At 54.1% G+C, this 56579-nt stretch carries 60 protein-coding genes (1 of these 60 running past the window's edge); 26 read left to right on the top strand and 34 right to left on the bottom strand.

Annotated elements, in window-relative coordinates; genetic code table 11:
* Positions 1 to 1116: the 5' portion of a D-amino acid dehydrogenase gene (locus WG929_RS17440; RefSeq protein ID WP_369855674.1), read on the bottom strand. 141 nt of this gene lie to the left of the window's left edge; the window shows 1116 of its 1257 coding nt (coding positions 1–1116); the start codon lies at positions 1114 to 1116; its stop codon lies off the left edge, out of view.
* 234 nt (positions 1117 to 1350) lie between these two features.
* Here WG929_RS17440 and WG929_RS17435 point away from each other — a divergent pair, with 234 nt between their 5' ends.
* The 5 genes from WG929_RS17435 to WG929_RS17415 all read left to right on the top strand — a co-directional run bounded on the left by WG929_RS17435 (position 1351) and on the right by WG929_RS17415 (position 5602).
* Complete coding sequence (locus WG929_RS17435; protein WP_369855675.1) at positions 1351 to 1845, top strand: Lrp/AsnC ligand binding domain-containing protein; 495 nt, start codon at positions 1351 to 1353, stop codon at positions 1843 to 1845.
* Between the two features lie 45 nt (positions 1846 to 1890).
* Positions 1891 to 2466, top strand: coding sequence for a TetR/AcrR family transcriptional regulator (locus WG929_RS17430; protein WP_416207120.1), 576 nt, complete (start codon positions 1891 to 1893; stop codon positions 2464 to 2466).
* 146 nt (positions 2467 to 2612) lie between these two features.
* Positions 2613 to 2903 (top strand): hypothetical protein, encoded by a 291-nt coding sequence (locus WG929_RS17425; protein WP_416207119.1) that lies wholly within the window; start codon positions 2613 to 2615, stop codon positions 2901 to 2903.
* A gap of 61 nt (positions 2904 to 2964) precedes the next feature.
* Positions 2965 to 3906: a LysR family transcriptional regulator gene (locus WG929_RS17420; protein WP_416207118.1), complete on the top strand. Its 942-nt coding sequence runs from the start codon at positions 2965 to 2967 to the stop codon at positions 3904 to 3906.
* A gap of 187 nt (positions 3907 to 4093) precedes the next feature.
* A complete protein-coding gene (locus WG929_RS17415; protein WP_416207117.1) occupies positions 4094 to 5602 on the top strand; it encodes an aldehyde dehydrogenase in 1509 nt (502 codons plus the stop codon).
* A gap of 88 nt (positions 5603 to 5690) precedes the next feature.
* Here the strand turns inward: WG929_RS17415 and WG929_RS17410 are convergent, their stop codons facing one another.
* Positions 5691 to 6572, bottom strand: a complete 882-nt coding sequence (locus WG929_RS17410; protein WP_416207116.1) for an amidohydrolase family protein — start codon at positions 6570 to 6572, stop codon at positions 5691 to 5693.
* A gap of 308 nt (positions 6573 to 6880) precedes the next feature.
* The gene (locus WG929_RS17405; protein WP_416207115.1) at positions 6881 to 8140 is read right to left on the bottom strand and encodes an aminotransferase class V-fold PLP-dependent enzyme; all 1260 of its coding nucleotides are present in this window, start codon (positions 8138 to 8140) and stop codon (positions 6881 to 6883) included.
* 132 nt (positions 8141 to 8272) lie between these two features.
* On the opposite strand from WG929_RS17405, the gene WG929_RS17400 reads away from it, so the two are divergent.
* Entirely contained in the window at positions 8273 to 8746 is a 474-nt protein-coding gene (locus WG929_RS17400) for an Lrp/AsnC family transcriptional regulator (protein ID WP_416207114.1), read from the top strand.
* Between the two features lie 86 nt (positions 8747 to 8832).
* Here the strand turns inward: WG929_RS17400 and WG929_RS17395 are convergent, their stop codons facing one another.
* Complete coding sequence (locus WG929_RS17395; RefSeq protein ID WP_416207113.1) at positions 8833 to 9633, bottom strand: siderophore-interacting protein; 801 nt, start codon at positions 9631 to 9633, stop codon at positions 8833 to 8835.
* 72 nt (positions 9634 to 9705) lie between these two features.
* On the opposite strand from WG929_RS17395, the gene WG929_RS17390 reads away from it, so the two are divergent.
* Complete coding sequence (locus tag WG929_RS17390) at positions 9706 to 10164, top strand: MarR family winged helix-turn-helix transcriptional regulator (protein WP_416207112.1); 459 nt, start codon at positions 9706 to 9708, stop codon at positions 10162 to 10164.
* 9 nt (positions 10165 to 10173) lie between these two features.
* Here the strand turns inward: WG929_RS17390 and WG929_RS17385 are convergent, their stop codons facing one another.
* A complete protein-coding gene (locus WG929_RS17385) occupies positions 10174 to 10653 on the bottom strand; it encodes a hypothetical protein (RefSeq protein WP_416207111.1) in 480 nt (159 codons plus the stop codon).
* Between the two features lie 10 nt (positions 10654 to 10663).
* Complete coding sequence (locus tag WG929_RS17380; protein ID WP_416207110.1) at positions 10664 to 11077, bottom strand: cytochrome c; 414 nt, start codon at positions 11075 to 11077, stop codon at positions 10664 to 10666.
* Between the two features lie 125 nt (positions 11078 to 11202).
* On the opposite strand from WG929_RS17380, the gene WG929_RS17375 reads away from it, so the two are divergent.
* Positions 11203 to 11487, top strand: a complete 285-nt coding sequence (locus WG929_RS17375) for a hypothetical protein (protein WP_416207109.1) — start codon at positions 11203 to 11205, stop codon at positions 11485 to 11487.
* Positions 11484 to 11930: a MarR family winged helix-turn-helix transcriptional regulator gene (locus WG929_RS17370; protein WP_416207108.1), complete on the top strand. Its 447-nt coding sequence runs from the start codon at positions 11484 to 11486 to the stop codon at positions 11928 to 11930. The genes WG929_RS17375 and WG929_RS17370 overlap by 4 nt, the downstream gene beginning before the upstream one ends.
* Before the next feature lie 303 nt (positions 11931 to 12233).
* Here the strand turns inward: WG929_RS17370 and WG929_RS17365 are convergent, their stop codons facing one another.
* The 6 genes from WG929_RS17365 to WG929_RS17340 form a co-directional block, all read right to left on the bottom strand.
* Positions 12234 to 14408, bottom strand: a complete 2175-nt coding sequence (locus tag WG929_RS17365; protein ID WP_416207107.1) for a glutamine synthetase III family protein — start codon at positions 14406 to 14408, stop codon at positions 12234 to 12236.
* Positions 14409 to 14831: 423 nt separating this feature from the next.
* Positions 14832 to 16079, bottom strand: a complete 1248-nt coding sequence (locus tag WG929_RS17360) for a DUF3047 domain-containing protein (protein WP_416207106.1) — start codon at positions 16077 to 16079, stop codon at positions 14832 to 14834.
* Positions 16080 to 16185: 106 nt separating this feature from the next.
* Entirely contained in the window at positions 16186 to 16920 is a 735-nt protein-coding gene (locus WG929_RS17355) for a response regulator transcription factor (protein ID WP_416207105.1), read from the bottom strand.
* Positions 16913 to 18388: a sensor histidine kinase gene (locus tag WG929_RS17350; protein ID WP_416207104.1), complete on the bottom strand. Its 1476-nt coding sequence runs from the start codon at positions 18386 to 18388 to the stop codon at positions 16913 to 16915. Before WG929_RS17350 ends, WG929_RS17355 begins: the two co-directional genes overlap by 8 nt.
* 143 nt (positions 18389 to 18531) lie before the next feature.
* Positions 18532 to 19080, bottom strand: coding sequence for a glutathione peroxidase (locus WG929_RS17345; protein WP_416207103.1), 549 nt, complete (start codon positions 19078 to 19080; stop codon positions 18532 to 18534).
* Positions 19081 to 19126: 46 nt separating this feature from the next.
* Positions 19127 to 19612, bottom strand: a complete 486-nt coding sequence (locus WG929_RS17340) for a MarR family winged helix-turn-helix transcriptional regulator (RefSeq protein WP_416207102.1) — start codon at positions 19610 to 19612, stop codon at positions 19127 to 19129.
* A gap of 76 nt (positions 19613 to 19688) precedes the next feature.
* Here WG929_RS17340 and WG929_RS17335 point away from each other — a divergent pair, with 76 nt between their 5' ends.
* Complete coding sequence (locus tag WG929_RS17335) at positions 19689 to 19844, top strand: hypothetical protein (RefSeq protein ID WP_369855694.1); 156 nt, start codon at positions 19689 to 19691, stop codon at positions 19842 to 19844.
* Positions 19845 to 19999: 155 nt separating this feature from the next.
* Here WG929_RS17335 and WG929_RS17330 read toward each other — a convergent pair whose 3' ends face one another.
* The 6 genes from WG929_RS17330 to WG929_RS17305 form a co-directional block, all read right to left on the bottom strand.
* On the bottom strand, positions 20000 to 20737 hold the full coding sequence (locus WG929_RS17330; RefSeq protein ID WP_416207101.1) for a type 1 glutamine amidotransferase: 738 nt from the start codon (positions 20735 to 20737) through the stop codon (positions 20000 to 20002).
* Between the two features lie 81 nt (positions 20738 to 20818).
* Positions 20819 to 21625 (bottom strand): ABC transporter permease subunit, encoded by an 807-nt coding sequence (locus tag WG929_RS17325; RefSeq protein WP_416207100.1) that lies wholly within the window; start codon positions 21623 to 21625, stop codon positions 20819 to 20821.
* Positions 21625 to 22566: an ABC transporter permease subunit gene (locus WG929_RS17320; protein WP_369855697.1), complete on the bottom strand. Its 942-nt coding sequence runs from the start codon at positions 22564 to 22566 to the stop codon at positions 21625 to 21627. The genes WG929_RS17325 and WG929_RS17320 overlap by 1 nt, the downstream gene beginning before the upstream one ends.
* 10 nt (positions 22567 to 22576) lie before the next feature.
* Positions 22577 to 23743: an ABC transporter ATP-binding protein gene (locus tag WG929_RS17315; RefSeq protein ID WP_416207099.1), complete on the bottom strand. Its 1167-nt coding sequence runs from the start codon at positions 23741 to 23743 to the stop codon at positions 22577 to 22579.
* An 86-nt stretch (positions 23744 to 23829) separates the two neighbouring features.
* On the bottom strand, positions 23830 to 24921 hold the full coding sequence (locus tag WG929_RS17310; protein ID WP_416207098.1) for a polyamine ABC transporter substrate-binding protein: 1092 nt from the start codon (positions 24919 to 24921) through the stop codon (positions 23830 to 23832).
* 418 nt (positions 24922 to 25339) lie between these two features.
* Positions 25340 to 26665 carry a glutamine synthetase family protein gene (locus tag WG929_RS17305; RefSeq protein ID WP_369855700.1) on the bottom strand — a complete coding sequence of 442 codons (1326 nt, stop codon included), beginning with the start codon at positions 26663 to 26665 and terminating at the stop codon, positions 25340 to 25342.
* Positions 26666 to 26824: 159 nt separating this feature from the next.
* On the opposite strand from WG929_RS17305, the gene WG929_RS17300 reads away from it, so the two are divergent.
* The 3 genes from WG929_RS17300 (at position 26825) to WG929_RS17290 (ending at position 29995) form a co-directional block, all read left to right on the top strand.
* Positions 26825 to 27520 carry a GntR family transcriptional regulator gene (locus tag WG929_RS17300; protein WP_369855701.1) on the top strand — a complete coding sequence of 232 codons (696 nt, stop codon included), beginning with the start codon at positions 26825 to 26827 and terminating at the stop codon, positions 27518 to 27520.
* A gap of 274 nt (positions 27521 to 27794) precedes the next feature.
* Positions 27795 to 29195: an aspartate aminotransferase family protein gene (locus WG929_RS17295; protein ID WP_416207097.1), complete on the top strand. Its 1401-nt coding sequence runs from the start codon at positions 27795 to 27797 to the stop codon at positions 29193 to 29195.
* Entirely contained in the window at positions 29195 to 29995 is an 801-nt protein-coding gene (locus WG929_RS17290; RefSeq protein WP_416207096.1) for a helix-turn-helix transcriptional regulator, read from the top strand. The genes WG929_RS17295 and WG929_RS17290 overlap by 1 nt, the downstream gene beginning before the upstream one ends.
* 352 nt (positions 29996 to 30347) lie before the next feature.
* Here the strand turns inward: WG929_RS17290 and WG929_RS17285 are convergent, their stop codons facing one another.
* Positions 30348 to 30881, bottom strand: a complete 534-nt coding sequence (locus tag WG929_RS17285; protein ID WP_416207095.1) for an NADPH-dependent FMN reductase — start codon at positions 30879 to 30881, stop codon at positions 30348 to 30350.
* Positions 30882 to 31048: 167 nt separating this feature from the next.
* Between WG929_RS17285 and WG929_RS17280 the strand changes: the two genes are divergently transcribed.
* From WG929_RS17280 to WG929_RS17225, 12 genes are all read left to right on the top strand, one after another.
* Positions 31049 to 31963 (top strand): LysR family transcriptional regulator, encoded by a 915-nt coding sequence (locus WG929_RS17280; RefSeq protein ID WP_416207094.1) that lies wholly within the window; start codon positions 31049 to 31051, stop codon positions 31961 to 31963.
* Positions 31964 to 32867: 904 nt separating this feature from the next.
* The gene (locus WG929_RS17275) at positions 32868 to 34052 is read left to right on the top strand and encodes an AAA family ATPase (protein WP_416207093.1); all 1185 of its coding nucleotides are present in this window, start codon (positions 32868 to 32870) and stop codon (positions 34050 to 34052) included.
* Position 34053: 1 nt separating this feature from the next.
* On the top strand, positions 34054 to 34647 hold the full coding sequence (locus WG929_RS17270) for a DUF4276 family protein (RefSeq protein WP_416207092.1): 594 nt from the start codon (positions 34054 to 34056) through the stop codon (positions 34645 to 34647).
* A complete protein-coding gene (gene mntA, locus WG929_RS17265) occupies positions 34644 to 35057 on the top strand; it encodes a type VII toxin-antitoxin system MntA family adenylyltransferase antitoxin (RefSeq protein WP_416207091.1) in 414 nt (137 codons plus the stop codon). Before WG929_RS17270 ends, mntA begins: the two co-directional genes overlap by 4 nt.
* The gene (gene hepT, locus WG929_RS17260; RefSeq protein ID WP_416207090.1) at positions 35047 to 35469 is read left to right on the top strand and encodes a type VII toxin-antitoxin system HepT family RNase toxin; all 423 of its coding nucleotides are present in this window, start codon (positions 35047 to 35049) and stop codon (positions 35467 to 35469) included. Before mntA ends, hepT begins: the two co-directional genes overlap by 11 nt.
* Positions 35451 to 35798, top strand: a complete 348-nt coding sequence (locus WG929_RS17255; protein ID WP_416207089.1) for a hypothetical protein — start codon at positions 35451 to 35453, stop codon at positions 35796 to 35798. The genes hepT and WG929_RS17255 overlap by 19 nt, the downstream gene beginning before the upstream one ends.
* Positions 35795 to 37012, top strand: coding sequence for a tyrosine-protein kinase family protein (locus WG929_RS17250; protein ID WP_416207088.1), 1218 nt, complete (start codon positions 35795 to 35797; stop codon positions 37010 to 37012). The genes WG929_RS17255 and WG929_RS17250 overlap by 4 nt, the downstream gene beginning before the upstream one ends.
* Before the next feature lie 1145 nt (positions 37013 to 38157).
* The gene (locus WG929_RS17245; protein WP_416207087.1) at positions 38158 to 38421 is read left to right on the top strand and encodes a hypothetical protein; all 264 of its coding nucleotides are present in this window, start codon (positions 38158 to 38160) and stop codon (positions 38419 to 38421) included.
* A gap of 114 nt (positions 38422 to 38535) precedes the next feature.
* Positions 38536 to 38826, top strand: a complete 291-nt coding sequence (locus WG929_RS17240) for a nucleotidyltransferase family protein (RefSeq protein WP_416207086.1) — start codon at positions 38536 to 38538, stop codon at positions 38824 to 38826.
* A 50-nt stretch (positions 38827 to 38876) separates the two neighbouring features.
* Positions 38877 to 39839, top strand: a complete 963-nt coding sequence (locus tag WG929_RS17235) for a DUF5655 domain-containing protein (protein ID WP_416207085.1) — start codon at positions 38877 to 38879, stop codon at positions 39837 to 39839.
* A gap of 197 nt (positions 39840 to 40036) precedes the next feature.
* Positions 40037 to 41431, top strand: a complete 1395-nt coding sequence (locus WG929_RS17230) for an AAA family ATPase (protein ID WP_416207084.1) — start codon at positions 40037 to 40039, stop codon at positions 41429 to 41431.
* 35 nt (positions 41432 to 41466) lie between these two features.
* Complete coding sequence (locus WG929_RS17225) at positions 41467 to 42159, top strand: retron system putative HNH endonuclease (RefSeq protein ID WP_416207083.1); 693 nt, start codon at positions 41467 to 41469, stop codon at positions 42157 to 42159.
* Between the two features lie 115 nt (positions 42160 to 42274).
* Here the strand turns inward: WG929_RS17225 and dmpG are convergent, their stop codons facing one another.
* Genes dmpG through WG929_RS17195 form a run of 6 tightly spaced genes read right to left on the bottom strand, consistent with a single transcriptional unit; the run spans position 42275 to position 47620 of the window.
* Complete coding sequence (gene dmpG, locus WG929_RS17220) at positions 42275 to 43333, bottom strand: 4-hydroxy-2-oxovalerate aldolase (protein WP_416207082.1); 1059 nt, start codon at positions 43331 to 43333, stop codon at positions 42275 to 42277.
* Positions 43330 to 44259: an acetaldehyde dehydrogenase (acetylating) gene (locus WG929_RS17215; protein WP_369855724.1), complete on the bottom strand. Its 930-nt coding sequence runs from the start codon at positions 44257 to 44259 to the stop codon at positions 43330 to 43332. The genes dmpG and WG929_RS17215 overlap by 4 nt, the downstream gene beginning before the upstream one ends.
* Positions 44256 to 44489 (bottom strand): tautomerase family protein, encoded by a 234-nt coding sequence (locus WG929_RS17210; protein ID WP_369855725.1) that lies wholly within the window; start codon positions 44487 to 44489, stop codon positions 44256 to 44258. The genes WG929_RS17215 and WG929_RS17210 overlap by 4 nt, the downstream gene beginning before the upstream one ends.
* An 18-nt stretch (positions 44490 to 44507) precedes the next feature.
* The gene (gene dmpH / locus WG929_RS17205; protein WP_416207081.1) at positions 44508 to 45308 is read right to left on the bottom strand and encodes a 2-oxo-3-hexenedioate decarboxylase; all 801 of its coding nucleotides are present in this window, start codon (positions 45306 to 45308) and stop codon (positions 44508 to 44510) included.
* Entirely contained in the window at positions 45305 to 46147 is an 843-nt protein-coding gene (dmpE, locus tag WG929_RS17200) for a 2-oxopent-4-enoate hydratase (protein ID WP_369855727.1), read from the bottom strand. Before dmpE ends, dmpH begins: the two co-directional genes overlap by 4 nt.
* A gap of 12 nt (positions 46148 to 46159) precedes the next feature.
* Positions 46160 to 47620, bottom strand: a complete 1461-nt coding sequence (locus WG929_RS17195; RefSeq protein WP_416207080.1) for a 2-hydroxymuconic semialdehyde dehydrogenase — start codon at positions 47618 to 47620, stop codon at positions 46160 to 46162.
* Between the two features lie 370 nt (positions 47621 to 47990).
* Between WG929_RS17195 and WG929_RS17190 the strand changes: the two genes are divergently transcribed.
* Positions 47991 to 48410 (top strand): GlcG/HbpS family heme-binding protein, encoded by a 420-nt coding sequence (locus tag WG929_RS17190; RefSeq protein WP_369855729.1) that lies wholly within the window; start codon positions 47991 to 47993, stop codon positions 48408 to 48410.
* A gap of 14 nt (positions 48411 to 48424) precedes the next feature.
* Here WG929_RS17190 and nikR read toward each other — a convergent pair whose 3' ends face one another.
* The 9 genes from nikR to WG929_RS17145 all read right to left on the bottom strand — a co-directional run bounded on the left by nikR (position 48425) and on the right by WG929_RS17145 (position 56155).
* Positions 48425 to 48871 carry a nickel-responsive transcriptional regulator NikR gene (gene nikR, locus WG929_RS17185; RefSeq protein WP_416207079.1) on the bottom strand — a complete coding sequence of 149 codons (447 nt, stop codon included), beginning with the start codon at positions 48869 to 48871 and terminating at the stop codon, positions 48425 to 48427.
* A gap of 60 nt (positions 48872 to 48931) precedes the next feature.
* Complete coding sequence (glnT, locus tag WG929_RS17180) at positions 48932 to 50302, bottom strand: type III glutamate--ammonia ligase (RefSeq protein WP_416207078.1); 1371 nt, start codon at positions 50300 to 50302, stop codon at positions 48932 to 48934.
* Positions 50303 to 50434: 132 nt separating this feature from the next.
* The gene (locus WG929_RS17175) at positions 50435 to 51214 is read right to left on the bottom strand and encodes a creatininase family protein (protein ID WP_369855732.1); all 780 of its coding nucleotides are present in this window, start codon (positions 51212 to 51214) and stop codon (positions 50435 to 50437) included.
* A complete protein-coding gene (locus WG929_RS17170) occupies positions 51214 to 52125 on the bottom strand; it encodes an ABC transporter ATP-binding protein (protein ID WP_416207077.1) in 912 nt (303 codons plus the stop codon). Before WG929_RS17170 ends, WG929_RS17175 begins: the two co-directional genes overlap by 1 nt.
* A gap of 69 nt (positions 52126 to 52194) precedes the next feature.
* The gene (locus WG929_RS17165; protein ID WP_416207076.1) at positions 52195 to 52341 is read right to left on the bottom strand and encodes a hypothetical protein; all 147 of its coding nucleotides are present in this window, start codon (positions 52339 to 52341) and stop codon (positions 52195 to 52197) included.
* 79 nt (positions 52342 to 52420) lie between these two features.
* Positions 52421 to 53371 (bottom strand): ABC transporter permease, encoded by a 951-nt coding sequence (locus WG929_RS17160; RefSeq protein WP_416207075.1) that lies wholly within the window; start codon positions 53369 to 53371, stop codon positions 52421 to 52423.
* 120 nt (positions 53372 to 53491) lie between these two features.
* Positions 53492 to 54463, bottom strand: a complete 972-nt coding sequence (locus WG929_RS17155) for an ABC transporter substrate-binding protein (protein ID WP_416207074.1) — start codon at positions 54461 to 54463, stop codon at positions 53492 to 53494.
* Positions 54464 to 54917: 454 nt separating this feature from the next.
* Positions 54918 to 55109 (bottom strand): 2-hydroxymuconate tautomerase, encoded by a 192-nt coding sequence (gene thmT, locus WG929_RS17150; RefSeq protein ID WP_416207073.1) that lies wholly within the window; start codon positions 55107 to 55109, stop codon positions 54918 to 54920.
* Between the two features lie 119 nt (positions 55110 to 55228).
* Positions 55229 to 56155, bottom strand: a complete 927-nt coding sequence (locus WG929_RS17145; RefSeq protein WP_435873325.1) for a catechol 2,3-dioxygenase — start codon at positions 56153 to 56155, stop codon at positions 55229 to 55231.
* Positions 56156 to 56579 lie beyond the last annotated feature (424 nt).

Here is a 56579-nt window from a genome sequence, read left to right as displayed (position 1 = left end):
GAAGGGTGTTTTGCCAATCACCGGCACGCTGTCTGGTGTCATTGGCCGCAAGCCACACCAGAACTCCGCCTGCTCCAGATCACCGGCACCCGGAAACAAGTCACTGACGACGAAATCCGCAGCCTTGCGACGGCTCTCTTTCAGACTCAGGTCAAACGAGGCAATCTCAGCCGTACCACCAACACGAATGCGTTCATCAAAACGCGTTACCGCCACCTTGAATTCTTCATCCATCACCGTGGACTGCGGTGCCTTGCTTTCATCCAGCAGCGGCAACGTCAGTGAATAACCCTTGATCGGATAGATCGGCAACTTGATGCCCAGCGGATTCACCAGCATCGGTGAGTAACTGCCCATGGCCACCACATACTTGTCAGCCGTCAGACGACCGTTAGAAGTCACCACGCCACGCACTTCACCGCCGGATGCTTCCAGCCCCTTGACCTCGGTGTCCATCATAAAAGTCACCCCCAGCGTACGGCAGGCATCCGCCAGCCCCTGGGTAAACTTGCGGCAATCACCAGTGCCATCGTTGGGGAACATCAAGCCGCCGACAAACTTTTCCGCCACATTTGCCAACGCTGGCTCATGCTGGATACAGGTCGCGTGATCGATCACCCGATGCTCAACACCACACTCACGCAGCGATTCGAGATCCGCCCCGATGGAATCCATTTTTTCCTGATTACGGAACAGCTCAATCGTGCCCTGATGACGCTGATCGTAATGAATCGGGCAATCTTGCTGCAGTTGCTCAAAACAGATACGGCTGTACTCGGAAATCCGCAGCATGCGGTTCTTGTTGAGCCGATAGGCATCCTCGGTACACTGGCCCAGCATTTTCAGCATCCAGGCCGAGGTATTCACATTCAACGCCGACGGACTGACCATAATTGGTGCCAAATCCTGCAGCATCCATTTGATCGCCTTGAACGGAATACCCGGTGCCGCCCACGGATTGGTATAACCGTAAGACAACATGCCAGCATTACCGTAACTGGTTTCATCTGCCACGCCAGCCCGACGCTCAACCACGGTGACGTCATGACCAGACCTGGCCAGATACCAGGCAGACGAGACACCCAACACACCGGCACCCAACACCAGAATTTTCATAACGACCACCCTCACAACGCCACAAAGTCCGACGAGCAGTTCCAGGCTGATATTTCAACCTATTAGCGGAAAACGCTGCCATGTTTAATAGTGAAATTCTAGCCAAAACCCTATAGAAAAAGCCTTTGAAGTTCGCTTAAATACAGAATATTTCACTACACATTAAAGAAATTACAGAAGATACAGCCAAATCAATGCCATTTATGACAGTCCAATTCCAGGGAGATCAACCTCATGGCAACAACCAGCGACAATAAAAGAAGACCACTGGACAGACTCGACCGCCGAATTCTGCAAGAACTGCAACAAGATGGCCGCATCAGCTACGTCGACCTCGCCGAACGAGTTGGCCTCAGCTCCACCCCGTGTATCGAACGGGTCAAACGGCTGGAAAAAGACGGCTATATCGAAGGCTATTACGCCCGGCTGAATCCGGCGTTGCTGGGCTATGGCATGCTGGTCTTTGTCGAAATTTCGTTATCTTACCAATCGCCGGATGCCTTCCAGAAGTTTAATAAGGCCGTCGGCACCCTGCCCTACCTGTTGGAATGCCATCTCGTCTCCGGCGATGCCGACTACCTGATCAAGGCCCGCATCAACGACATGTCGGAATACCGCGCACTGCTTGGCGATATGCTCTTGACCTTGCCAGGAGTGAAAAACTCCAAAAGCTATATCGTCATGGAAGAGGTCAAGGAAACCGCCCAGTTACCAGTGAAGCAAGGATAAGGTACTCTCCGCTATCGCTTTACTCGTTGTTGCAGGAGGGTGCTGATGGATGTTCGCAGAGAAAAAAGTCGTGAAAAGTTGAGGCATGCACTGGCCGAGCTGCTCCGTGATCAGTCGCTGGAACAGATCAGTATTGAACAGATTACGGATAAGGCCGGTGTTACCCGCCCGACCTTTTATTCCAATTATCAAAGCCGCCAGGACATTATTATCGAGCACGTTGAACATTGGCTGGCGCGCCGGGAAACGCTGTTTCAGGCGTTTCTGGAAGATCAGCAAACTCCGGAACCCGATCGGCTGGTCGCCTTTATCGAGCATCTGCTGAACACCCTCAGCCCCGACGATACCTTGCTACAGCTGGCACTTTCCGGTCGCGCCGGAGAGCAGGCCTTACAGCGGGTCACCAATCAAAATACCGACTTCTTTCGCCGCCGGGCCAGTCGCAGCTTTAACGAACCGCCGACAGAAGACGACATCCTGTTGATCTCGACCTTTTACGGCTCCGCCACCATCGGGATTATCTCCGGCGTTATCTCCGGCAAGATCACCCAGCAACCGGCCGACCTTGCACGACAGTTGGCCGCTATGATCTACAACGGCATTGGCCATCGCTTGTATTAAGATGATTCCTCAAACCAACAACATCTTTTAAATCAGCCTGATTGCTGGCAGCAGAATCGTCGGGGGTATTTTCGTGGTGAATCGATGCATACTCGGCTTATACCAACACATCCACCGATCCGCTCCAGCCACCTTGAGAACCCCTTATGCAGCTCGATAAAGCGAAAAAACGCATCGCCAAAAAAGTCAAACGAGGGTTTCAGGGTTATCCACTGATTGCCATAACCTATTTTGGCAGCACCACCGACCAGGCTGACGAAGTGTCGGTCACCTTGACGCTGGAAGAAGGTGCAGACGCACTGGAAGAGCGTTTCAAAAGCACCGATGATGCCCGCGAAAATGCGACCATCCAGTCTGCGCTGGTCAAAATCATCGAACGCACAGACTGCAAGACGCTACAGGAAAACCCTGGCGTGACTCTGGTTCCAGCGCCATGACCTATCTGGCACAGCGTTGTTGAATACGCACGCTATCACGCTATAGAGGTGTTTTAGTACCATGACGATCAAACACTCCCTGGGACAGCTGGGGGATTACGAGATCAAACAACTCAAGGTGTTCAAGGCCGTCACCGAATGTGGTGGCTTCAGTGCCGCCGAGGCGCTGCTGAATATCAGCCGTCCAACCATCAGTATTCATATTGCCAATCTGGAATCGCGGCTGAACCTGACCTTGTGTCGCCGAGGCCGCGGTGGTTTTGCCCTGACCCGTGAAGGGGAAGTCGTCTACCAACAAACCCGGCAGTTGCTCGAAGCGCTGGAAGGGTTCCGTAATACCATCAACAACCTCAGTTCAACGCCATCGGGGAAATTACGGGTCGCCCTCAGCGATTCCTTCGCCAACGACCCGCGCTGCGATTTTGCCACCATTATTAATCACTACGCCCGCCAGGCACCGGATGTGGAAGTCACCGTCGATGTGGCCCATATGGTCGAGATGGAACGCAAGGTACTGAACGACGAACTGGATCTGGCCTTTATCCCGTATCACAGACACTTGGAAGGACTGGACTATATTCATCTGTTCAGCGATCGCTGCTACCTCTATTGCGGTGCCAGCCACCCACTGTTTGCTGAAGAGGACAGCCGCATCAGCGAAGCACAAATCAACGCCATCCCACTGGTACATGCAGGCCTGCAACCTCATGAAGAGGTTTACCAGCAAATATCCGACATGAACCTGGCGGCTATTTCCTATCATTACGAAACCCGGGTAGCGCTGATATTGTCCGGTATTTACGGCTCATTCCTGCCAGAGAACATCGCCCAGCCCTATGCCAAGACAGGCCAGCTACGTGCCCTCTGCCCACAAACCCGGCACTATTCCCTCGGCGTCGCCGTCATCAGCAAACGCAGTACCCAGCCCAACCGCGCCCGCTCGCTTTTTATTCAAACCGTGCGGGCCTTGCATCGCCATGGCAAACCGGATGCTCCCTACTGAAACGCGCCAAGTGCTCTATGGCCGTTTGGATCGACGCAGAACGGCTTGATCCGCCAACGCGGACAAGGGCTTGGTAGTCAGAGGAACGATTTCCCGGAACAGCCCCTAAAACTACCCATCAGGATATATACCGCTGGCGCCATGCGTGGCGCACAATCCCCGTAATAACGATGCCCCGGAGACTTCGATGAGCGAGAATCAGACCAGCCTGAACAGTTGCGCCGCCTGGACCGAAAAAGCCAGCCAAATCACCATTCCTGCTCACTCCTGGGTGAATGGCAAGCCGGTGGCCGCACTCAGTGGTGCAACCCAAACCTGTTTCAACCCGGCAACCGGGGCGGTACTGGCGGAGCTGCCCGACAACGCACCGGAAGATGCCGACGCCGCCGTCCGGGTCGCACGCCATACTTTTAATAGCGGTGTCTGGTCGGCGATGGCCCCCAAGGATCGCAAACGGATTCTGCTGCGTTGGGCCGATTTGATCGAACAGCACCAGCACGAGATCGCCCTGCTGGAAACCCTCGACGTCGGCAAACCCATCAGCGACACCCTGAATATCGACGCCCCCAGCGCAGTGAATACCATCCGCTGGACGGCGGAAGCCATCGACAAGATCTACGGCGAAATCGCGCCGACGGCTGCCGGTACGCTGGCGCTGATCCAGCGCCTGCCGCTGGGGGTCGTGCTGGCGATTGTGCCGTGGAATTTTCCGCTCTCGACCACCGCCTGGAAACTGGCACCGGCATTGGCGGCAGGTAACTCGGTGATCCTCAAACCCGACCCCAAAACCCCGCTGACAGCACTGAAGCTGGCGGCACTGGCCACCGAGGCAGGCTTGCCCGACGGCGTGCTAAACGTACTACCCGGCGATGGTATCAATCTGGGTCAACACCTGTCCCTGCACCCGGATATCGATGGCCAGACCTTTACCGGCAGCACTGCGGTCGGCAAGTTACTGATGCAGTACGCTGGCCAAAGTAACCTCAAACGCACTTTTCTGGAGCTGGGCGGCAAAAGTGCCAATATTGTGTTTGCTGATGCCGATCTCGATAAAGCCGCGTTATGGGCAGCAGTGGCCGGATTCTACAACTGTGGCCAAACCTGTACCGCCGGTACTCGCCTGCTGGTTCAGCAGTCTGTTTACGATGAGGTGATCGAACGGGTGATCGAAAACAGCCAGAGCTGGACACCGGGCAACCCGCTCGACCCGGATACCCGCATGGGAGCCGTGATCGACCAGAACCAGATCAATACCATTCAGAAATACATTCAGATTGGCCAGCAGGAAGGGGCCAGGCTGGTACTGGGTGGCAAGCCAGTGGCAGACTCCGGCGCCAACGGCTGTTTCCATCAGGCCACACTGTTTGCCGATGTTGATAACAACATGACCATCGCGCAGGAAGAAATCTTTGGCCCGGTGGTATCGGCCATTCCTTTCAAGGATGCCGCCGACGCGATCCGCATTGCCAACGACTCCCGTTATGGGCTGGCCGGTGCGGTCTGGAGCCAGAACATCAGCACGGCGCTGAGCGTCGCCAACGGCGTGCGTACTGGCACCATGGGAGTAAACAATTATTTTGGCGGCGATATCACCGTGCCGTTTGGTGGCTTCGGTGAATCCGGTAATGGCCGGGACAAGTCTCTGCATGCGCTGAATGATTACAGCGAGTTAAAAACGACCTGGATTGAGTACTGATCTTTAGGGGCCAATGGCCTATTACGATGACCCCCGGTATTTATCCGGGGGTCATCCATCAATCAACTTAGCTATCCATCAAGCCTGGCTATTTCATATAACCCAGCAGCTTGGCGGCATTTTCTTTCAGAATCAGAGGCCGTACTTCGTCCTTGATCTTGATCTTCTCGAAGTCACTGATCCAGCGATCCGGGGTAATCACCGGCCAGTCTGAGCCAAACAACATTTTGTGCTTCAGAATACTGTTGGCGTACTGGATAAAGATCGGCTGAAAGTACTTCGGCGACCAGCCCGACATGTCGATATACACATTCGGTTTATGGGTCGCGACGGACAGCTGCTCTTCGATCCAGGGGAACGCCGGGTGAGCGGCAACAATCGGCATATCCGGGAAATCGGCCGCCACATCATCCAGATACATGGGGTTGGAATACTTCAAGCGCATGTTCATACCACCATGAGCCCCAGCACCCACGCCGGTCTGGCCGGTGTGGAACAGGGCGATGGCACCTTCTTCGGCAATGGCTTCGTACAACACATAAGCCGAACGATCGTTAGGGTAAAAACCCTGCATCGTTGGATGGAATTTAAAGCCTTTCACCCCAAACTCACGTACCAACCGACGGGCTTCACGGGCACCCATACGGCCCTTGGCCGGATCGATAGAGGCAAACGGAATCAGAATATCGCTGTTTTCAGCACAGATAGCCGCCACTTCCTCGTTTTCATAACGCTTGAAGCCGGTTTCACGTTCCGCATCCACCGGAAAAATCACCGCTGCGATTTTTTTCTCACGGTAGTAGCTGGCGGTGTCCTGAACGGTTGGCATCATATTGTGGCCAGCCGGGTTCTTGAAATACTTGGCGAAGTCTTCCTGAAACTGGTAGTAACCGTCATCCCGGTCACAGGTGCAGGGTTCTTCTGCGTGGGTATGGAAGTCGATGGCAATGATGTCGTCGATGTTAATCATGGTGTATCCCCTGTGATCAAATAGCGGGTGATATTGTTGTTATATATCAGGTTGTTATATATCAGGTTGTTATATATCAGGTTGTTATATATCAGGTTGTTGTGCACCGGGTTATTGTGCACCGGGTTGTTGTGCACCAGTTGCAGGACGGCAAAGACGTGTCTCTGTTCGCCGATAACCTCGGGCAGCGCCCACACCAGATACTCTACACATTCGACAAGCGAAGAACCACAATTGTTTTGCTATACAACAATATTGGTTTTATGCCGCCTGACCACGAGACGGGTAAACAGCACCACCGCCCCTGATCAATCCGATCCAATCAATCCATCCAGAGCTTGCAGCAGCTGTACCACGTCGTTGGCCGAGGTGTAGTGCACCATGGAAAAGCGCAACACGCCAGCTTGAGGATCAATGCCCAACGCCTCCAGCAACCGCCAGGAGTAGAAATGCCCGGCACCGCAAAGAATGCCTTGTTGCCCCAGCTGTTGCGCCAATTCGAGCGGCTGATGTCCGGCGACCTGAATCGACAGGGTCGGCGCGCGATTTTCCAGTCGATCCGGGCCAACCAGGGTAATCGCCGGATGCTGGCGAAAATAGTCGAGTAGAGACTGAATATGCCGCAGTTCACTCTGATGCAGCAGGTGACGCACTGCCTCGGCTTTCTGTCGTGGTGATGGTTGCTGTTGCTGTAATAGCGCGTCAGCAGCGGCAAAATGATGTTGGTACAGGCCCTCAAAATAATCACTGACACCGCTGGCGGCAGCAACCTGAGCATGATCCGGCCCGGCGGGGGTCAGGCGTTTGGCGCGCACCTCGCTGTTAAAAAAATGGCCCTGATTACCCAACAACGCCGCCATCTGCGGTTGTACTACCATGACTCCCTGATGTGGCCCATACACTTTGTAGAGTGAATACAGGTAGATATCACAGCCCAGCGCCTGAATATCCGGCAAGCCGTGCCCGGCAAACGACACGCCATCCACCACCGTACGAACCCCGTATTGGCTTGCCAGCGCACAGATCTCGGCAACCGGATTAATATCCCCGAGAATGTTGGAGCAATGAGGAAACGCCAGCAAGCGGGTGTTATCCCCCAGTAACGCCTGAAGATCGGCCAGCTGCAACACCCCCTGCGCATCCATCCGCCATTCCCTGATCACCAGTCCATACTGTGCCAGCTTGCGCCAGACCCCGGTATTGGCTTCGTGATCCTGATTGGTGACGATGATCTCGTCGCCTGGCCGCAGCCACTCCATTACCGCGTGTGCCAGCACCCAGGTATTCTGAGAGGTCGACGGGCCAAAGTAGACCGTATCACCCGGCGTATTCATCCATTGCCCCAGCGCCTCATAGCTGGCGTCCATCCAGGCCCCGGCTTTGGCCGATACCGGGTTGGGGTAATAGGGTTGAAGCTTGAGCTGATGAACATATTCGTCCAGCCGCTGCAGCACCGGCTGGCACAAGTAAGAGCCACCGGCATTTTCAAAAAATGCCGTACCTTGTAATGAGGGTTCGGCAAAAGCCGGAAATTGCTGGCGCACATAGTCGAGATCGAGGCTGGTCATGGGGTATCCGACAGAGATGGGTAACGGCTTATCCTGTACCAGATAACACGACCGTGTCTTTGCAAGATCCACTTGCAAATAGTCATCAGATGCAATAAATCAGTCATTCGGTAGCTAAAACAGATTCAGATCATGCAGCAGATCACACTGGAACCGCAGGACATTCGCATCCTGACGCTTTTACAGCAAGACAGCCAGATCCCGCGCATGCAACTGGCAGAACAGGTGAACCTGTCGGCGTCGCAATGTTTCCGGCGTATCCGGCGACTGGAAGAGTGCGGCCTGATTCGGCGTTATACCGTCGAGCTGGACAAACAGAAGGCGGGATTTGATGTGCAAGCGATGGTGATGCTGCAATACCGCAAGTCGGAGGCAGATTCCCGCAACAAGGTGCTGACCCTGATCCGGCAAACCGATGTGATTCTGGAATGTTACTCCATCACCGGCGAATACGATTTTCTGCTGCACGTCTGTTGCACCAGCATGGGTATCTTTAACCGACTGATCAACGAGACGTTTCAAGTGAGCTTTATTGCTGGCATACACTCCTACATGCTGCTGGAATGCGTCAAGGCAGAAGCCACCCTGCCGCTTGCCAGGCGCTGAACCGGCCACTATCAGTGGCATGGAGAACGGCGAGCAGTGGCATGGAGAACGGCGAGAGGACGAACGGTTGCGACCGCCTGACAGCCTCAGCCTTTTTCGCTGAAGCCTTGCACACCGGCTTTCCAATACGCCGAGATCCGGGTGCTGTCGGAGGGCTGTTGTTTGTCGTTGACCACCAATGCACGCAGCGCCGCCATCGCCTTGCCTTCCCCTGCGGCCCAGACAAATCCGTCGCCAGCCGGTAACGGTCGTTCAGTCACCGCTTGCAGCAGCTCGTTATAACCCGCCACCCACACCACCTCCAGCTCAGCCGCTGACTCAAAAACGCGTTGATCGTGCACATGCTCGCACTGCACAATCACGGTAGCGTTGGCACCTGCGGGTAACTCTTCTACCCGGCGATGAATGGCGGGTAGCGACGTCGGATCACCCACCAGCCAGTGCCAGTCGTAATCCAGAGGAATCACCATCGAACCCTTGGGGCCACCCAAATGCACGCGCTCACCCACCTTCAAATTGTTCGCCCAGTCGCAGGCAACACCGCCGTCATGCAGAGCAAATTCCAGCACCAATGTGCCGCTGCTGGCATCAAACTGGCGTGGTGTGTAATCACGACGTTCTTCTTGCCCATCGGCACCCGGTATAAAGACCTTGATATGGTCGTCGAACGACAGTGACGGAAAGTCCTTCAAATCGTCACCACGTAACGTGACCGATACAAATCCGGGGGACACCCTGGTCACCGCTTCCACCAGAGGATAACGCTGGCGGATCTCATGCCGTACACGCTGTATCCGACTCTGCCCGGAACGACGTTCAGGCTCGCGGCCAGATAATCGCTCGGCTTTGCTGGCTCTCTGCGCCAAGCGAGATTCAAATCTGTTCATCTTGTGTTCTCCTGTATTAGTTGATAATGTCATCCAAATCATAATCTTCCAATAAGTTGATAAAGTCAACCAATGAACAAACAGATTTCCGATGATATTTTTGAGGCCATTGCTGCACTGAATCACCAGATTCGTGCCCGCCATCACCAGGCCAGTCGCGACCAGGGGGCTGCCATTGCCGGTATGGAATTCAAGGCGCTGCGTTATATCGCCAGCCAGACCAGCCATCAAGGAGCCACCCAGAAAGATCTGGTCGAACGCTCAGGGCGAGACAAGGGCCAAATTGCCCGAGTGATCGGTAATCTGAAAAAACAGGGGCTGGTGCACGCGATTGCAGATGAGCAAGACAAACGCATCTCGCGGCTGATTCTGACAACCGCCGGACAACAGCTGTACGCCAGTTTCAAACAGGTCAATAACGAGGTGGCAGAACAAGCCATCAGCGGGCTGACACTTGCAGAATGCCAAACCCTGCTGGGCCTGTTATCAAAGGTAAACAACAACCTCGCCACATCCAAAAATCAGGACTGACACACGGAGTCAGCCGGGTTGCCCGGTATGCGACGACGTTCCAGCAGCGACCGCCTGTTGACTGGCCGCTGCGATTTTCAATCCATCCCGGATGTTCAACGCCATCAAACTGATATTGACCGCCCCCGCCAACAGCTCCAGCGTCTGGATCAGATAAAAAGCCGTGCCAATATCACCGGCGGCGGCCAGTGAGCGCAGGTAGATCGCTGACGGAATCAGGATCAATAGACCATTGAGCGCCACCAGCGGCATACGTTTTTTCTTGTTACCAATCAGTCCCCCGCGACGTTTACCCGCCATTCTGACCCCCGTTATTCCGGTTGCCGCCATGGCAACCACCAGCAGCCAGATAGCGTAAAAAATAGCGTTTTTAACCTGATAAATCAGACCCGGATCCCCCATCAGCTCGACCACCAGCGTGCTGCAGAAAAAGCCGACGATCAGACTCATCGCCAACAGCGAAAAGAGTTTGTGTGCTCGTTGAATCATGCTATTTGCCTCACCAGAATGAACGATATTTTCGATGACAGGAGCGGCAGGCAGAGGTGGCCCGATCGAGTGCTGCCTCATCCCGCATGGCCCCGACCGCCGCAGCGGCTACGGCGCGATAGTCGGCTTGCCATTGCTCCAGCTGATGCTGGAATTCCTCCCAGTGACGCCACACCCGCTGTCGGCTTCTGCCCTGCCCCGCCGACTCCGGCGGAAACAGCGTCACCAGACGCTGCACCTTCTGCTGCAGTTGCAACGCCGTTGCCTCCGCCTGTTGCCACTCCTTGTCGTCCAGCAAGGTCTCCAGATAATCAGACTGCTCGTCAATCTGCTCGAACAGTTGCTGACGCTGCTCAACCGCCGGGTGCTCGGCATAAGTACCGGCAGATGCAGCCAACAATAATAAGGCGATCCATTTTTTCATGGGTTAATCCTGTGGTTTCCTGATGACAGTCGTTATGCTATTTTGCAAATGCAACTATTGCAATAGCAAGTATTATGAAAAAATAGTCGACACCCTAAAAATCACCCCAATAAAAGCCTGAAACCATGAAAATCCGGGAGTTACCCATTCGCCTCAACTCTGCGCAACAATCGCTCAAACCCGTCATTCCCGCGCAACGAACGCCTAAGTCCGACAGGCTCCTGGCCTGGCTGTTACTGCTGCACGAGTTAAAGAGAGAGCGCCTGATCCGGGCAATGCTCACCGGTATCCAAAACATCGGCGGGCAGTCGCCACATCGGCAAGGTAACCGCCTCGCTGCCGGGTTATTATTGCTCAGTGTTATTGTGTCCGTTGGCTATCTGGCCATTTCGATGAGAGTGTTGGTATGACGAGTTACGCAGAAGAGTTGATCCTGCCCAGACATAACAGCCTGGGCTGGCTGATCGCGGTATCAGGTAAACAACTGGCCGAGGATTTGGATCAGCGACTAAAAAATATCGGGCTGAGCATTGGCGTCTGGCCCACCCTGTATGCGCTGTGGGAACAAGAAGGTCTGACCCAGACGGAATTGGCCGAGCGCTGTATGACCGCCCACTACACCACTACCAGAACACTCGATACATTGGAAAAAATGGGGCTGGTCGAACGTCATCCTCACCCGACCAGCCGTCGGGCCTTACAGATTTATCTCACCGATCAGGGCAAAGACCTCAGACACTCGGCACTGCAACAAGCCATTGCCTGTAACAGCGACTACCTGGCCCGACTGAGTCATGCCGAAGCACGCACGCTGATCCAATTGCTGAATAAAGCCGTGGGCACCGAAATTTAGGAGTCTGTCGGGCTGCTCTACTGTGGAAAAGCTGAATCTGGCTCTTTTTTGAGCAAATTCTGGTTAAATAGAACCACTATTCGCCTCAAATTTGCGCAAAAATCGCTCAAACCCGGCTTTCCCTCGCGGCGAACACCTAAGTCCGACAGGCTCCTAGCCTGGGCAAAACTCACCCCTGCCGTTTTGTCTGGTTGACCTGGTGACACAACTGCGAGCGTGAAAGCGGAAACGCGGAAACAAAAAAAGCCCTCAGTGATTGCTCACTGAGGGCTTTCCGTTCAGCCTTTAACGCACAGGCGGGCGTTAACGCATAAACAACATTTCGCTGTATTTCGGTAATGGCCAAACATCATCAGCCACCAGAGTTTCCAGCGTATCGGCAAAGCCACGGACTTCCAGCATCAAGCCACAGACAGTATCGGCACAAAACTTCATATGCTCTTCGGTTGAAGCAAAGTCATGCGTTGCCATTGCCGTTTCCAGCTTGGCCACAGCTGCCATCATGCCATTGATATTCTCACCGACGGCGGTTGCAACCGAAGAATCCAGCGTAATCGACAGCTCAGCCGCACCACCAATGGCATCGGTCAAGTCTGACAAGTAGCTCACTGCAGCCGGGAAAATCATGGTTTTAGCCATGTTCACCACCAGCTTGGATTCCACTTCAATAGACAGCACATACTGCTCGGCATACACCTCATAGCGGCTTTTCAGCTCTACCGGCGTTAGTACACCGGTAGAATCAAACAGATCAATCACCGTCTGATCCAGAAAGGCTGGCAAGGCATCGGCGGTGGTCGGAATGTTTTTCAGACCGCGTTCTTCAACGGCCATGGTGTGCCACTCACTGGAGTAACCGTCACCACCAAAGATTACATTACTGTGCAGTGCCATCAGTTCTTTCAGCACAATAACCACAGCTTCGGTCTTGTCACTGGTGGTTTCCAGTGCCGCTTCCAGCTTGGTCGCAATCCAGGTCAGAGAATCTGCCAGCATAGTGTTCATCGCCACCAGCGGCCCGGAGACCGACTGCGAAGAACCAACGGCGCGGAATTCAAAACGGTTACCGGTAAACGCAAACGGCGAAGTACGGTTACGGTCGCCCGGATCACGTTCAAACTTGAGAATCTGGTCAAGACCCAGATCCATCAGGCCGCCGTTAACCGTCTCACTGATCGCCCCGTCCTTGATATCCATAAACAGCTTTTCCAGCTGATCACCCAGGTACACAGACAGGATCGCAGGAGGCGCTTCGTTCGCACCCAGACGGTGGTCGTTGGCAGCCGAGGCAATCGCAGCGCGTAACAGTGGCCCATAAACGTGAACACCACGAATCACGGCACCACAAAACAGCAGGAAGTTGAGGTTTTTGTCCGGCGTATCACCCGGATCCAGCAGGTTACCTTGTGTGGCGTTACCGACTGACCAGTTCACGTGCTTGCCGGAACCGTTGACCCCTGCGAATGGCTTTTCATGTAACAGACACATAAAACCATGCTGTCTGGCGGTCAGTTTCATCAGCGTCATCAGCAGCTGCTGGTGATCCGATGCCACGTTGGCGGCTTCAAAGTAAGGGGCAATTTCAAACTGTCCCGGTGCCACTTCATTATGGTGGGTCTTGGCTGGGATACCGAGGCGATACAGCTTGTCCTCGAAATCTTGCATAAATACCTGAACACGCTCAGGAATAGCGCCAAAATAATGGTCGTCGAATTCCTGACCCTTGGCCGACGGCGCACCAAACAGGGTACGACCAGCCAGCATCAAATCCGGGCGGGCAGAGGCCAGAGCTGCATCAACCAGGAAGTATTCCTGCTCAGCGCCGCAGCTGGAGTTCAGAGTGGCGATCTCGGCTTCGCCCATCAATGCCAGAACTTTTTGTCCGGCCTTGTTCATCGCCGCGTTAGAACGCAACAATGGAATTTTCTTGTCCAGTGCTTCACCGGTCCACGACATAAACACACTAGGAATCATCAGCGTCGCGCCGTTATCCGTGTGCATGATGTAGGCCGGGCTGGTTGGATCCCAGGCAGTGTAACCACGGGCCGCGTTGGTCATCCGCAGGCTGCCGTTAGGGAATGAGGAGCCGTCTGGCTCACCCTTGATCAGCAGGCTACCGGTAAACTCGGTAATCGCACCGCCGTCGGAATTGGTAATAATAAAACCATCGTGCTTCTCAGCTGTGGCGTTGGTCATCGGGTAGAAGATATGGGAGAAAAACTTCACCCCTTTACTGAGAGCCCAGTCTTTCATCGCTGCAGCGACCACATCGGCCGTAGCAGGGGCAAGCGCCGCACCGGTTTGTACGGTTTTTTTCATCGCCTTGAAAGCATTTTTGGAAAGCACTTCTTCCATCGTCGCCATATTGAACACATCGGTCGCCCAGATGCGGCTTAACGGCTTGGGCATTTCCACGGACATAGGCTGGCGATTGACAATGTCGCTGATCGCCATCAGGCGCGCCTGGTTTCCACTCATCTTATTCTCCTGGGTTCCATATTATCGTTAGTGCTTCGCTAGCACGTTGACAGTAAAAGAATCACCAGATAGTGGGCTTTTAGCAGGTCAAGGGCGTAACGACTCAGATCTGGCATATTCGAAAGCAAGTTAGCTTGAGCCTCGATGCAATAACTGCTCCAGATCAAAAAAACGCGTCACTGCGATAAAACAAGGCGCTATCTATGCATGGAGCGCCCGTTTATAGGGAGAAATGTGAACCAGAGCCGATAAGATGAGCCGTAATGGTGCAGAGGCTGAACGCTGCGGATGATGTCGTCATTTCGCAGCGTTCGCCGCCTTGCCCCGACATTCAGTAACACTCGCGTACAACGGCATGGATACAGGGGGTAGAGCGAAGCAGGAATCCCGAGCGCTCGCGCTGCAGGATTCAATCGATGACCCCTACAGTATCTGCTGTTGGTAGCCTGGCTGACCGATACGGATTTGCCGATACGCGCAGCGGCCATGGCCACGCATAAACAGGGAATTGGCAATCAGCCAAACCTGTACAACCTTCTTTGCCGGGCCACCAATAATACGCTGATAATCAGCGTGGATGTCGGCACTGTCCATCACCTCTTGCCCCAATTGCGCCACCCCGGAGCGCTGCACGACATGGGTTTCCACACGATCCCAGCCCGGAATCGGACAACGAAAAACCTTGCCCACCGGAAGCTGCGAACTCCACATATAAGTAATGTCCTGGCCGTCATCAAACGCCACAGCAATGGACAGATAATCGTGATTTAGCAGCTGATCTTCCGGCAAGTCGGACGGCAGCTGATCCACCACCCATGACCAATCCAGTGTTAACCCCGCGAGCAGTTTCTGGTGCGCTAACGGGTATTGCAAAATGCCAACGTTTTTATGGGTGTAACAGTCGATATCCCCGGCAGCGGAGTCCTGGTAGATACTGCCATCTCCAAACTGAAAAAAGTTACTCCAGCCCACTGGCATTCGTTCCAGCAGCCGCAAGCGATTCAGCTCCGCCTTGAGAAAACCCTGTACATCCCCAGCCGCAGATAATTTAAGCAAACCAGAGATTGCGGCGTCGTTCCAGACAATGGCAATGCCATCAACCTGCCCCTCACCCGCCAGATAATGCTCCGGAGGAACCCATAAATCCCCCGCAGGCGACGCAAACTCCCCGACTGAACGGGCAATTTCCAGCGTGCCGGACTGAGTGGCCGTCATCGTGCCGGTGTTCTGCATCAGGTTATGAAAAGGCGTGGTGCCATCCACACCCCGCACGCGGGTACAAAACACAAACCCCGGCTCCAGCCACCGCCCGGCATCTTTCGCAAACCACCACCGTCCGCCCAGAAAAAACGATACCTGTTGCCCCTCTTGCAACTGACCAAGCGCGAGCGTCCAGGGCAGGTTATCCGGCCGCAAGGTAAAAGATTCAATACGATCGATAGGCGCGGCACTGAGGCGAGCCAGCGCCCGAAACTGCTCCCGCACGCTCGCCACCTCAAACGTGCGCTCTGGCTGGCCGGAACCCAACGCCATTGCAGCAGCGCATGGCCCCGCCAGTAACGGCGCTGCCACCATGGATGTCATCAAATGACGACGCCCGACATTCACGTCTGAATCCGTCAGCGGCTGACAACCACAGCTGTCCGCCGATGATTGCGGTTGATCTGACATAAAAACCCCCGTTTGCATTTATTGTTATGGTCACAGCGAGCCTAACGGGGAAGGCCAACGCCAATGTCAGATTGCGGTCAGAAATAACCGCTGGAGAACAGAGTAATCAAGGGTCGGCCAAATCGGGCTGATAGCAATAACCGACACCGCGAACCGTCTGGATCAGTTTGCGATGTTTGGCGGTATCCTCCAGCCTGGCACGCAGGCCTACCATGTACTGATCGAGTGCGCGAGAGTTCGGTAAATGCTCTCGTCCCCAGCCACGATCATAGAGTTCATCACGGCTGACGACCTCACCCCGACGCTGATAAAGCAGTTCGAGCAAACGGAATTCCCTCAGGTGCAGCGTCATCTGTCGACCATCGGCAAAGCCGAGACTCAAGGCCTGACAATTGATATAGCGGTCACCGATAAAAAAGCCACTGACTGAGCGCTCTGGCGACCGCATCCATGACAATCGACGCGTCATACCAGCAAGACGGGCAAGCAGCTCATCGATCACAAAGGGTTTGCTGAGATAATCATCTGCACCGGCGCGTAATCCACTCACCCGGTCAGCCACCTGACCCCTGGCCGAAAGCATCAGCACCGGAAGCAGCGGGTGATGTTGGCGTAAGCGGCGGCACAATTCATCGCCGGAGACACCGGGCAAATGACGATCCAGAATACACAAGTCCGGCACCAAGGCGCTGAGATTCCCGGCCACTGCTCCCCTCGCAAGCAGCTGTTCCGCCTCTTCTACCGAAGCACAAGCATGACAGCTATAACCCGCTGCCGTCAGCAACTCGACCAGCCCCAGACGCAGATGCCGATCATCTTCCACCAGTAACAAGCTATACACGCAACACACCCGACTCAAAAACCGGCACCGCGTCAGATAACGGCATCTGTAGCACCGCCCGATAGCCCTCTGCGGTCAATTGGCTCCGCCAGCACCAGCCTTGCTCTCGCACCAGACGGCGGCAAGATCCCAGGCCCGTGCCCGCCCACTCATGCCACCGCCACCAGCCAGAACGTCGCCGAGTGCCCGCCGGATACCTGCAACACAACTCAATCACCAGAGTAGCCGCTGCCGCCCCACTGCCCTCTTCCCTGCAGGCCAGAGTCACCCGGCTACCCGGTGCATGGCGTGCACAGTTATCGAGCAAGTTATGCAGAATACGATTCAATGCTTCAGGGGAATAAGACAACAACGTTGTGCCACCCAGATCGAGCGTCAACTGACACTGTGACTGCTCTAGCCGGGCAGCCGTAGCACGCGCCAGACGGCGAATCTGATCCTGGGGACAATGCGCGAGTCGCGAAACCTGCCTGTTGCTCCACCGCCGGGGTTGCAGCGGAAACAGCAAAGCAGCCAGCTCAGACACCAGCGACTGCAACCGCTGCCCTTCTTCCTCCAACACCGGACAATAACGTCTTGCAGCGTCGGGCTGACGGGACATCAGACCGCTGTACAACAGCACATTTGCCAATGGCAAACGCAGATCATGGATCAACTCCCGCAGTTGCTCGCGGAGCTCGACCGCAAGCACACGGCGTGTCCGGGCTGCCGTTAACCAGCGCCAACCCCACAACACCATGCCCGCAAGTGTACTGATCACCAACCCCAGAAACAGCAGATCGTCTTTACCCCAGAGCAGAGTCCAGGATTGTGATACCTGTTGTCGCCCCAGCCTCTCATCATCTTGGCTACCAGCTATTCCACCGTGCAGCTGACTGGCAAACAGCTGACGATCAGGCATTGCTGCCATAGAAGAAGTAGCAGAAACAACAGCGGAAGAAACAGCAGCAGGAACCGCAGCCGCCACACACAAGGTCTCTGCCAGCGCCGTAACAGGCGGTTGCCAACAATACAGCCTGGCTTGGCCAGTACTGAGATACACAGCTAATGACACCACACCCGTGTCGCCAGACTCCAGGCGACGCCGCAACTCCGTCATGCCGGGCAAAGCTTCCGTCAACAGTGTCGACTCGGGAAACGTCGACATCCCGGAGAGATCCGGATACACCCGATGACCCGCCTGCCACCGCACGACCAACTCAATATCGATGGATTCATACGCCAACGCCCGTAACTTGTAAGCCGCTTCTGTCTCTCCCAAGCCCAGTAGTGGCGAAACCAACGCCTGAATGCGTTGCTGTTGCTCCAGATCAGAACGGGCAACCGTCGGAGACTCCAGCGCCGCCCAACCAATCAGCAGCCACGGCCAGCAACCCAACCATAAACAGAACAACAACCAGCGGCGCCAAGCAAGCATCAGCGCAACATCCGCCATTGACGACGGTAAAAGAAACAGCGGAGCAGACATACGGTCACCAACTCAGAGTATCCATGTCAGATTACTCATCTGCCACATGCATACCATGGTGCCTTCGGGTTGAAAGTACCCGACTCAGGAAGGAGGAATAGCGCTATAACAAAAAAAGCCCGGCGATACCGGGCTCCAGACGATCAGGCTGTCAGTGCGGCGTCGACAGCGGCTTTCAGAATCGGCGAATTCACCGTCATGTCGGGCGCAAAACGACCGATCACTTCACCGTCTTTGCTGATCAGGAATTTTTCAAAATTCCACATCACAGCGGTTTCATCGTCAGACAACAGATTCATACCCGCCAGCTTGTCCTTGAAGCCGCTACCCTCTTCGGTAGTACGCTGTGGCTGAGCGGCAATCAACTGCTGATACAGCGGATGACGACCCTCACCGTTCACCTCAACCTTGCTGAACATCGGGAACGACACACCATACGTCAGCGAACAGAATTCCTTCACCTCCGCTTCCGTACCCGGCTCCTGACCAAGAAACTGATTACATGGAAAACCAAGAATTTCCAGACCGCTGGCCTGCGCTTCCTTGTACAGCGCTTCCAACTGTTCGTACTGTGGCGTCAGACCACACTTGGACGCCACATTCACAACCAGCAAGGCTTTACCGGCGTAGTCGGACAGGGATTTTGCTTCGCCATCAATGGTGTTCACCGTGGTTTCGTAAATCGTACTCATAACATATCTCCAAAGGAGTGCGGGTGGGTGTGCAGCACGTTACGTGCTAATCCATCAGTTCAATCAGTGAATTCAAATCCGCTCGCAGCCGCGCAAGCCACTCGTTATCGGCTGCCAGACGGCATGCCATTGCAGCAGGAATACCAGCAGCGGACGCCTTTAACGCCGCACCGCCACTTGTGACCGATACCAGCACCCGGCGTTCATCCTCCAGACAACGCCGACGGCAAACCAGCCCGGTCTGCTCCATACGCTTCAGCATCGGCGTCAACGTGCCGGAATCCAGGTGCAAACGCTTGCCCAGCGCGCCGACCGTCCATTCCGCTTGCTCCCACAGCAACAACATCACCAGATACTGCGGGTACGTCAGCCCCAACGGCTTCAGCAACGGGCCATAGGCCTTCACAATCAGATTGGATGCAGCATACAGCGGAAAGCACAACTGCTCATCCAGCCGGAGTCCACGGTCATCAACAGTGCTTGCCGCAAGATCAGGCGCAGCGGAAGTATCCAGCGCAGCGGAATCGGTCATACAGAACTCCATTTAATGAAAGGAGTATTGCTAAAAATTAAATTGTGAGCAATATAATTTATTAAACAGGCTCACTTTGCGCTGTCGTAAAGAATCCGATCTGGATTTCGCCAAACAACAATACTGCCCAAAAGTCAGCAAAGAGAGAGGCGGCTACTACACCCATGTTCACGCCGCCTATACCAGTGCCGCACTCGATGCCATAGAACCCATGATGCCGTCGTTAAAGTAAGAAACCAACCCTGAATAAAAAGGGATTAAGACGTTTTGCCGCTTTCCATTTTTCGTAGCGTTTCGGGTAGGGACCGGCTCCGTCCGTGTCCGCCCGGCTCCGTTAAGGACAGCCACGGAGGGCGTCCCTACGTCATCGTCGTTGCGGCCGGTTTATTACTGTTTTTGCTGCAACACGGCCACCAGCCAGCCCGCAATCACCGGGGAGTCCAGGCAGGCACCGGGTTGTCGTACGCTGACTAGTCCTTGCCGGGCGTCTTGCAGCGGGATGCCCTCGCCGCCGCGTTCGTCGAGCAGGGCGTCTTCAAAGCCGAGGGTAAATTCCGGGTGGGGTTGCAGGCTGACAATGCGGTTGTCGCAGTAGCTCAGCGCGGCGTAGCGGCAGAAGTCGGAGTGGGCCAGTACGGTCGCACCTTCTGGCAGTATGCTCACCTGATCCTGATGCACGGCGTTGATGTTGAGTGTTTGCGGCGCTTGTCCGGTGGCTTGTTCGAGCTGTTGGGCAAAGCCGTTGTCGAGCTGGTAGGTGTTGATTCCCAGACCCCAGCCGCCGCTGTATTTTTCGACCTTGCCACCCAGCGCTTCGGCAATCAGTTGGTGGCCAAAGCAGATGCCGACTAACGGTCGTTTCGATGTGGCTATATGGCGCACCAGTTCCTTGAGTTGCGTAATCCAGTCCAGCTGTTCGTAGACGCTGTGTTTCGAGCCGGTGATCACCCAGCCATCGCAGTCGTTGGCGCTGGCGGGGAGTTCGCCAAGGCTGACGTTGTAGATGACGTAGTCGAAGCCGGGGTTGTGGGGTTGGAACAGGCGGATAAACATATCGGCGTAGGAGCCGTATTGGTCGATCAGGGTATCCGGGGTGATCCCGGTGACCAGAATACCGATTTTCATAAAGTGCTCGTTGTTAACGGTCGTAGGGTGCGCATAACACGCCAGTGGTGTGTTATGCGGGCTGCCTGTTACAAGCAGGCGTTACGGCTGAGGCCGTTTTTTCATTTGCATCATCGCCACGACGACACCAATCGCCACGATCAGGATCATCAGCGTTGCCAGGGCGTTGACTTCCGGGGTCACGCCCAGGCGTACCTTGGAGAAGATCACCATGGGCAGGGTGCTGTCGCCTGGCCCGGAGACAAAGCTGGCGATCACCAGGTCGTCGAGCGACAGGGTAAACGACAGCAGCCAGCCCGACAGGATCGCCGGGGCAATCAATGGCAAGGTGACCAGAAAGAATAACGATGAGGGTTTGGCTCCCAGGTCCATCGCTGCTTCTTCGAGGGATTCGTCAAAATCCGCCATCCGTGCCTGCACAATCACGGCCACATAGGCCATACAGAAGGTGGTGTGGGCCAGGATAATGGTCAGGGTGCCACGTCCGGCAGGCCAGCCAAACAGGCCTTCCATGGCCACAAACAGCAGTAACAACGACAGGCCGGTAATGACTTCCGGCATAATCAACGGGGCAGAAATCCAGCCCGAGAGCATCATTTTGCCGCGAAACTTGCCCATTCGACTGAGTGCAAAACCTGCCATGGTGCCAAGTACCACCGCCAGCGAGGCGGAGATAAAGGCAATCTTGATGCTGAGCCAGGCGGCGCTGAGTATCTGTTCGTTCTGGAACAGTTCGCCATACCATTGCAGCGACCAGCCACCCCAAACGGTCACCAGTTTGGACTTGTTAAAACTGTAGATGATCAGTGAAATAATCGGCACGTAGAGAAACAGAAACCCCAGTGCCGAGGCAGAATATAAAAACCAGGAACGACGTTGTGCGGCCATTATTCGGCCTCCTTGCGGTTACGCAGCAGCATGATGGGTAATACCAATACCACCAGCATCACGGTGGCCACTGCCGATGCCATCGGCCAGTCGCGATTGAGCGAGAATTCATCCCACAGTACCCGGCCAATCATCAGGGTATCGGAGCCACCCAGTAACGCCGGTATCACGTATTCCCCCACCGCCGGAATAAACACCAGGGTGCAGCCTGCCAGAATACCGGGCATGGCCAGCGGCACGGTCACCAGGAAGAAACTCTGCATTGGCCGACAGCCCAGGTCTTCTGCGGCTTCCAGTAGCGAGATGTCCATTTTCTCTAACGTGGTGTAGAGCGGCAGAATCATAAACGGCAGGTAGGTGTAGACGATGCCGATATAGACCGCGAAGTCGGTTTGTAACATCTGGATTGGTTCGCTGACGATGCCCAGGTTGATCAGTATATCGTTGACCAGGCCGTTCTTTTTCAGCAGCCCGACCCAGGCGTATACCCGTAACAGGAACGAGGTCCAGAAAGGCAAGACCACCAGCGCCAGCAAGAGGGTGCGGGTACGGGATTCGCTGCGGGCAATCAGGTAGGCCATGGGGAAGCCGATGATCAGTGCCAGCAGAGTCGAGATACCGGCAATCCGGATCGAACTGAGGTAAGCCTCCAGGTAGAAGGAGTCTTCCCACAGAAACAGGTAATTACCGAGATTCAGCTTGATGTTGAAGTAGGCGTCTTCCAGCTCAACCAACGCGGTATAGGGCGGTATGGCGATGGCGGTTTCCGATAGCGAGATCTTGAACACCACCAGAAACGGGATAAAAAAGAACACCGCCAGCCATACAAACGGGGCCGAGATCACCAGTTGGCGACCCCAGTTAATCCGTTTTAATGGCAGTTTGTGAAACGCGCGTTGCAACAGCGCTTGTGCGGCTGTGTAGCCGTTGAATTGACTCATAAGGGTATCCTCAGCTGGTCAGCACGACGGCGCTATCCACATCCCAGTACAGGTGTACCCGTTCATGCCAGGTAAAACGGGCACCGCTGTCGCGGGAGGTATTGGGCTGGGTCACACGGACTTCCTTGCCGCTGTCGAGGCGTACCCGGAAGACCGACAGGCTGCCCATGTAGGCGATGTCTTCGATCACGCCAGAGCAGGTGTTGTCGGTTTGTACCGGTGGCTCGTGGCTGATGAGCATTTTTTCTGGCCGGATGGCCACGCACACTTCCTGATTGGGCGCACAGCTGATGCCATGGTTGAGGTACACGCTTGGCTCAAAGTCGTTGCAGCGAATACGCACGCGATCCGGTTCGTCTTCCGTCACCCGACCATTAAGCAGGTTGACCGAGCCGACAAACCGGGCGACAAACTGGCTGTTGGGGTATTCGTAAATATCGTGGGGCTCACCCACCTGGACAATGTTGCCCTGGTTCATCACGCCGATACGGGTCGCCAGCGTCATGGCTTCTTCCTGGTCGTGGGTGACCACCACAAAGGTCACGCCCAGCTCGTCCTGAATGTTCACCAACTCAAACTGGGTTTCTTCGCGCAGTTTTTTATCCAACGCTCCCAGCGGTTCGTCGAGCAGCAGCAACTTCGGGCGCTTTACCAGCGAGCGCGCCAGGGCTACCCGCTGGCGCTGACCACCGGAAAGCTGGTGTGGTTTGCGTTTGCCGAGATGGCCCAGTTGCACCATGTCGAGCATATCGGCCACGCGACGCTTGATGTCGACGTCGGCCAGCCGCTGGCGCTTGAGGCCAAAGGCAATGTTTTTTTCAACGCTCAGATGCGGGAACAGCGCATAAGACTGAAACATCATGTTCACCGGTCGATTCCACGGCGGAATGCCAGCCATGTCGACATCGTCAATCAGAATACGGCCACTGGTCGGCTGTTCGAACCCGGCCAGCATCCGCAGCAGGGTACTTTTGCCCGAACCGGAGCCGCCCAGCAAACAGAACAGCTCGCGCTTGTAGACTTTCAGGCTGATGTTGTCGACGGCGGTAAAGTCACCAAACTGTTTGGTCACCCCGTCAAAGAAGACAAACGGATGGGCCTTGGGGTCGCGCCACAAGTCTGGCGTGGGCGCCGTCAGCGGGTTGGTTTTCGGGGCGGGTTGTTGTGCTGTTGTCATAACCTGGCTACCAGTTAGACGGGGGCTGCCCCCCTCGGGAATGGTAGCACCGCCCGGATGTTTCTCCGGGTCGGTGCGAATATCAATTAACGGCCGGTTTTGACGTTTGACCAGGCACGGTTGAGCACGCGGTCAAACTTGGCGGTGTGGGCTTGCTGGGTAAACAGCTTGGCTTTCACGGCGGTACTTGGGTAAATGCCCGGGTTGCTGATCACGTCTTCGTTCAGGAATGGCTCGGCAGCGGTGTTCGGTACGGCGTAATAGACGTAGTTGGAGATACCGGCTGCGGTTTTTGGCTCGAGGACAAAGTTGATGAATTGGTAAGCCGCGTCTTTATGGGGGGCATCGGCAGGAATCGCCATCAGGTCAAACCATACCAGCGTGCCTTCTTTCGGAATGACGTACGCCACTTCCACTCCCTGTCCGGCTTCTTCTGCGCGGCTCTGGGATTGCAGAATATCGCCGTTGTAGCCCAGCGCGACACAGATTTCACCGTTGGCCAGATCGGAGATGTACTGGCTGGAATGGAAATAACGGTAGTTGTCACGATTGGCTTTCATCAGGGCTTCAGCCTTGTTCAGGTCGCCCTTGCTTTCTGAGTTGGGATCGAGACCCTGGTAGTTCAGCGCAATCGACATCACTTCTGCCGGAGAATCCAGCAAGCCAATGCCGCAGTCTTTCAGCTTGGCAGATATTTTTGGATCAAAGATCAGGTCGAGGGTATCGACAGGCATCTCACCCAGTCGCGCCTTGATCATTTCCACGTTGTAACCCAGACCAATGGTGCCCCAGGCCCATGGCACACTGTGGGCATTACCGGCATCGTGACGGGCGACTTTTTCCAGCAGGGTCTGGTCGAGGTTGCCGTAGTTGCTCAGCTTGCTGCTGTCGATGGTGGCGTAGATACCGGCCTGAATCTGACGTTCAAGAAAAGCACCGGTCGGTACTACCAGGTCGTAACCGCTGCTGCCCGTCATCAATTTGGCTTCCAGCACTTCGTTGGAATCGTAAACGTCGTAGTTCACCTTGATGCCGGTTTTTTGTTCGAATTCAGCCACCGCTTCCGGGTAGATATAATCCGACCAGTTGTAGATATTCAGTTCCTTATCAGCGGCCAGAGCGCTGGATGCGGCCGTCAGCGCGCATACAGAGGCCATCAGAGCAGACAGTTTGAGCATATGTTTCTCCAGAAATAACACGTTAGTCGAGCAACCTTGATCGTCACGCTACGGATGCCGCCGAGGCATTCCCATACCCCCCAGGGGCTAGATCCCCGGTGGGCTTTATACAGGCCAGTAAAATCAGGCCCTGTAGAGCCAATATTGGCTTATTTCCGCCACAAGCTGGCCGACAATGTTCACATTACCAGCCGCGCCACCCTGCGAATCTGAGCGGCACCGGTCACATCCAAAGCCAGCACAGTACTCCACAACCAAAACAGGCGACCCGATGGGCCGCCCACTGTTGTCACTCAGATTGTGCTGTCTGTGCTGTCATTCAATTTTTGTCGCACCCGCCTTGTCGCTGACGCACATTCGTGTACCAACCATGTGCTGACCATGTGCTGACGCGACCAGTGCCAGGCTTGTGCTGCGGTTACAGCAGGCCGAGGTACGACTCATATTCAATGTCGGAAATACGGCTGTTCAGCTCGGTAATTTCCTGGCGCTTGATCGCACAGAAAACATCCACAAACTCATCGCCCAGGTATTCACGCAGCACTGCACTCTTGTCCAGCGCCTTGATGGCGTCGTCCCAGCGATAAGGCAAACGCGTCGACTCGTGGGAATCGGCGTAGGCATCGCCTTCCATCGGTTCTGGCGGCACGAGTTTGTTATTCAGGCCATACAAAGACCCGGCCAATACGGCCGCCAACACCAGATACGGGTTAGCGTCGGCACCGGACACCCGGTGCTCCAGCCGCCGTGCTTCCGGGTCACCTTCCGGTACCCGTACTGCAGTCGTGCGATTCTCATAACCCCAGCAGGCAAATACCGGCGCATGGGAACCGTCCTGAAAGCGGCGATAGGAATTCAGGTGCGGCGCAAACAGCAGCATCGAGCTAGGCATCAATTCCAGCAAACCGGCAATCGCCTGGGTCAGCATCTCGGTGCCTTCTTCGCCGCCGTTGTCGAACAGATTGTTACCATCCTTGTCGACCAGGCTGAAATGCACGTGAAAGCCGTTACCGGAATGTTCGGCGTAAGGCTTGGCCATAAAAGTGGAAGTGTAACCGTGCTTGCGGGCAATGCCCTTGACCAGCCGCTTGAACCAGATCGACTGGTCACCAGCGTTTAACGGGTCGGAGACGTGCTTGAGGTTGATCTCGAACTGACCCGGCCCCAGCTCGGAAATAATGGTATCGGCCAATACACCCTGTACATCACAGGCGGCACGCACTTCAGCAAAAAACGACTCCAGGCCATCGACGTCTTCAATTGAGTAGGCATCGGTGGTGTTGAGGCGGCGGCCATGACCCCGGTCCAGCACCGGCGGACGCGGACGCTGTACTTCTTCCGAGTCACCATCCATCAGATAGAATTCCAGCTCGGTGGCCATCACCGGATACCAGCCACGCTCATGGAAACGGTCGACGATGTTTTTTAATACCTGGCGCGGATCGACGTTAAAGGGCGAGCCGTCCGGGTTCATCATCATCGCCTGCAACTGATGGCGCTCTTCGCCAGCCCAGGGCACCAGAGTCGGTTTGTCTTGCACGGGTATACAAATACCGTCGTTGTCACCGGTTTCGAACACCAGGCCGTTATCAGGGACATCACCGCCCCAGAAATCGACACCGATAACGGAGCGTGGCAACTTGACGCCCTCTTCATAGACTTTATCCAGCGAGCTGCCTAACAGGCGTTTGCCTCGCAGGTTGCCGTTCAGATCGACGATAAAAAGATCAAAATCATTTTGCATGGAACACCTGGTCATGAAGGAGCACAAGGAAAGAAGGGGCACACAAACGCTCTGGCTGCCCCGCCTGTGTTGTGCTTGAATATCCCGAATTGTGATCACATATTCGATGACAGGCAAGTAGCAAACACGAGCAAAAACCGCAGGCAGAGCGCTATCAGCATGGATAAACACACCCCGATTGATCTCACCCTAACTGAGCGCCACAGCGCTGTAACTATCACCCAGTGGGTATACAGCACACTGCGCCAGGCCGTATTACTGGGGAAAATAGCGCCAGGGCGTGCTCTTACCATACGCGAATTGGCGACATTGCTCGATGTATCCCCCATGCCCATCCGCGAGGCTCTGCGCCAGTTGTCGGCAGAAGGGGCATTGGAAATTCTCGAAAACCGCCGCGTTATGGTGCCGAAAATGACGGCGATGAAATTTGCCGAGCTGGTTGAAGCCCGCATCTGCCTCGAAACCCACAGTGCCGTGCGCGCCATGCCCTACATTGATGAAACCCGGCTGGCCCAGCTGGAAGAACTCGACAGCCGCATTGATATCGCCAGCGAGACCGGCAACAGCCACGATGTAACCCGGTATAATCAGCAATTCCACCGCCTGCTTTACACCGCCAACCCGCATCAGGTTACCCAGTCGTTAATCGAAAGTCTGTGGCTGCAACTGGCGCCGTTTATGCAAGTCGCCAGCGAAAATCTTGATGATTATTACCAGGTCGATCGCCACAAGGAGGCCGTTGCCGCCATTCGTGAGCGCGATTCTCTGGCCTTACAAATGGCCATCAGCGCTGATATTCGCGACGGTTGTGCTTTTGCCTCCTCACCAGAACAGCTGCAACAATTGCTCGGTTAGCAAGACCCGGCTGCCGGGCCGCTGCCATTTGTATTCCGCATCGCCTTAACAACCTCTCTTTGCATGGCATTTCTTTGCATGGCATTTCTTTGCAGAACTTCGCTTCGCACACATTTCTTCGCCGACGCTGCCAGCCAGGCATATTTTGTCGTCGTCCGCTATTGGACAATCTGGACGATTGGTGATTTCAGGCCAGTCCTTTTGTACAGCCATTGACCAATTCATTTTGTGATCACAAAATTGTGATCACATTTAAAGAATTAAGGTACGTGACATGAGCCACGATTCCAACACCACTACTGCAACCAGTCATTCCTCCCTGCAGCAGAGCGACGCCCGTTTCCACCTGCATCCGTTCACCAACACAACGCGCCTGAACAACAAGGGTGCACGGGTGATCACTCACGCCGACGGGGTGTACATCTGGGATGAACAGGGCCACAAGATTCTCGATGGCATGGCAGGCTTGTGGTGCGTCAATCTGGGTTATGGCCGTGAGGAGCTGGCCGAAGCCGCCGATGCCCAAATGCGCACACTGCCTTACTACAACACCTTTTTTCAAACTACCCATGGCCCCGCAGTCGAACTGGCTGAAGCTATCGCCAGTGTGACCCCTGGGGATCTTAACCGGATTTTCTTCGCCAACTCCGGCTCAGAAGCCATTGATACTGTGATGCGTCTGACCCGCCACTACTGGGCGCTCCAGGGCAAGCCATGGCGTAACATTCTGATCAGCCGCGAGAACGCCTACCACGGCAGCACCATTGGTGGCACCAGTCTGGGTGGTATGAGTGGCATGCACAAACAGGGCGGGCCGCTGGTGCCGAATATCGAACGCATCCGGCAGCCTTACTGGTATGGCGAAGGCGGCGATCAAAGCGAAGAAGCATTTGGCCTGTTAGCAGCGCGGGCACTGGAAGAAAAAATTCTCGCGGTTGGGCCAGACAACGTCGCGGCGTTTGTGGCGGAACCGATTCAGGGTGCCGGTGGCGTGATCGTACCGCCCGCCAGTTATTGGCCCGAGATTCAGCGTATTTGCCACAAGTACGACATTCTGTTGGCGGTGGATGAAGTCATCTGCGGTTTTGGCCGCACTGGCAACTGGTTCGGCAGCGATACCTTTAATATCCAGCCCGACATTATGTCGATGGCCAAGGGCTTGTCTTCCGGCTACCTGCCGATTGCAGCGGTTGCGGTTGGTGATCGTATTGCCAACACGTTGATGGCTCAGGATGAAGACTTCAACCATGGCTTCACCTATTCTGGTCACCCGGTCGCCGCAGCGGTGGCATTAAAAACCATCGACATCATGAAAAATGAACATATTGTTGAGCAAGTCCGTGACAACACCGGCCCTTACTTCCAGAAAACCCTGCGTGAAAGCCTGCCTGATCACCCGTTAGTGGGCCATATCGAAGGTACCGGCCTGATCGCCGGTATGGCACTGGTGCAAGACCAGGCCAGCAAAACCCTGTTTCCATCAACGCTGGACATCGGCCTGATCTGCCGTGACCACTGTTTTGATAATGGCCTGATCATGCGTGCGGTCGGCAGCCGCATGGTATTGTCGCCACCCTTGGTGATCAACAAAGCAGAAATCAACGAACTGTGCCAAAAAGTCCGCCTCTGTCTCGACCTGACACTGGCCAGTGCACAACAGGCAGGAGCACTCTGATGTCTGAAATAACCGCAACCAAGGCGTTGGCGAATCTGGTCGATCATATTCGCCTGACCAGTTTTCCAAAGGAGTTGGCCAACTACCTCACCAGCCTGGCGCATTTCGATACCTGCCTGATGTTGGTGTTTGTTCCCGGTGCAAAACCAACGCTGATTTACACAGAGACTGACGCACCCAGCGCAGCATTGGAAACCTACCTGCACCACAGCTATCTGCTCGACCCGCTTTACTGCGCTCTGCAGCAGAGCAGCAGCAACCAGATTACCGGGTTAAGCCGCCTCAGCAACATCGCCCCGGATTCCTTCACCCAGAGCGAATATTTTAATAGCTGCTATCAGGAATTTGACCTCGTTGACGAAATCAACCTGGTCATCGAACTGGCGGAAAACCGCTACTTCACCCTTTCTCTCGGTCGCAAATCCAGCCTTGGCAGCATCACCCGTGCAGAAATGAACCGGCTGCAGGAACACTGCGCCATGGTCAGTGCATTGATTCGCCAATTCTGGCTCTCCAACGCCGATGAATATCTGCCCAACGGCCAAAGCCGCAGCACCCTGACCCAGGCATTACGCACTTTCGGCCAGGGCGTCCTGACCCGTCGCGAGCAGGAAATCACCGCCCTGATTCTGCAAGGCCACAGCTCCCAGTCCATCGCCGAGCTGCTCAACATCTGTGTTGGCACCGTCAAAGTACATCGCAAAAACATCCATGGCCGGTTGAACACCTCGCAACAAAGCGAAATTTTCACCCTGTTCCTCAACCACCTCAGTGAAATGGATATGCGTATCGTCGCCTGAAAGGATCGGCCTTGCCTCCGTCCGTGCCCGCATGTATTCGGACAGCCACGGAGGGCGTCCCTACCATTGACCGCCATTTATACAACGTAGGGACCGGCTCTGTCCGTGTCCGCAAACCGGCTCCGTCCGTGTCCGCATGTATTCGGACAGCCACGGAGGGCGTCCCTACCATTGACCGCCATTTGTACAACGTAGGGACCGGCTCCGTCCGTGTCCGCAAACCGGCTCCGTCCGTGTCCGCAAACCGGTTCACACGTATTCGGACAGCCACGGAGGGCGTCCCTACATTCAGGCACAAAAAAACCGGCAGAGCCGGTTTTTTAAATTTACAGCGATCAGGCCATGCGAGGCATCACGCCAGCGTTGCCAACGCCTCAGTCAGCGCCGCAGTCAATTCCGCATTGCTCAGCTCACCTTTCTCAACATCAAAGTTATCGTAGAACGACGGCACCGACAGTTGAGCTTTCACGTCCATGGCGAAATACGGCGCGGAACCCACAGCAGTCGCTAATACACTCTGCGCACCACCAGGGCCAGGGGAAGCTGCCATTACCACGACCGGCTTGTTCTGATAAACCTTCTGATCGATACGGGAAGCCCAGTCAAACACGTTTTTATACGCCACACTGAATGAACCATTAAACTCACCAAACGAGATCAGCACGGCATCGGCTTCGCCGATTTTCTTGAAAAACGCCTGAGCCGGTTCAGGAATACCGGACTCCTGTTCACGATCAACACTGTAAATCGGCATCTCGAAGTCATTCAGATCGAGGATTTCCAACTCAGCGCCAGTGGTCTGTTGCAGCTGCTTAGCCGCATGAGTGACCAGCTGCTTGTTAATGGACTGACGGCTGTTAGTAGCGGCAAACGCTAATACTTTCATGCGGTGGCTCCTTCAAGATGAAGATTGGTTGATGAGGTGTACCTTACATTAGCCACACAGATTGATTAATAGCATTTTTGTGGAGTTATTGTTTCCACCTGACTATCAATAAGCCATTATTCACGCCGTCAAAAGCCAACACGTCGTGAGCGAGAAAAGGAGACAGCATGACTTACAATGCCCATCTGCTGGACGGCATCATCATCTTTGCCGAAGTGGTCAGTGCTGGCAGCTTCACCCGCGCCGCCGACAACACCGGGCACTCCACCTCCTATGTCAGCAAAGAAATCGCCCGGCTTGAAGAACGCCTCGGCACCCGCCTGCTCAACCGCACCACCCGCTCACTGCATTTGACCGCCGAAGGCCGACTCTACTACCAGCAATGCCAGCAAATCATTGCCGATGTCAGCAATATCCAAAACGCCCTGATGGGCCAGCAACAACAACCTACCGGCACCCTCAAGGTCAGCTGCCCGGTCAGCTTTGGCATGGCCCAGATGCGCGGCATATTCTCCGACTTTCTGCAGCATTACCCACAGGTCGGCCTCGAAATCGACTTCAACAACCTCAAGGTCGACATCGTCGCAGACGGCTTCGACGTTGTGATACGAGCCACCCCGCAACTGGAAGACTCCAGCCTCATCAGCCGTCGCGTTATGCGTTCACGGGCCGTGACACTCGCCGCTCCGTCCTATTTGCAACAATACGGAACCCCGCAACGGCCAGAAGAACTCGCCGAACATCACTGCATCACCTACACCTACCTGAAAACACCCCGTCTCTGGCACTACCGCAACCAATACGGCAAAGACATCCAGGTCGAGGTAAACAGCCGGGTCAGCAGCAACAGCTCAGAAATGGAAATATCCCTCTGCCTCGCCGGACAAGGCATCGCCCGCATGCCCTTATTTTTATTCACCAACGAAATCAGCAGTGGCCGACTCATCGAACTGTTTACCGACTACCAACCGATGGTGATTGATATCTACCTGATCTACCCCAGCCGCAAACACATGTCTGCCAAAGTACGCTGCTTTATCGATTTTGTTGCCGAGCGACTGGCACAACGCAGCGGGATATAAACCTGGCGTTTGCTGTTTCCCTTTGCAAATTTCACACTCCCGATATTCGGTAGCCGTACCAAACCAGCCAATCAGGAGGCAGTCCGCCCAATACCTGCCTCGGATTACTGTGCCATCCGGAATCGACTGATCCATGGCTATTCCGGCATTGTGACGATAAGGTCTGGAGCATTATTCAGAATGAGCTGCCAGAACCGGAACAACGGCTGCAGTGACGGCAGCACAACAACCGGGCACGACACCTCAACGACAAGGAACCCTATGAGCGACATCAAGTTATTCACTCTTGAGCACGGCAAATATTTTCTACGGTTTTCCAATGTACGACGAACAAATGCAGGCTGACATACATACATACATACATACATACAGGGAAGGTGATTATCGGCGGTTGCGAAATGCCGACAATCAATCAAGCCGGAGAATGGGACAGCCCGTACTGGCAATGCAGCCAGTGCGGCTGCGAGATATACAAGCAGGAACATTTGCCACCGTTACCCGACAAGTGACCCGGGCACTTTGACCAAGCATTTTGACCAAGCACCTTGACCAGGCATACCGACATCAAGCATTTCCGGCAGCACCCGATGCACTTCCACTCACCGTCGCCAGGCGCTACGTTGTGATCCGCTTTGTTGACGGGATAAAGTCATGAACCGCGCACACACGAACCGCGCACAAACACTCACCACTTTATGTAGCTGCAAACACGAACTTCAGGATCGCGTTGGGGTACGGGAATTGCCTCGGTTTGGTTCAACCGCTCGCGTCACCAACACCGACAATAGATAATGATACTGCTTGGATTAATTATTCTTGGGGTAATCCTTCGGCAACTCTTCCAAAGAACCCCCCAGTTAAAACTGCTAACGTACGCCATTGAACGCATAACAGGAGTCACAGAGTGAAAATCGAGTCTCTGTCGATCAAAAACTTCCGCGTATTCCAGTCAGTGAAAATCACGAAGATGCCGGGCCTCTGTGTCTTTGTCGGAGCGAACGGCACAGGTAAAAGCACCCTGTTCGATGTATTTGGTTTTCTCAAGGATGCTCTGGCTGGCAACGTCCGTACTGCCTTGCAAAAACGAGGTGGCTTTCATGAAGTGGTTACCCGTGGCCACGCCCATGAAGCCATCGAAATTTCGGTACAATGTCGGTTATTGATCAACGACGTAGAACGTCTGGTGACCTACCGGCTGGAAATTTGTCTCGACAATAATCGCCCTGTCATTACCAGCGAAATACTCAGATACAAACGTGGCAAATATGGCTCTCCCTATCACTTTATCGACTTCCAGAAGGGCAAGGGTTACGCCATTGTTAACGAGGACGATTTTAATAAAGAAGACTCAGAGCTGGAGCGAGAAGAACAAACCCTGGACAGCCCGGATATTCTGGCCATCAAAGGACTGGGCCAATTCCAGCGTTTCAAGGCGGCCAGTGCCTTCCGGCAGCTGATAGAACATTGGCATGTGTCTGACTTTCACATCAGTGAGGCGCGCCCATCGCAGGATGCCGGTTATGCCGAACATCTGTCGGTCAGAGGCGATAACACCGCGCTGGTAGCCCAGTATCTGTACGAACAACACCCGGATATCTTTAGCCAGGTACTGGCAAAGATGAAACAACGGGTTCCTGGTATCAAAGACGTCAAGGCGATCGAAACAGATGATGGCCGTATTCTGCTCAAGTTTCAGGATGACTCATTCAAAGACCCGTTTATTTCTCGTTATGTCTCTGATGGCACTATCAAGATGTTCGCGTACCTTCTGTTGCTTCATGACCCGGCCCCTCATCCACTACTCTGTGTCGAAGAACCCGAGAACCAACTGTATCCCAGCTTGATGCCCGAACTGGCGGAAGAATTCCGTCTTTATGCTGAACGCGGAGGACAGGTTCTAGTGTCCAGCCACTCCCCCGATATGCTCAACAGTATTCAGTTATCAGAAATTTTCTGGCTGAAAAAAGAGCAAGGACTGACGATCATTCAACGCGCCTCTGACAATCCGTTGCTGGTCAGCCTGGCGGCTGCCGGAGACCTGCCCGGTGCACTCTGGAAACAAGGACTGTTTGATGGAGTAGACCCTTGATATGACCATGCTGGCGTTTCTGCTGGAAGAGCCTTCGGCCAAAAAAGTACTTGATGAAATACTGCCCAGGCTCCTTCCCACAGAGGTGACTTTTATCTGTACACCTCATGAAGGGAAGACCGATCTGGAGCGATCCATTCCCAATAAACTACGAGGCTGGAACGTCCCGAATAGCTGGTTCATTGTCGTAAGAGACAAGGATCAAGGGGACTGCATTGCGCTCAAACAACAACTGAAACAACTCTGCACCGACAATGGACGACCTGAAACCCTGGTACGTATCGTGGTTCACGAACTGGAAAGCTGGTTTCTGGGAGACCTTGCAGCAGTCGCCCATGCTTTTAACCAACCGACACTGGCCAAAAAACAAAACAGCAAGAAGTTTCGCAACCCGGATGCTCTTGCAAACGCCCAGCAAGAACTGAAAAAGCTGATCAAGAGTTACCAGAAAAACTCTGGAGCTCGGGCCATCGCTCCCCATTTATCCCTGATCGATAACCAGTCCGAAAGCTATCGGCAATTTCTGAGTGGTGTCACTCGTTTTCTGAATGAATGCCGCGCAGCAGACCACCAAGCGGACAGGAAGAAACCATGAGCTTTCCTGAACAAAAGATCATTGCTCTGGCGCAACAGCACCCCGAAGTACAGGTTGTGTGGCTCTACGGATCACACGCCAAAGGCAATGCAGGCGCATACTCGGACATTGATCTGGCAGTCGCATTCAACCCTGTGCACTTGGCCAACAAGCTGGAAACCCGTTTGCGACCGGAGCTGTTAGCGGACAACTGGCGGCAGCAATTGGGGTTGTCAGACAACGGACTGTCGATATTGGACATTAATCAATCGCCCATTCCGCTTGCCTATTCGGTGATATCTGCGAATCGGGTACTCTGGAGCGCCGATAAAGGGCGGCGATTACAAGAAGAAGCCCGGATCATGTCGATGATGGAGCTGGACTACCAAAGTTTCTCCACGACCCACAACGGAGGCATCCATGACAGATAGCGCTTACCTGTATGCCATGAAACACTCTCTGGCCCGATGCCGGGCTGAACTGGACGAGCTATCCGGTCTGCTGGCCCAGCGTTCACTCTCAAACCTTGAATACCGTGCTGCCGAGCGCATCTTACAAGTCACCATCGAAAGCTGCACTGGCATCGCCAAACACTGGGCCAAAGCCTTGTCTGGCAGCAGTCCTGAAAATGCCGGTATGGCCTTCGAAATACTGGCACAACACCAGCAACTGGAAACCCAGTCACTGGTCGGATGGCGCAAGGTCATTGGTTTGCGCAATGTCCTGGTTCACGATTATCTGAACGTTGACCCGGACATTGTCCGCAGCGTAATTCAGGGTGGCTACACCCGGCAGCTATTTGAGTTTGCCGAACAGGGACGAGAGTGGCTGGCGAAGCATTAACCAGCACTCGATACACTCATAAGAGCTGCACTCTGAAAACCGGTATTAAATGGAACGCTGGCTCTGATCAGCCAGAGAATAAGAATGAAAAACATAGATTTTTCAAGCACATCAACGGACTATGGGCCGAATACAATTCATTTATAGATGGCAAACTGGCAACTCAGTATGTCATTCCGAGCGAGAATCCCTTCTCAAATTGGGATGCCTCGGATCGTTATGCTAACGAAAATGAATTCACTCAGGAACGCGTGCAACAACACAAGAAAGCTGCAAAATCCATCCAAAAACTGGTTAAAGACTACCAACTGAGCCAAGAAAAACCATGATCAACTTTGACCAGATCACCTCGACCCTTCAGGCAATATTTGCCCAACACTTACCGTTACTGACGGAGCTTGGCACCGTGCTGATTAACCGCGACCTGAACAGTCGTGTGCGCCTGATTCTGTCGGAAGCCGTTGAAAATGATGCAGAACTGACTTCGCGACTGCAGCCATTGCTTGAAGCCATAAGTGAACAACTGGCTCCACATGCATGGCCTGCATCACGACTGGTGCTGTTCGAAGATGACCTGGAAGCCATCAAACAGGGTGCTCCGAGTTTCGCGCTTGACGGGTTCGATGACGTATTCGTTGTTGACCGCCTGGCGACGGAAACCGACTGGCAAACCATAACCCAAGCATCTGAATCTGGCCCGGCCCGTGTGGTGTTCTTCTCCATCAAAGGTGGCGTTGGCCGTTCTTCGGCTCTGGCTGCTACGGCTTGGTCTCTGGCGCAGGCTGGTAAAAAGGTTCTGGTGCTCGACCTTGATCTGGAATCCCCCGGTCTCTCGACTGCGATTCTGCCTCTCGAAAAGCAGCCCGCTTACGGTATTACGGATTGGCTGGTCGAGGATCTGGTCGATAACGGCGATAACGTCATGCAACACATGGTCGCCAGCAGTGATTTATCCCATGATGGTGAAATTCTGGTCATACCTGCCCATGGCGCACATCCCGGCGAATATATTTCCAAGCTGGGCCGGGTCTGGATGCCCAAACTGCAGGCCAACGGCAGCCGCGAAAGCTGGTCGCAACGTCTGCAGCGGCTAATCCTACAACTCGAAAACAAGTATCAGCCCGATATTGTGTTGATCGACTCCCGCGCCGGTATCGACGAAGTCGCTTCCAGCTGTATTACCGATCTGGGCGCCAGATTGATCTTGTTGTTTGCGATTGACGGCAGTCAGACCTGGAGCGGTTATAAAATTCTGTTCGAACACTGGCAGCGCTGGAAACCAGTAATCATGGTGAAAAACCGAGCATTGGCACACTGTATATTCCATTGTCTCATCAGAAGGCCTTACGACTGGATACCAGCGTCGTGGTCGGTGGTCGTGGTGTTGGCAAATCCTTCTGGACAGCCGCGCTGCGAGATCCGGAATTACGCGCCACCATTGGGGCTGTATTACCAGAGCTGGATATTGATCTGTTTATTGGTCACTCCGAAAAGCAGGATGACTCCTCCTACCCGACTGAAGATGAATTTGCCCAGCTTCTGAATCTTGGCTATCCGACGCTGGATATCTGGAAAGCGGTTATCTACCGCTGGGTTGCAAGTCAAAACCAGACCCCAATTCCAGATCAAACCTGGCCCGATACGTTGGAATGGCAAAAAAACAGCCCGCACGAATCGGCGGCTTTGATGCGTCAACCACGAGCATGGAAAGGCCTGATTCTGTTTGATGCGCTGGATCGCATCAGCCGCGACTGGCAACAAATGGACGATATAGTCCGCGGGCTGCTGCAAGCCATTCTTTGGCTGAAGTCCTTTAATGGGCTCTATGGCAAGGCCTTTCTGCGCGAAGATCAGGCCGAACGTAACGTATTCGACTTCCCGGATGCATCCAAACTCAAGGCTTCCCGAGCAGATCTGAACTGGGCACGCCATGATGTGCACGGGTTATTATGGCAACGCCTGATTAATGCTCCCAGGGAACATGGCCAGCTATTACGTGAGCAGTTGCCATCATCGCTGTATTCGCAACATAACGGCCTCTATCTGCTAAACGACGGGATGAAACGCGAATCCGAGCAACAGCGTGAGGCTTTTATAAAATTGGCAGGCCCATGGATGGGTAAGGATAAACGGAGGGGCGTGCCTTACACCTGGTCTGTTAGCCATTTGGCGGACGGTCGTGGCCAAGCTTCACCGAGATCATTTTTGGCTGCAATAAAGGAAGCAACAGAGGGAACTCAAGAACGCTATCCTGACCACGAAAATGCGCTGCATTACGAAAGCATCAAGCGGGGTATCCAAAAAGCCTCTGGCATCCGGGTATCCGAACTGGAAGAAGACTACCCATGGATATCCACCGTTATGGCGCCCCTACGAGGCCTTACCCTACCTGGTGAATTCAGCGTTTTTGAACCACGCTGGCAAGACCATTTTCCACAAGGGCCATCGTCAATCCCTTCAGAACGTCTACCTGCGCAACACTCCGAAAAAGGCTGGCAAGGTATCGTCGAAGACCTCAAAAGGCTGGGCGTTATGGAAACCAAAAAAGACGGCCGTATTGATATGCCCGACCTTTACCGGGTTGGTTTTGGCCTTGGGCGTCGTGGCGGGGTCAAACCACAGAATAAATAGTGCTGATCTGCACCTGGAATCACAGCGCCAGGCCCATCGCCAGATCAAGGACCGCTTATGACCAACGAACGTATTGTCCGCTCGCGCAAACCGCGTAAATGCCCGGCCTGTGGCTTTGCGCCGGTTGGCAGCATTCTGTATGGATTCCCGCTCTACAGCGAACAATTACAGGAGGAAATGGATTCCGGCAAAACAATCATCGGCGGCTGCGAAATGCCGGTTATCAACGAAGCCGGTGAATGGGACAGCCCACACTGGCAATGCAGCCGCTGTGGTTGTGAGATCTACAAAAGCCCCCCAGAGAAGATACATGGACAATAATCAATACTCGCACAACGGGCTCACAGCTCAAACACCGGGGTCAACAAAACCCACCTTCCCATAACTCCGGTAAGGCGCTACGCTCAGCCAAAGCCTATTCATTGAAGAATCGCCATGACCCGGGAACAAACACTCAGCGCGTTACGTAACTGCAAGGCTGAACTGCAGTCTCGCTTTGGCATTCAGGAACTGTCTTTGTTTGGCTCAACCGCCCGTGCGACCAATACCAATAGCAGCGATGTCGACATACTCGTCAGCTTTGAAGGCCCTGCTACTTCAAAACGCTACTTCGGTGTGCAGTTCTATCTTGAAGACCTGCTCGGCTGCCCCGTTGATCTGGTCACCGACAAGGCTCTGAGGCCAGAGCTGAAACCCTATGTTGAGAGGGACAGCATTCGTGTCTGATCATAGGGATCGCCGTCAAAAATGACGTTATAGCAACAACAAGGTATCCCATGAGCGACATCAAGCTGTTCACACTCGATCAGGGCAAGGCCACAGAGCTATCAGGCCAGAGCGCCCGCCTCGAAAAACACCTGCAACAGGACGTTGAGCGCAATATGTCAGCTCTGCTCGGGGTGAGCTGTCTGGCCAGTGAATACAGCACCGGCAAAACTCATCGCGGCCGCATCGACTCCCTCGGCATTGATGAAAACAACTGCCCCGTCATCATCGAATACAAACGCCACAGCAATGAAAACGTGATCAACCAGGGGCTGTTTTACCTCGACTGGTTGCTCGACCATCAGGCCGAATTCCGCTGGTTGGTGATGGAAACACTCGACAAAAAGATTGCCGAAGCCATTGAATGGAACGGCACCCGGCTGATTTGCATCGCTGCCGACTTCAACCGCTACGACGAACACGCAGTGCAACAGATCAACCGCAATATCGAGCTGATGCGCTACCGCTACTTCGGCGATAACCTGCTGTTGCTGGAACTGGTTAATGCCCAGACGGCGCAGATCAATCAGGATGCACAGACAAGTAAAACTGATTCCACAGCCAGCCAAATTGACACACCAATAACGGAAAACAAAATCACAACACGAGGTGACAAAAGCCAGCAAGAACGGCTCGCAGAAGCCCCGCCCGAGTTGCTTGAGCTCTACAACAACCTGTGCGACTACATCGAATCCCTCGGCGACGAAGTCCAACGTAAAGAACTGAAACTCTACACCGCCTTCAAACGCATTCGTAACTTTGCCTCCGTGCTGGTACTCAGCGGACGAGACCCGCGTTTACAGCTGTACTTGAAACTGCCCGGTGAAATGGCCGAAGAGAAAGACGACAAATGGATGAGGAATATGAGCAATACCGGCCATTGGGGCACCGGCGATCTGGAAGTCAATGTACGGACGCCGGAAGAACTCGAAGAAGCAAAGCAACTGGTCGCCAAGGCATATGGGGAGAGTTGATTCCCTCCCGTGCCTGCTGACGCAAGTGATCTGCAGTGCCCCGAATGTGACGATATTTTGAGCCTTTTAACCTCGTGATCCGGCTATTCGGCCGGTATGATTAACAACAATCCAGGTTAAATCGGAATAATCTCTTCTGGTTTGACGACACAGCACCCGGCTGGTTGGCCAATAGCCGTTACTGCAGACACAACCCGATGAAACTGAACCGACTGACGCTGAAAAATTTCCGCTGCTTTGAAGAGCTGGAAATCGACTTCCACGACCAGCTGACCGTACTGATTGCCCCCAATGGGGCGGGTAAAACTACGGTATTGGATGCCGCCAGAATTGCATTATCGTCGTTTATCAAAGGTATTGACGTCAGCTCGGCACGTCCACATGTACTGGCCAGCATTACGCCAGATGACGTACGTCTGCAAAAAATGCCATCGGGCAGTATGGAACCTCAAAAGCCGTCCAGAATCACGGCGGATGGTATTTTTTGCACTCATGAGCCGGATATTATTACCTGGTATGCAGAACGAAGATCGGTCGAACCAAAAACTCGTATGTTTCGCGATGATATCTACGACAGCATCACCTCTGTAGCGACAGAGCTGCAGAAGAAAGCCCAGGATGAGCAGACCAGTGACAGCACGGAACTGCCACTGATTCTGTATCAAGGCACCGGACGATTGTGGTACCAAGGGCGCTTTACTGCCACAATCGACGACAAAAAGCTTGAACAACAAATGTATTCCCGCATCTGGGGCTATGAAAACTGTTTAACCGCGACGTCAGGCTACAAACAGTTTGAAGACTGGTACGGCTGGTTATTCAAAAGTTATCGAGAGCTGCAAATCGCCAACCTGGAAAGCCCGAATAACCATAACGGACGTGACCTCGACGTATTCAGGCAATCCGTTGAATCCGTTCAGCAGGCGGTCAACGAGGTAACGGAAGCTGTCACCGGCTGGAAAAATCTGCAATACCGGCAATCCCAGGGCCAAAAGCTGGTAATGGAACACGACAAGCTGGGCTTTATGCCTCTGGATATGCTCAGTGATGGCCTGCGTAATATCGTTATTCTGGTAGCCGATATCGCATTCCGTTGTGTTCGCCTGAATCCGTATCTGGGTAAACATGCAGCCCTCGAAACTACCGGAGTGGTACTGATCGACGAAGTCGATATGTTCCTGCACCCGGAATGGCAGCAACAGGTAATGGGTTCGTTACAACGAGCATTTCCAAAGCTGCAATTCATTGTAACCACCCATAGCCCGCAGGTGCTGACCACTGTACTGCGGGAATCCATTCGCAAGATTGTGATCGCCGACAACGGGCAAGCACGTGCTGAGATGCCCCTGATGAATTCCTACGGCATGGAAAGCCAGAATGCACTGCAAGGTATTATGGAGGTTGACCCTCAACCGCCAGTCGCTGAAAAAGCAGATCTTGATGAACTCACGACCCTGATTGAAAGTGGCCAATACCAGAGACCGAAAGCACAGCAGTTAATGGAAAAACTGATGGCACAACTGGGTCATCAGCATCCACAGATCCTGAGGCTGCAACGGTCGATTCGCCGAATGGAGGCTCTTAAGCGGTGAAGTACATTGCCAAAAGGAAGAGGCATCTCGATTGCTTGTACGACGAGAAGATTAAACCACCAATAGACGCTGAAAGTGCGAGAAATAGATGGCAGCGTTTCAGTAGAAATAATAACTACAATTTATTGGTGGATACTCTACATGAAGAGCAGTACAGATTATGTGCATACACCGAACTACGTTTGGAAGAGCTTGGATTTGGCTTTCATGTCGAACACGTCAAACCCAAGAGCAAATATCCTTTGCAGACATTCGATTACCGCAATTTGGTACTATCCGCGCTGAGCTCAACGGATTTGGAGAATTTAAAAATCCAATATAATTCTGAGCCAATAAGTAGCTTTGGAGGCCACTCCAAACGTAGCCATTTTAATAAGAAACAATTTCTCTCTCCGTTACTAGCAAGAACCAAGCATAACTACTTTCTGTATTTGAACAACGGTAAAATAGTACCAAATCCAATAAAATCACGCCGGTACCAGAAGAAGGCAAAATACACGATTGATTTGCTAAACCTTAACCACTCAATATTGGTCACACGGCGCAAGGAATGGATAGAGGAGTTGGATCAATTAATCGATCAGCACCTTGATGATGATAGGTGCTTGACGTGTCTTGCCGGGATCGATCTCGAACCGACCGATGGCAAGCTCAGCAATTTCTTTACTGCCACCTGCCAACGTTTTGGCCCTGCAATCAGTAATCCGATTACCCGTCGTTATTACTGATCACATTCATTGCTCGTTCCCAGCATTCCTTCATGGGAACGTGATACCTGCCAAAACCAAGGCATACCACGCCGGAGCGTGGGAGCCTGTTGTTCAAAATCACCACCGAGCTGAATTACAGCGCTTCTAACGTTTTCTCTGCCAGCAATCCACGTTCTTTTGCCATGGTCATGGCGGTGTCGATGATCATGTCTTCCTGACCACCAATCATCTTCTTGCGGCCCAGTTCCACCAGCACGTCGCGGGCCGGTACGCCGAAGCGTTCAGCGGCGCGTTTGGCGTGTAACAGGAAGGTGGAGTAGACACCGGCGTAGCCGAGGGTGAGGGAGTCGCGGTCAACACGCACTGGCTGGTCCATCAGCGGCACGATAACGTCTTCGGCCAAGTCCATCAGTTGGAACAGGTCGGTGCCGGTTTTGGCACCCATGCGTTCAACCACGGCGACGAACACTTCCAGCGGGGTGTTGCCTGCGCCTGCGCCCATACCGGCAACGGAGGCGTCAATGCGGGTTGCTCCGGCTTCGACCGCAGCGATGGAGTTGGCAATGCCCATGCCCATGTTGTGGTGGCCATGGAAACCGATTTCGGTACCTGGCTCCAGCGCGTCACGCAGGGCTTCGATTCGTTCGGTCACGTCTTCCGGCAGCATAAAACCGGCGGAGTCGGTGATGTAAACGGTTTGGGCTCCGTAGGATTCCATCAGTTTGGCTTGTTTGACCAGGCCTTTGGCGTTGTTGAGGTGCGCCATCATCAGGAATCCGGTGGTGTCCATGCCCAGTTCACGAGCACAGGCAATGTGCTGTGGTGAGGTGTCGGCTTCAGTGCAGTGGGTGGCCACGTGAACCGAGCGGGCACCTTCTTTGTAGGCACTTTTGAGTTCTTTCATAGTGCCCAGACCAGGCAACAAGAGGACGGAGACTTTGGCGTTGGTCACGGCGTTGGCAACGGCGTTAATGTATTCCTCGTTGGAGGCCATGGCAAAACCGTGCTGCAACGAGTTACCGCCAAGGCCAGCACCGTGGGTACATTGCAGGTACGGAATACCGGCGGCATCGAGGCCTTTGGCGACCTTGACCATTTCGGCCACAGAAATCTGTTCACGTTTGGCGTGCATACCGTCACGCAAACACATGTCGTGCAGGATGATGTTACGACCCTTTAAACGCTTGCTCATTGAGTGGCCTCCATTTCGGACAGGTTGTATTCGCCCGCCAGCATTTTTTCGGCGAACATTTCCGCAGTTCGGGTACCGGCAGCGGTCATGATGTCGAGGTTTCCGGCGTAGGTTGGCAGGTAGTCGCCCAGGCCAGCGACTTCCATAAACACGGCAACACGATGGCCTTGTGGCACTTCGTCGAAGACCGGGCCGTTCACCAGGCGGTAACCCGGCACGTACTTCTGCACTTCTTTGATCATGTTCAGCACCGATTCGGTAATCGCGGCTTCGTTTGGTTTGTCTTCTGTCAGGCAGTAAATGGTGTTGCGCATGATCATCGGCGGCTCAGCCGGGTTGATGATGCACAGCGCCTTGCCTTTTTTGGCACCGCCCACTTTTTCGATGGCGTTGGAGGTGGTGTAGGTAAACTCGTCCAGGTTGGCGCGGGTGCCCGGGCCAACCGATTTGGACGACAGCGAGGCAATGATCTCGGCGTATTCCACATCCTGAATCTGCGACACGGCGTTCACAATCGGAATCGTGGCCTGACCGGCACAGGAGATCATGTTGACGTTCTTTTCGGCGCGCTCGGCGTGTTCTTTCAGGTTCACTGGCGGAACGCACAATGGGCCTATCGCCGCGGGCGTCAGGTCAATCATCAGTACACCCAGCTCGTTCAGCTTGCGCGAGTTTTCTGCATGCACGTAGGCAGAGGTGGCGTCGAAGGCGATCTGGATGTCATCGTCCAGTACGTGGGGCAGCAGGCCGTCAACACCCAGGTGGGTGGTTTTCAGGCCCATGGCGGCGGCACGTTTGAGGCCTTCGGATTCCGGGTCGATGCCCACCATCCAGACCGGTTCCAGTACTTCACTGCGCTGGATTTTATAGATCAGGTCAGTGCCGATGTTGCCCGAGCCGATCAGGGCACATTTGATTTTTTTCATAGTGGTTGCGCTCCTTCTCCGCTGCTCTGTGCCGCAGCCGCCTGATCGGATGCCCGACCGGCTTTACCGGCGACAAAAAATTCACCGTTTTTGTGTTCAGTAATCAGGATGCGTACGGTGCTGGCGTTACAATCCAGCGCCTCACAACAGGCGGAGGTGACCTTTTCAGCCAGGCGGGCCTTGTCTTCGAGAGAGCGGCCTTCCAGCATGTGCATTTCGATAATGGGCATTTGTGTAGTCTCTTGTTGTTATGCAGTGAAGGACACCGATACGGAGCCAAGTTCCTGGAAGCGCGCCGAGATGTAGTCCCCCGGTGCCACCGCGATAGCGGCAGTGATGCCGCCACTCATCACGAAGCTGCCTTTCGGCAGGGTTTCGCCCAGCTGATGGAGGATGTTCACCAGCATGGCGACGGCTTCTGCCGGGTTGTTCATAACGGCTGCACCGGCACCCATTTCGACGATTTCACCGTTTTTTTCCATCACCACACCGAGGGTGCGCAAATCCAAATCAGCCGCATAACGGGGGCGGCCACCACCGACAAAGCGCGCCGAGGAACCGTTGTCGGCAATCACGCTTTGTAGATCGAAGCTGAATTTCTGAAACCGGGAGTCGATGATTTCAATTGCCGGCAGTACGTAGTCGGTGGCGGCTAACACCTGTTCGGCAGTGCAGTTCGGGCCTTCGAGATCCTGCGATGTAACGAAGGCGATTTCACATTCCACCCGAGGGTGAACCAGCTCGGATACCGAGATTGTACTGTTTTCCGGCACCGCCATTTTATCGGTCAGGAAGCCGATGGACGGCACTTCCACACCCATTTGCTTCATCTTGGCCTTGGAGGTCAGACCCGCTTTCCAGCCCACCAGTTTATGGCCCTGGGCGATAAAACGCTGACGCAAGGCGGTTTGCACGGCATAGCCATCGTCCATGGTCATGGCCGGATATTCGTCGGTCAGTTTCGGAATGGCGTAAGCACGGGTTTGAGCACCTTCAATACGCTCGCACAGGCGTACGATGTCTTCACGAGTCAGGGTAATGTCTTTCATGCCTGGTTCTCCTGTGAAGTAGTCTGGGCTTTTCTTTGTACTGCCGTGTGGCCTTGGAACGACACACTGCAGGAACCTAGCCCGCCAACCGTACAGGTCAGCGTGTCGCCATTTTCAATCGGTACCAATTGCGATTGGGAGCCGGACAGAATTACTTCACCGGCCTTGAACGGGATACCCAAGGTGCCCAGAGTATTCGCCAGCCAGGCCACCGCATTCACGGGAGAACCCTGTACCGCAGCACCGGTTGAGGTGGAGAGTAATTCACCGTTTTTTTCCAGCACCATGCCCGCCAGCGTCAGGTCGAGTTTTTTCGGATCACCTCGGGTTTCACCCAGTACGTACACGCCACAAGAGGCGTTGTCGGCGACGGTGTCCTGAATCTTGATTTTCCAGTTGTCGATACGGGAATCGACAATCTCGAAACATGGCACCACATAATCGGTAGCACGGATGACGTCCATAGCGGTGATACCGGGGCCTTGCAGATCTTCTTTCAGGATAAACGCCAGTTCCGCTTCGGCCTTCGGCTGGATCAGTTCATCCAGATTCATGGTGTCGCCTTCGGCGTAAATCATGTTCGAGGTCAGCTGGCCAAAGTCCGGTTGAAACACGCCGAGAAAATCTTGTACTGGCTTGCTGGTGACGCCGATTTTTTTACCGACAACGCTTTCACCCGCATCCAGTCGACACTGAATAAAACGCTGCTGGATGCGATAGGCGTCTTCCAGACTGATGTCTGGAAACTGTTCGGTAAAGGGTACCAGCGTGGTCTGGCTGACGAACGCGTTGTACAGTTCGTCGCCCAGCTGGTTGATCAATTCATTATTCATAGCCATGATCAGCACCCCTTACAGCTTGATGCAGACGTTGCGCAGTTCGGTGTAGAACTCCAGCGAGTGCACCCCACCTTCGCGGCCAATACCGGATTGTTTCGAGCCACCGAAGGCAGTACGCAGGTCACGCAGGAACCAGGAGTTGATCCAGGTGATACCGACATCGATACGACCGGCCATGCGGTGAGCACGGGTCAGGTTGGTGGTCCAGAGGGTGGTAGAGAGGCCGTATTCGTTATCGTTAGCCTTGGCCACTACCTCGTCTTCGCTGTCGAACGGGCTGATATGGCAGCAAGGGCCAAAGATTTCTTCACGTACCACCGAGGCCGTTTCTGGCAGGCCAGTCCAGATGGTCGGCTGCACCCAGTTACCTTCAGCCAGATCGGCTGGCATCTCTGGCACGCCTCCGCCAGTCACCACGGTGGCACCTTCAGCAACGGCTTTTTGGTAATACGACAGCACCTTGTGCTGGTGCTCGCGACTGATCAGCGGGCCGTAGTTATTGCCGTTGATTTCCGGGCGACCAAACTGCACGGCTTCGGCTTTTTCTTTTAATGCAGCGACAAATTGGTCGAAAACAGGACGTTCAACGTACACCCGCTCAGTCCCCAGACACACCTGACCGGTATTCAGGAAAGCTGACCGGAAAATGCCGTTGACGGCGTCGTCAAAATCGGCATCGGCAAACACGATACCGGCGTTTTTGCCGCCCATCTCGAACGACACATCGCGGGTGCCTTCGGCAGCGGCTTTCATAATAGCGGTGCCGGTGCTGGTTTCACCGGTAAAGGTAATGGCGTCAACGCCCTGGTGTTGGGTCACGAATTCACCGGCAGAGGCCGGGCCAAATCCGTTGACGACGTTGTACACGCCTTTGGGGATGCCGACCTTGTTCATCACTTCGCCCAGTAACGCGGCGGTGAACGGGGTTTCTTCCGACGGTTTTAATACCACGGTATTGCCACACGCCAGTGCCGGGCCGACTTTCCAGGTCATCAGCAAGAAGGGCGCATTCCAGGGGGAAATCACACCAATCACGCCTTTAGGCACTCGCAGGGCGTAGTTCAGCGCGCCGCGACCATCCGGGGTATCGAGCATGAAGGATTCGGTCGGCACGTTTTTGATAACGTCGGCAAACACCTTGAAGTTGGCGGCACCACGGGGAATAAATACGTGTTTCATGACGTGTTCGGGCTGGCCGGTGTCTTCCATCTCGGCCGCCACAAAGTCGTCGAAACGGCGAGTTATTTCATCCGCAACACCATACAGCAGCTCAACACGCTGATCCTGGCTCAGCGAACCCCACTCGCCATGCAGCGCAGCACGGGCGGCCTTAACCGCAGCATCCACGTCTGCCCGGGTGGCTTCGGCAATGCTGGCAATGACGCTGTTGTCTACCGGGGAACGCTTGTCGAAGCGGACGCCGGAACTGGCTGGCAGGAAAGACCCGTTAATAAAGTTTTCAATCTGGTGCATAAACCAAACCCTCGATCTTTTTTAATTAGATTTATCCAGCGGAGCACTGGTCGACCGTGAAAGTTGAAGGTTAGTAAATACATTACATACCATCTAATACTATTTTTTAGCCATCCTGATACCTTAGTGGTATCAGAAAACCCAATACCAGCCTGTTAACTGATGATTTATGCTGGCGGTATAAAACGCACAAGCCCCACTTCATCGGGTAACAGAGCAGATAGCAGAGGGACGGCTGTGCGGTGTAACGGTATATCAATATCCCGAATCTGGCCCCAAGGCGGCCTCTGGCCAGTGGTAGCATCATCAGGTCACATTTATAACTGCGCTCGAAATGACAGCGCTCAAATACACAACCAAAGGTCATGTTATGAATCCGATCAACTGCAAACAGGCCCGCGAGATTCTGGATCGCGCGGTCGAAAAAGCCGAAAGTATGGATCTGCGTATCTGTGTCGCTGTTGCCGACAGTGGTGCCAATATCGTTGGTTTCTTGCGTATGGACAGAGCCTTTCTTGGCTCAGCGGATGTCAGTCAGCGTAAAGCCAAAACCGCTGTTTTGTTTCAATGCCCGACCGATGTCTTTGGCACGGTGATCGAGCAGGAAAAGCTGATTGGTATGGATCAGGTCGGCGGCGGTTTGATGGCGTTTGGCGGTGGTCTGCCAATGATGATCAACGGCGAATTGATCGGTGCCGTGGGGGTATCCGGTGCCACGGCCGCACAAGACAAGGAAGTTGCGGCTTACGCCATGGCGGCCGTAATGGAGCTGGCGGACTCGGCCCGATAACATCGTCGGGGCCTTCAGCCTTTTGGCGGCAGAGGATGTATCGGCGGGATAATGTAGGAATTCAACAGTAGCTTGCCGTAGACCACGCCTCTCAAGGTGATCATCTGGTCGGCGATCTGGTTGAGTTTGTCGGCCCGGCCTTGTACCAGAATAATAGACAGGGTGTTGGTGTGGGTCAGGTTGACGTTCAGGTTGCTGATCACTTCGTCAATGTATTGAAACTGCAAGTCGTGCAAACGCTTTTGCAGCCCCGGTATCGCGTGGTTGTAAACCAGATTGACAGTGCCGGTCATGACATCACTACCCTGCTGGGCGCGATGGTCGTTGATTTGATGATTGATCATGTCGCAGATGGCTTGTGAACGGCTTTCAAAGCCCCGTTCGCTCACCATCTGATCCAGGCCGTCGAGCAGGCTCTCGGGCATGGAAATGCTGATTCGGCTGATTTTCTCTTTGCTCATGGTTTGTCCTTGCAAGCAGTATCCGTGATATTGGGGTGGCGTTTGCCACCCCTTTCAGACTCAGAACAAGTGGCTGTAACGTTCGATTTCCCAAGTGCTCACGGCGGTATGGTACTCGTTCCACTCGGCGCGCTTGTAACGAATAAATTCGTTTTTCAAGGCCTTGCCTAACACCTGCTCAACAAACGGGTCGTCTTCAAACGCCTGGATTGCCTCATCCAGGGTACGTGGCAAAAAGCCGATACCCAGTTCTTCACGCTCGGTCTCGGTCAGCTCGTAGAGATTACGTTCTTGTGGCTTGCCGGGATCCAGTGCTTCGCGAATACCTTCCAGCCCGGCTGCCAGCGCCAGTGCCGCCGCCAGGTACGGGTTCACCGCGCCGTCGGCATTGCGGGATTCACAGCGGCCCCCTCCCATTGGCACCCGTACTGAATTGGTGCGGTTGTTGGAACCAAAGGAATTAAATACCGGTGCCCAGGTGAAGTACGGCATATCACCCTGGCGCACCAGGCGCTTGTAGGAATTAACCGTCGGTGCAAAAGCCGCACAGAGCGCCGGGCCGTGTTTGAGAATACCGGCAATAAAGTGGTAACCCAATTGGGTCAGGCCCAGGCCATGGGGGTCTTCTTCCGGGGTGCACTGGAACAGGTTTTCCCCCGTCTCCAGATCGTACAGCGACATATTGAAGTGAGCGCCGGTACCGGTTTTGTTGGAAAACGGCTTGGGCATAAACGTCGCCAGCAGATCTTCCTGTTTGGCGTACTCTTTCGCCATCATTTTGAGGAAGGTAAAGCGGTCGCAACTGGTGACGGCATCGGCATAGTTAAAGTCGAATTCGAACTGGCCGTTGGCGTCTTCATGGTCGAAGGAGTAAAGGCCCCAGCCCAGATCATCAATACTGGTGGCCATTTTATCGAGCCACTTGAAGTTACTGAGAAAAGCACGGGTGTCGTAGCAAGGCTTTTTCAGCTTGTCATCCGGATCCGGGATGACCAGAGTGCCATCGGCATTTTTCTTGAGCAGATACACTTCAGCTTCGATGCCAAGGTTCATGCCGTAACCGAGTTTTTTGGCGTCTTCCAGTACCGACTTCAGCAGCACCCGGGTACTGAGCAGGTAGGGTTCGCCATATAGGGTATTATCGGCAGGCATCCAGGCAATTTCCGGCTGCCAGGGCATCTGGATAATATGATCAAGATCCGGTACCGAGGCGATCTCGTCGTCATTCGGTGCCTGACCCAGTCCATCCAGGGCATAGCCGGTGTAAAGCTCCGAACCATGCGCCATATGCGCCAGATGAGACAGCGGTACCACCTTGCCCTTGGGGATGCCGTGAATATCGACATAGGTACCCATGCAGTACTTCACGCCCTTGCTTTTCAGCTCAGCCTGAATGGTTTTTATCTGCTCATCGGATTTGTATTCAATCATGTTACTAGCCTTCTTAACGGATGATATTAGCCCGGCGGAGCCGTTAGGGCGGCTAGCCTGAATTATCTACCGGGCGTTGGTAACACCGGAGCAAGGTGACGGACGGAACCGTTGCCTGCTTTCCGGTTTTCTTCAGCCAGGGTTACTGGCGAGGATGCTGGTGTGGTAGCTGTAGGCTAGCGGCGCTTGTTCCTGCACCGCGTGCAACAGCAAATCGGTGAGGTCATCACACATCCACTGATACAGTTCTTGGCCCATCTCGACGGTAGCCGCCGACGGTTTGCCGGTGACGCCATTGAGACTGGTGTGGTTAACCGGATGGCTGAAAATACAGCCGTCAGTACGATCCGGGTCATCGGCCTCGGCGAGTTTGTCGGTACGCACGATGTGCGGGTGAATGGCCATCATCAGGGCGGTTTCTGCCGCATTGGCATGCCAGTCTTCGGCATCGTCGAAGTGCGCTTTTTTCACCCGTTCGGACAGCCGGGCTGTATGTATCAGCGCCACCATCAGATCGTCGTAACGGGCACGCAGCATCTCCAGGGCACAACGCAGCGGGGCTTCGTTGGTCACATGGCCGTTCACCAGCAGCAAGCGTTTGATACCAGACGAATACACCCAGTCACCAAGGTCACAGATCACATCAATCAGGGTTTTCGGATTCAGCGCCATGGTGCCGGGCCAGCGCCGCGAATGCCCGATCGAACAACCGTAAGGGAGCGTTGGCAGCAAAATAACCGGTGTATTGGCGGCAACGTCCTTGCACAACGTATGGGCGATGGCGCTGTCCATACCACAGCCCATATGGGGGCCATGCTGTTCGGTTGCACCAATCGGTAGAACGGCGGTTTGTACTCCGTCGCGGACGGCCTGGGCCACTTCTTCCCAGGTCATATTATTAAGTTCGTACATCAGAACACGCTCCCTACGTCGTCACTGACCGGCACCATGCGCACCAGGTTCATATGATCCACATCGTCTTCGTCGTCGGTCGGCGGATGAATCAGGCTTTCGATATGTTGTTTGACGGCGAGAAATTCCGGCGACAAAAACTGCTCCGGGCTGCGTGGCTGTGGCACGGGTACTTCAATCAGCTCCTGCACTTCGCCGGGGTTGGCTTTCAGCACCAGAATCCGGTCCGCCAGATACACTGCCTCGTCGAGATCGTGGGTAATAAAAAACACGGTGATATCAATGTTCTTCCAGATCTCCATCAGGTAGGCCTGCATCTTCGATCGGGTCTGGGCGTCGAGGGCTCCAAAGGGTTCGTCCATCAACAGAATTTTCGGCTGGTTAGCCAACGCACGGGCGATGGCGACGCGCTGCTTCATGCCGCCCGACAACTGGTTGGGGTAACTGTTTTCAAACCGGGCCAGGCCAATCAATTCAATCCACTGACGCGCTTCTGCTTCTGCTGTGCCTTTTTCGTAGCCGGACTCCAGCAAGCCAAACATGATGTTCTGCTTCACCGTCAGCCAGGGAAACAAGGTATAGCCCTGAAACACCATGCCGCGTTCCGGGCCGGGTTTGTCGACCACCTTGCCATCCAGCAGCACCTGCCCAGAGCTGGCCTGTTCCAGACCGGCGAGGATCCGAATCAGCGTCGATTTACCGCAGCCTGAAGGGCCGATCACACAAACAAACTCACGCTTGTGGATGGTCAGGTGAATGTCTTTCAGCGCTGTTACTGTGCCGTTACGAGTTTTGAATTCCTTGGTCAGGCCCTTCACTTCCATCGTCACCGGGCGTTGTTTCAGCCGCTCAAAACGGTCACGTACGGCAGCCGACTGCTGCTGGTAATCCGGTAAATTCAGTTCATTCATATCAACCTCTCCTATAAGGGGACATCTGTTTAATCCGGTGCTCACTCTGGGCTACCGGAGGGTGTCGAATCACGAAGCCGACTTGCAGGCCTGACGGGTCACGTCAAACGTCGGCGACACAGAGTCGAGATCATCCGGCAGCCCCCGCAGGGCACTGGTTGTCGCCGTCCAGTGCGGTATTGACGAATGTGAAAAGGACGCGTCATTTCGCTGCATTCGCCGCCTTGCCCTGAACAACGGCAACACTCGCGCAGAGCCGGGCAGGATTAAATAGATGTTCCCTATAGGGTGCCCGCTACTGATTATGCTTCTGCCACGGGAACAGGCGGCGGCCGATCCAGGCCAGTATCAAGTCGATGGCGAGACCCATGATGCCAATCATCATGATGGCGGCGAAGACGTTGTCGAAATTCTTGTAGCGCGCCTGCTGGGTAATAAACCAGGTAATCCCCGAGCTGGTGCCAATCAGTTCCGCCACGATCAGATACGTCCAGGCCCAACCCAGTAAAATGCGGGTATCGCGGTAGAGATCCGGGAGAATGCCGGGCACCACAATACGAAACAGCAACGAGCGATTACCGGCACCCAGCGTTTGCCCGGCTTCCAGCAAGGCCGGATCGAGTTTGCGGGTGGTATTGGCAACCACCAGTACCTGTTGGAAAAACGTACCGATCACGATAATGGCAATTTTGGGCGCCTGATAAATGCCCAGAATCGCCACCGCCAAAGCACCAAACGCGGGCGCGGGCAAGTAGCGAAAAAACTCGATAAAAGGTTCAAACAGGCGCGAGAAAAAATCGTAAGTACCCGCCAAAATCCCCAACGGAATCCCTACGATCGACGACAGCACAAAACCCCAGAAAATTACTTGCAGACTGCTCCACAGGCTTTCGTGTAACCAGGCCTCACTGCGACGCTGTGGCTCAGTAACAAACGCGGTGTAAAATGCCGCCACCACTTCATGAGGCGCAGGCAGATACACCGGGTTGGCCGGATCACCAACGGGCAAGGCCGTATTCGCCTGTTCGGCTTTTTTGTACTCTTTATCAAACACCTCTCGATCGACCAGCATGTCGTCGCGGAAGTAACTGACCGACCCCGGCTCGGTAATACTGACCTGCGGATGCCAGATGAACGGCACATAACTGACCAGACACCACAGCAGCAATGGCAAGGCGAAACTGCACACGGCGACCAGCGAGCGGCTACGTGATTCGAGCGGTTTATTGACGGACAATAGTGGCATGGTCAGTGTCCCGGCGACTGGTTAACAAATTTCAGCATGCAGTTTCCCCTGCCTTCATATCAGGCACGTTGGTGATTCAGGGGAAGACAGGCCCGAACGTTATCCGGGCCAGTGTGATCGTTACAGCGACTTCATCAGCGAGGTATCGATATAGCTGCCGACCGGCTGCTTCTCGGGATACACATCGTTGGCAACGTTGAAGTCATCGGCAATTTCGGTAGAGCCATACAGCGACTTGAAGCCGTCAGCTGGTTCGAGGAAAGGCAGGGTTTCTTTCAACGTCAGGATTTTAGTACCTTTGATAAAGCCCTTGTACTCATCCGCTTTCAAGCCCACACGAGCGGCCATAATCGCAATGGCATCTTCTTGAGTCGCCGGATCATTCAGGTAATCCACCGCCATATACCAGGCTTTGAGTACCTTGGTCCATTCCGCCTTGTGCGCAGACAAGCTGGAAGGTGATACCGCCAGGACGTCGTAAATCAGGCCCGGTTCATTGGCACTGGAATAGATACGGCTGGAGCCAGGTACCAGGCTCAGTGCCTGACCGGAGTTTGGCTGCCAGGCAACAATGGCATCGACCTGACCCGAGGCCAGCACCTGCGGAGTTTCGTTGGTCGGTACGTTCACCAACTCAACATCCGACTCGTTCATGCCGTTCTTTTCCAGCGCGTTCAGCAGCAACAAATGACCAACAAAACCGATTTCCACGCCAACTTTCTTGCCTTTCAGATCCTTGATCGAGCGGATGCCGGGCGCACCAACGATCATGTCGTTACCATTGGAATAATCATTCACCAGAATCATCACGTTGCTGGCGCCGGTTGAACCTGTCACCAGGGCATCGCCATTAGTCATGGCCACGGCATCCAGCTGACCCGCAGCAAAGGCATCCATACTGGCGACGTAATCGAACCACTCAAACTGGACATCCACGCCCACCTTGTCGAACATTTTCTTTTCAACAGCAATTTCCCAGGCCACCCAGCCAGGCCAGTCGCTGTAACCGATTTTTAACGGTTCGGCGATGGCGCTGCCAGCCATCAGCAGTCCAGCGAACAGGGATCCCAGCATGCGTTTCTTAATCGTCATTTGGCGTCTCCGGTATTACGTTTTTTGAATTTGGTAATACCGAATAAAGCATCAAGCGTGCCACTAAAGGCTAATCAGAGCTGTGTCAGTGAACACTCCGTCTGGCGAAGCGCCTGTCCAGCAAAGAATCACACCTGACCTTTTAATGCCGCATTAAAATCGACTACACGCCTTAGCGCGAACAGGGTGCCAATCAGTAAAAACGCACAAGAACAGTGCCAGATATATTATTCGACGCAATACAGGGCAAAAAAAGGACAATTGACATCGGAATGAAACAATCAGAAAAATCACAATTTGTGCAGAAAAACCGCTAATAGCCGACAGGAGCAGAATCTGTACCCCTGAAAAACAGGGGCATCAAACGGGGTGAGGAGTATGGGCAACAAGCAACAATCGGCGATACATCCAAAGACAATCAATGAGCCAGTGAGCCGTTGTTTGGCAGCCGACCCTAACGACCCTCATCCTTGGCCATCACACCCGCCTTGCCCCAGTTGGTACTGGGCACCTCCTGAATAATAATACGGATCGCTTCCACTGGAGAGTTCGAGGCTTCTGCGAGCGCCTGAGTCACTTTTTCGATAATTTCCCGTTTGACCTCTTCCGAGCGTCCTTCAATCATCTGAATAGTTGCAATTGGCATAATGGTTCCAAACCTGACGATTATTAAAATGTAACAACCTGAAAAAAGCCGCCTCTGATTCAGAGGCGGCAACCCAACACAAGGGCACTCAATAAATCACTCAACCCCGTCAACGACCATCAAGTAACGACCGTTAGAAAACGTTCATTCAACTCACGGGTGTGATAGAAAATAGCGGCACCGATTTCCTCGTGAGTCCAGGTGTAAGGCTTCATGTCCGGGTAGAACGCGTAGCCTCCGCTAAAGGTTTCAAAACGATTGCCCGATGGATCAAAGGCATAAATAGTACAGCCGCGAGTGATGCCGTGACGCAATGGGCCGATATCCAAAGATACGCCCTTGGCCGACATTACATCCGCCGCATGCAGTACCTTCTCCCAGCTTTCCAGCAAGTAGGAAGCATGATGCAAGGTGTTGTCGCGTTCATCCCGGACAAAGGCAATGTCGTGTGCCTTGGTTGAACAGGTCAGCCAGACAGCCATGTCGGTTGCGCCGTCTTCACCGGTAATACGCTCAACCAGATGGAATCCCAGCACATTGATGAACAGATCACGACTGCCATCCAGATCGGCACCATGAATCTGCCAATGATCGAGACGAATAGGACAAATACCCCCAGGGCCGTCAACACGCACCCCCGGATTGATATAACCCTGGCCATCGCCCACTTCGGTCATTTCCCAGTAAAGTTCAAACACATGCTTGGTTGGCGCAACAAAACGGACGCGTTCACCGGTTTCCAGCAAGCCGTCGGCTGGCATACGTTCGGTTGCCACACCGTACTCATTCAAATCCACTTCCAGCTTATCCAGGGTTCGCTTGTCCAATACCTTGAACGCATAAAAATCCATACCGGCCTGATCTGCTTCACGAATAATCACACTGTGATGATCACGCTCGTCAGCCGTTTTAAAATAGACACGACCGCTTGCATCACGCCCGGTTTCAATCAACCCCATGACATCGGTATAAAACCGGATGGATTCATTCAGATCTAACACCCGCAATTGACAATACCCGGGCCGCAGCACGCCTGTCATAGCCATGATTGGTTCCTCTTATTTTTTTACTTGAATGACTACGGATGATAATCCGGTGAATCCCCGGCTCTGTCTAATATGGTTTTTGTTTGAATAAATACCGACAGGGTATAGGGGACATATATAGACGCTTCCCCAATATCAAGGATGACTTGGCCCTGACACCTGCCATATGCCCTTCTTTTTTCCTGTTGACCCTTCGTCGTTCGTTGCGATGACAGTGGCAGTTCTGACATATATCCGGCTTCTGATCGGGATCAGCTCCCGCAGCCCTGATGAAATCCGAACCCTGGCACCTTTAACATCTATTCACTACTGTCCGGTTAACCAAATCCCAGACCCAGCTGCCCTGTATCATCCGGCAAATCCGGTGGTTTTCTGAACACCTCCAGCAGCGGCATTCGCTGCATAAGTACCGATCCCAGTCGGA

Origin of the sequence: Oceanobacter antarcticus, assembly GCF_044962685.1 — a bacterium.
Lineage (GTDB): Bacteria > Pseudomonadota > Gammaproteobacteria > Pseudomonadales > Oceanobacteraceae > Oceanobacter > Oceanobacter antarcticus.
Note: the sequence above shows the minus strand (reverse complement) of the source record. Positions and strands in the feature narration are given on the sequence as shown.

Coding starts and splice junctions, on each gene's coding strand:
- WG929_RS17435 (WP_369855675.1), top strand. CDS start 1,351: ATGGCAACAACCAGCGACAATAAAAGAAGACCACTGGACAGACTCGAC.
- WG929_RS17430 (WP_416207120.1), top strand. CDS start 1,891: ATGGATGTTCGCAGAGAAAAAAGTCGTGAAAAGTTGAGGCATGCACTG.
- WG929_RS17425 (WP_416207119.1), top strand. CDS start 2,613: ATGCAGCTCGATAAAGCGAAAAAACGCATCGCCAAAAAAGTCAAACGA.
- WG929_RS17420 (WP_416207118.1), top strand. CDS start 2,965: ATGACGATCAAACACTCCCTGGGACAGCTGGGGGATTACGAGATCAAA.
- WG929_RS17415 (WP_416207117.1), top strand. CDS start 4,094: ATGAGCGAGAATCAGACCAGCCTGAACAGTTGCGCCGCCTGGACCGAA.
- WG929_RS17410 (WP_416207116.1), bottom strand. CDS start 6,572: ATGATTAACATCGACGACATCATTGCCATCGACTTCCATACCCACGCA.
- WG929_RS17405 (WP_416207115.1), bottom strand. CDS start 8,140: ATGACCAGCCTCGATCTCGACTATGTGCGCCAGCAATTTCCGGCTTTT.
- WG929_RS17400 (WP_416207114.1), top strand. CDS start 8,273: ATGCAGCAGATCACACTGGAACCGCAGGACATTCGCATCCTGACGCTT.
- WG929_RS17395 (WP_416207113.1), bottom strand. CDS start 9,633: ATGAACAGATTTGAATCTCGCTTGGCGCAGAGAGCCAGCAAAGCCGAG.
- WG929_RS17390 (WP_416207112.1), top strand. CDS start 9,706: ATGAACAAACAGATTTCCGATGATATTTTTGAGGCCATTGCTGCACTG.
- WG929_RS17385 (WP_416207111.1), bottom strand. CDS start 10,653: ATGATTCAACGAGCACACAAACTCTTTTCGCTGTTGGCGATGAGTCTG.
- WG929_RS17380 (WP_416207110.1), bottom strand. CDS start 11,077: ATGAAAAAATGGATCGCCTTATTATTGTTGGCTGCATCTGCCGGTACT.
- WG929_RS17375 (WP_416207109.1), top strand. CDS start 11,203: ATGAAAATCCGGGAGTTACCCATTCGCCTCAACTCTGCGCAACAATCG.
- WG929_RS17370 (WP_416207108.1), top strand. CDS start 11,484: ATGACGAGTTACGCAGAAGAGTTGATCCTGCCCAGACATAACAGCCTG.
- WG929_RS17365 (WP_416207107.1), bottom strand. CDS start 14,408: ATGAGTGGAAACCAGGCGCGCCTGATGGCGATCAGCGACATTGTCAAT.
- WG929_RS17360 (WP_416207106.1), bottom strand. CDS start 16,079: ATGTCAGATCAACCGCAATCATCGGCGGACAGCTGTGGTTGTCAGCCG.
- WG929_RS17350 (WP_416207104.1), bottom strand. CDS start 18,388: ATGTCTGCTCCGCTGTTTCTTTTACCGTCGTCAATGGCGGATGTTGCG.
- WG929_RS17345 (WP_416207103.1), bottom strand. CDS start 19,080: ATGAGTACGATTTACGAAACCACGGTGAACACCATTGATGGCGAAGCA.
- WG929_RS17340 (WP_416207102.1), bottom strand. CDS start 19,612: ATGACCGATTCCGCTGCGCTGGATACTTCCGCTGCGCCTGATCTTGCG.
- WG929_RS17330 (WP_416207101.1), bottom strand. CDS start 20,737: ATGAAAATCGGTATTCTGGTCACCGGGATCACCCCGGATACCCTGATC.
- WG929_RS17325 (WP_416207100.1), bottom strand. CDS start 21,625: ATGGCCGCACAACGTCGTTCCTGGTTTTTATATTCTGCCTCGGCACTG.
- WG929_RS17320 (WP_369855697.1), bottom strand. CDS start 22,566: ATGAGTCAATTCAACGGCTACACAGCCGCACAAGCGCTGTTGCAACGC.
- WG929_RS17315 (WP_416207099.1), bottom strand. CDS start 23,743: ATGACAACAGCACAACAACCCGCCCCGAAAACCAACCCGCTGACGGCG.
- WG929_RS17310 (WP_416207098.1), bottom strand. CDS start 24,921: ATGCTCAAACTGTCTGCTCTGATGGCCTCTGTATGCGCGCTGACGGCC.
- WG929_RS17305 (WP_369855700.1), bottom strand. CDS start 26,665: ATGCAAAATGATTTTGATCTTTTTATCGTCGATCTGAACGGCAACCTG.
- WG929_RS17300 (WP_369855701.1), top strand. CDS start 26,825: ATGGATAAACACACCCCGATTGATCTCACCCTAACTGAGCGCCACAGC.
- WG929_RS17295 (WP_416207097.1), top strand. CDS start 27,795: ATGAGCCACGATTCCAACACCACTACTGCAACCAGTCATTCCTCCCTG.
- WG929_RS17290 (WP_416207096.1), top strand. CDS start 29,195: ATGTCTGAAATAACCGCAACCAAGGCGTTGGCGAATCTGGTCGATCAT.
- WG929_RS17285 (WP_416207095.1), bottom strand. CDS start 30,881: ATGAAAGTATTAGCGTTTGCCGCTACTAACAGCCGTCAGTCCATTAAC.
- WG929_RS17280 (WP_416207094.1), top strand. CDS start 31,049: ATGACTTACAATGCCCATCTGCTGGACGGCATCATCATCTTTGCCGAA.
- WG929_RS17270 (WP_416207092.1), top strand. CDS start 34,054: ATGACCATGCTGGCGTTTCTGCTGGAAGAGCCTTCGGCCAAAAAAGTA.
- mntA (WP_416207091.1), top strand. CDS start 34,644: ATGAGCTTTCCTGAACAAAAGATCATTGCTCTGGCGCAACAGCACCCC.
- hepT (WP_416207090.1), top strand. CDS start 35,047: ATGACAGATAGCGCTTACCTGTATGCCATGAAACACTCTCTGGCCCGA.
- WG929_RS17250 (WP_416207088.1), top strand. CDS start 35,795: ATGATCAACTTTGACCAGATCACCTCGACCCTTCAGGCAATATTTGCC.
- WG929_RS17245 (WP_416207087.1), top strand. CDS start 38,158: ATGACCAACGAACGTATTGTCCGCTCGCGCAAACCGCGTAAATGCCCG.
- WG929_RS17240 (WP_416207086.1), top strand. CDS start 38,536: ATGACCCGGGAACAAACACTCAGCGCGTTACGTAACTGCAAGGCTGAA.
- WG929_RS17235 (WP_416207085.1), top strand. CDS start 38,877: ATGAGCGACATCAAGCTGTTCACACTCGATCAGGGCAAGGCCACAGAG.
- WG929_RS17230 (WP_416207084.1), top strand. CDS start 40,037: ATGAAACTGAACCGACTGACGCTGAAAAATTTCCGCTGCTTTGAAGAG.
- dmpG (WP_416207082.1), bottom strand. CDS start 43,333: ATGAGCAAGCGTTTAAAGGGTCGTAACATCATCCTGCACGACATGTGT.
- WG929_RS17215 (WP_369855724.1), bottom strand. CDS start 44,259: ATGAAAAAAATCAAATGTGCCCTGATCGGCTCGGGCAACATCGGCACT.
- WG929_RS17210 (WP_369855725.1), bottom strand. CDS start 44,489: ATGCCCATTATCGAAATGCACATGCTGGAAGGCCGCTCTCTCGAAGAC.
- dmpH (WP_416207081.1), bottom strand. CDS start 45,308: ATGAAAGACATTACCCTGACTCGTGAAGACATCGTACGCCTGTGCGAG.
- dmpE (WP_369855727.1), bottom strand. CDS start 46,147: ATGGCTATGAATAATGAATTGATCAACCAGCTGGGCGACGAACTGTAC.
- WG929_RS17195 (WP_416207080.1), bottom strand. CDS start 47,620: ATGCACCAGATTGAAAACTTTATTAACGGGTCTTTCCTGCCAGCCAGT.
- WG929_RS17190 (WP_369855729.1), top strand. CDS start 47,991: ATGAATCCGATCAACTGCAAACAGGCCCGCGAGATTCTGGATCGCGCG.
- nikR (WP_416207079.1), bottom strand. CDS start 48,871: ATGAGCAAAGAGAAAATCAGCCGAATCAGCATTTCCATGCCCGAGAGC.
- glnT (WP_416207078.1), bottom strand. CDS start 50,302: ATGATTGAATACAAATCCGATGAGCAGATAAAAACCATTCAGGCTGAG.
- WG929_RS17175 (WP_369855732.1), bottom strand. CDS start 51,214: ATGTACGAACTTAATAATATGACCTGGGAAGAAGTGGCCCAGGCCGTC.
- WG929_RS17170 (WP_416207077.1), bottom strand. CDS start 52,125: ATGAATGAACTGAATTTACCGGATTACCAGCAGCAGTCGGCTGCCGTA.
- WG929_RS17165 (WP_416207076.1), bottom strand. CDS start 52,341: ATGCAGCGAAATGACGCGTCCTTTTCACATTCGTCAATACCGCACTGG.
- WG929_RS17160 (WP_416207075.1), bottom strand. CDS start 53,371: ATGCCACTATTGTCCGTCAATAAACCGCTCGAATCACGTAGCCGCTCG.
- WG929_RS17155 (WP_416207074.1), bottom strand. CDS start 54,463: ATGACGATTAAGAAACGCATGCTGGGATCCCTGTTCGCTGGACTGCTG.
- thmT (WP_416207073.1), bottom strand. CDS start 55,109: ATGCCAATTGCAACTATTCAGATGATTGAAGGACGCTCGGAAGAGGTC.
- WG929_RS17145 (WP_435873325.1), bottom strand. CDS start 56,155: ATGGCTATGACAGGCGTGCTGCGGCCCGGGTATTGTCAATTGCGGGTG.